Below are 57,671 nucleotides of genomic sequence, written 5' to 3'. Positions count from 1 at the left end.
TATGACAATCTGGCTGCCATCGGGCGACCATACGGGGTACAGCTTGTTTTTCTCGAGAGAACGGTACATGTCGAACAACAGTTCTTCCTCGGGATTCTGCGGTTCGGTATGCTGATAATCGACCGGGATGACAATCTGGATGGGTTTCAGCGTGAAATTGCTGGCTCGGGACTGATCGAGCGTCGATGTGCTTCTGCTCCATGATTCCGGATGACCGGTCACATCAAAACGTATATCGGCAACAGCTTCTCCGGATGAACTTTCAGCCGTTTGTGGAGCGCTGTCAGCTCCGGTCTCCCGTTCATCGGTTACGGATGGTAACGGTTGAGCCATTCCGGTTTCGGATGAGAATGAATCGTTTTGCGGAACATCTTTCTGCCCGGCATTATTTGTACTATTGAAAACCAGCATCGCCCCGGCATCATCGGGAGCGGGAATCCGGTTCCGTTCCGGATTATCGATTTCCGATATCATATTCCAACCCGGCTGGATCGATCCGGAATTAACCTGGGAATCGTCACGGGTGACATCCGGCAGCTTTTTACCGGTTTCCTTTGTTTCCGGAACCGCAGCATGGAAGAAAGTTGTTTTTTTCGATGATAAGCCGGGCCTGACGGTGTTTTCAGCCGTATTATCCGGTCTGATCGTAATGATCCGCTCGATGTTCTGACGATCTGTATTCACAACCATCCGTCGCCCGTTGCCGTGTTCGCCCTTGAACCCGACAAATCCGGTCACGGTAAGAGACGAGAAGAAAAAGAATATCACCGAGACGAGCTCGAAGGCCCGTACCTTGATGAGACGGACATAGGAAGTGTCGAGGATTCGCTCGATTCTGTCGTAGAGGGGCGAAGGTTTGGAAAGAATTCCCACGCCGGCTGTCGCTTCCGGGACTCCGGGATTGTATGTACGGGCGATGGTGAAAAGCTGAATGGCGTACGAATGATTGTCGCCGCTGTATTGAACGACATAATCGTCGCAGGCGTAGTCGCTGACATCGCTGATTGTGCGGATCAGCCGCCAGAGAAGCGGCTGTACAGGGAGAAACACTATCGCCATGTGATGAAGAAAATTCCAGAGATGATCGAAACGGGCAAGGTGGGCGAGCTCATGGAGAAAAACCTCCTTCGTCGCCGTGAAGCATTCATTGTCATACCCGGGGAGCATGACAGCAGGCCTGAAATAACCGCAGATGAACGCGCCTTTCGCCACCGGATGCTGGAGTACCGGCGGTACCGTAATGCCCAGTGAAGCGGCGGCTTCACCGCACATTACCCGGTACGAGAATTTGGCAGGTCGGGCCGAGTACCTGATATAGTTTATACAGAGGAACACAATGAATATTTTAAGAAAGAAGAATATACTTGTCCCGGCCCATAATACAAAAACCGTTACATACAGTCCGGCGAGAAACCCCCTGTCGTTACGGCCGGTTTCATCAGTCGGGAATGAGGGAGCTGTCGCGCCGTTATCATCCTGCGGGAGGTTTTGTTGCAATGGTCGTGAAGAAGCATCGGACACGCGGCCTTCATTGGATTTGATAGCGGAAGGCGTTTCCTTCATCGGGTGAGCATCGGTGCTGTGACCTCTGCTGTCTCCCGGGGAAACGGTGACACTCTGCCGCAGTATTCCGGAATTATCCGCAGGCTGACTGCGCGGGTATGACGAACCGTTCTCTTTACCGGTATCGGTGTTGACTGACCGCGTAACGTCAGTTTTCGAAAAAACGGCATTGTTCGCCACGAGCGGCACGGGAATGACGACCCGCCTGACTCCGGCGTTGTTGAGGAGAATTGTCAGGATGGGACTCAGCACAACCGCGACAAGAGTCATCCGGAGAATCAGGGACTGGAACGCGGCGCTTTTTCTGCGGAGAACATACCTCACGATCAGTCCTGTTGCGATAATCACCGTTGACTGTACTATCAGCGACAGCCCGATCGGGATGAAATCAAAGGCATATGACATGAGCAGTGAGGAGAACGATGTCATGGAAACCATTGGTCATTTCTCCTCTGAGCCTTCTTTATCCTCGAGCATCCTGCGGATTTTCTCCATTTTTTCCTGCGGTACATAGTTGTTTTTTACAAAGAACGAGACGAAACCTTCCATCGAGCCATCGAACACATGCTCGACAAAATTCTGGAACGCATGATGAGCGATATCCTTTTCCCCGACAATGGGATAATAAATGAATGTACGTTCATCGACAGAGTAATCGGCGAGACCTTTTCTGACCAGTGTCCGCAAAAAGGTCTGAACCGTGCTCCGTTTGGTGGGTTCTTCACGGTTCATCTCGTCGATGATGTCCTGAGCGGTTGCTTTCTGCTTGTCCCAGAGGATGCGCATAACCTTCATCTGGCCGCTGCCAAGCTCATATTCGGTCATCGATTCACCTCCGAAATGGAGAGTATCATATGGTTTATAAATGTAAGCTTACATATTTAAGCTTAAGGTATTAAACTTACTGTGGTAGAAGATATATCCGGCCTTTTTCCTTGTCAAGCGATTTTTTATTTTTTACTCCGCTGGTTTCTCTCGGTGAATCAGGGGGGAGTTTGAACCACGATTACCATGATTAAAAGGATTGCCCGGATTAAAAATCATGGAAATCCCGGCTTAATCGTGGGCATCACGGTTCAAAGTCTTTATGTTCATACGCCCTCTTAAATCTTCCGGTTTCCTTTAAAAATTATCGGTTATTTTACTGTCGATTGAATCGAAACACTTGTCGATACGGTATTCTCATATTATTATTGTGTATGAATATGCGTGGAAAAAATAAGAATTTCGATAACATACACATCGTTCTCGTCGAACCGAAAGTTCCGGGTAATGTGGGTGCGGCCGCCCGCGCCATGAAGAATATGGGGCTCAGCAGGCTCGTGCTTGTCAACCCGTGGTTTCGCGACCACCCCCAGGCACGGTACATGGCGCACAACAGCGAGGATATTCTCGACAGCGCCGAGGTTTTCTCGTCGCTCGGCGAGGCGGTGGGCTCATCGGTGCTCGTTGTGGGCACCACCCAGCGCCGCCGTCATGGGGTGCCGTTCATGAATCCGCGCCAGGCTGCGGCTGAGATACTCGAGAGCGCAGGTTCGGGGCCGGTTTCAATCCTGTTTGGCCGTGAGGACTGCGGTCTGCTCAATGACGAGCTGTCCTGCTGCCAGATCATATCGACGATACCCTCTTCGGAAGCGCAGCCGTCGCTCAATCTTGCCCAGGCGGTAATGGTTTATGCCTGTGAGATTTTTACGGCGCGATACCCCGGCGGCGGGTCACCGCAGGATTTTGCTCCGGCTGAGGAGATCGCGGCGCTCTACGATCATCTGAGAACATCGCTGACAACGCTCGGGCTGAAACAGTGGAATGACGGTGATAACTACATGAAATCGCTGCGGCGTGTTTTTTCGAGAACACGTCTCGAACGCCGCGATGTGGCCACTGTCCACAAACTATGCGGCGAAATCGACAAATATGCAATCCGGGTCAGGGAAGACATGAAAAAGGAGCAGGATCAGTGAATACGAACGCCCGTATGGAAATCAGCGTTTATCCGCTCGGCACCTGCAGCCCGGGAATATCGAGGGAAGTCTCCCCGGTTCTGGAGGTGCTCGATTCATGCGGGCTGCCCCACGAGGTATCGGTTATGGGTACGATTGTCGAGGGAAGCCCCGATGACCTTTTTAACCTGGCGCGGCGGCTCCATGATGTCGTGTTTTCCGATACCGTCAGGCGTGTGGTAACCATTATCAGGATTGACGAGCGCAGGTAATAAGCGGTATATACCGGTCTGCGCAGGCGGGCGGTTCGTTCCATGGAGAACACATGAAAGGAAGAGGGATAAAAAAAACCAGGGACTGGATGATCGTCCGGTGGATGCTCATACTGAGACCGGCAATTGTCACCGCAACCCTCGGAATGGCGATTATAACCCTCCCGCAGGATGTCATCAACAAAACGCCCATCGCCATTATCGTGCTGGGAACATACCTTCTCACGCTTCTCTACTGGTTAAGCCATTACATGCTGGGGACTTCACGGCCTCTTCTCGCCATACAGATATCATTCGATATTTTTCTCATAACGGTGATCATTGTCACGATCAACTATGCAGCCGGCGGATATGATGCCTCGTTTGTCGGGTTTTATTTTCTCTCGATCATGTGTGCATCGCTCTTTTTCCGGCGGTTGTACACGTTTTTCTTTTCCCTGCTGGCGATTGTATTTTTCTTGTCCTCCGTTTTTGTTATCTGTCCGTTTCTTGATCCCTTTTTTATCGCGGAAGATACCAGGAACAGTATTATCCTCCAGACATTCATGTTCAGCGCGCTCATTATCGCTGTCGGCTTCTTTTCAAGCTATTTTGCCGAGCGGGTCATAAAAAAAGACACAGCCCTCATCAGTGCGCTGAAGCTTCTTAAAAGAGCGAGGCTCGATACAACGGATATTCTTCAGTGTATGACCAACGGTCTGATTGCGGTGGACAGCTCGGGTTCGATCATGTACATGAACCGCGCGGCAAAAAGGATTCTTCAGATCGGAAATGCCATAATTGAAGGAAAACGGTATAATGGAATATTTGGTAAATGCTCCGGCGAGCTGGTGAAGATTATCGAGCACGGACTCCGTGAACCGATCCAGCCCTCTGAGATGGAAATTACGATATCCCCTCCGAAAGGAGACCCGCTTCCCATCGGATTAACCCTGGTGACGTTATATGATACGGATGGCAGCAGCAGGGGAATTATTGTCAATTTCAAGGACCTCACCGAAAAGAACAAGCTCCTCGAAATGATCCGTCAATCCGACAGGATGGCAGCCATTGGCGAGTTATCCGCGGCAATCGCCCACGAGATAAAGAATCCCCTCGCCTCGATATGCAGCGCTGTCGAACTTCTTTCCGAAAGCGTTGATACCAGCGATCCGCATAATATAAAACTGATGAAAATCATTGAAAAAGAATCCGCCCGCCTGCAGCTTATCAGCGCCGATTTTTTACAATTTGCCCGGATACAGACCCCTCATATCCAGATGGTCGATATCGGCGCCATAATAGAGGATGTTCTTGTCCTGATAGAGAACGATCCCCGGAATACCGAAACCGTTATCGTCAGAAACCTCGTCAACGGCGGGACGGTTGCGCTGTTCGATCCCGATCATCTGAAACAGATTCTGATCAACCTCATCATCAACAGCCTTGAAAACCTTGCCGGTACCGGTGAAATAGAATTGGCCATCGAGGATGGTGAATATCCTGAAAATGAGTACGTAAGGCTTGTCGTGAGCGATACGGGTACGGGATTCCCCAAAGAAGCTCTCGGACATATGTTTGAGCCGTTCTTTTCCACAAAAAAGGAGGGAACGGGCCTCGGACTGGCAATCGTTCGTAAAATGGTGATAAGCAATAACGGGCGCGTTTTTGCGCAGAACAGGGTAAATGGCGGAGCTGAGGTTGCGCTTGATCTTCCCCTGAAGGGAGCGGACTGATGCCTGAGAAGATACTTGTGGTCGATGATGAACAGAGCATGAGGGACACGCTGCAGATCATGCTTGAAAAGGATGGGTTTGAGGTTGCATGCGCCGAAGACGGTGTCCATGCTCTCGAAATGATTGAAAAGGAGACGGGCGCGTATGGACTCATCATTACCGACCTTAAAATGCCCGGGCTGGACGGAATCGGCCTTATTGAAAAGGTCAATGACCGTTATGAGATACCCATTATTATCATGACCGCCCATGCAACCAAGGACCAGGCCATTGCCGCGCTTAACCTCGGAGCTTCGTTCTTTATCGAGAAACCGTTCAAGAACAGAGAACTCATGAACTATGTCAGGCGCACACTCAGGATGGAGGAACTCATCAGGGAAAACAGGAACCTGAAGGCAAACCTGAAGCGGACGACCGGTCTCGATATGATCATAGGAACCTCGGAGAAAATCACCGCTGTCAAGGAGCTTATCCGCAAGGTTGCCGCCACCGAGTCGACAGTCCTCGTAACCGGTGAAAGCGGCACCGGGAAAGAGGTTGCCGCGCGGGCGCTCCATGACCTTTCCCCGCGGGCGGAGGGACCGTTTGTTGCGATAAACTGCGGCGCGATTCCCAGTGAATTGCTCGAAAGCGAGCTCTTCGGGCATTTGAAAGGGTCGTTCACCGGAGCGGTCAAGGATAAGGACGGCCTTATGAAAATGGCCGAAAGAGGCACCTTTTTCCTTGACGAGGTCGGGAATACGATCCCTTCCATACAGGTTAAAATCCTCCGTGCCATCCAGGAAAAGGAAATTCTGCCTGTGGGCGGTCATTCCCCCGTGAAAGTGGACTTCCGCCTCATCGCCGCAACAAATGAAAATCTCGATGATGCTATCAGAAACGGCGGTTTCCGTAAAGACCTCTATTACCGCCTCAATGTCATCAATATCAATATTCCACCCCTTCGCGAGCGTCAGGAAGATATCGAGCTCCTGTTCTTTCATTTTCTCAAGTTCAAAGACCCATCACGGGATTATACCCCCGGCACTGTTGACAGGAAAGTCATGGATATTATTAAAAATTATTCCTGGCCGGGCAACATCCGCGAACTTGAAAATGTCGTGGAGCGGATCATCGCCCTGACCGGTCCGGGAACCATCACAGCCGAAGTACTCCCCGACCATATGGTCAATCCGCAGGTCATGCAGCAGCTCGTCAATGAACAGGAAAAGCCGATACCCAATATGGAGGAGATAGAAAAAGCATACATACACTGGGTCCTTGCCCAGTATAACGGGCAGAAACAGAAAGTGGCGGAGGTTCTCGGAATCGGTCGTTCGACGCTCGACCGGAAAATCGAGAAATACGGGTTGTGATGTTCCACTTTGAATAGATATGTTTCAATATGGGGCATGGAACGATAAATTTTTTTACGGGTGGAAATTTTTTTTTTGGATAATCATTTATATAATAACATATTAACAATCCGTTACAGCATCCTGAGAATTTTTAGCATGATTTTTGCGAATCAATGATATCAAAAACATGTTCATACGAAAGGCGGGAAAAACGATGCGCCACAGGAAGGTTTGCGAGAAAGGGTTCACCCTCGTGGAATTGATGATCGTTGTAGTGATTATCGGTATTCTTGCCTCGATTGCGATCCCGAAATTCGGCGCCTTTATTGCTCGCGCCAAGCTCACCGAGCTCAAGCAGGGGCTGTGGCATGTCATTAATCTTGAGAAAACTTATTATTACGTGCATAATCAGTATGAAGAATTCGATTTTGGCGAAGAGTCCCCTGAACTGGGATTTCAGCAACCTGACGGTCATTTTACCTATAGTTATGTTATCGCTGATGAAACGGCGTATGGCAAGGAAAACGGAGCCGCTAACGATATTAATTACGATGGCGACGGCGATGACGGCATGACAGTCAAGCTTGACGGGACCGAAGGTGTCATGTCGGGAAGCGCCGGTAACGACTTCGCATGGTAGACCGGGGCATAACGCGAGCCGTTGACCGGCAATTGATATAGCGGAGAGCACGATATACCGGTTCGTTCACCCTTTACAATGATTCGCTTTGTTATATTCGTACAATCAGATTATATTTTAACCTCATGAAGCTGGAGATATACTGCATTCCATAAAAACTACATCGCGGCCGGATATAAATTTTCCGCCAGGGAATGAAATGATGAAATGCTTCAAAATGAAAGGGGGTGTATCAATCTGGGAGAAATAGGGAAACGAAGCAGTGTTTCCCGCTGAGCATAAAAAACGTTATAGCATTGTTGTTTAATAAGATACGGCCATTCAATATTTCTGGCATAGAGTTTGCAAATTTACAGACACATGCATAATGAACAGTAACACACAAGGGGCTGGAGATTTAATAAACGTTGGTATAGTCTCAGGCATCCTTACTCAACACCACACAATCCAAGGAGGTTTGTCATGTTCCGGAGAAGCGAAAAAGGTTTTACGCTGGTTGAGCTCATGATCGTGGTCGTTATTATCGGTATTCTTGCCTCGATCGCCATTCCGAAATTCTCAAGCCTGATCGGCAAGGCCAAAACGAGTGAAGCCAAGCAGATTCTGGGCCAGATCGTTCAGGGCGAAAAAACCTATTACTTCACCAGCAACGCTTATATCGAATTCAGCCCGAACTGGGAAGGAACTGACTGCGCCGAGATCGGTTTCTCACAGCCTGAAAATGCACGGTTCACCTACAGATTCACCACGGCGGATAATCTTGCCGGAGCCAAAGAAGCTATCGATGTCAACGGCGACTCTGACACCGACGACGGCTTGACCCTCGGTATCGATATGGCCCAGGATGTCCTGGCAGGATCCAATCTTACCTGGTAATACCCCCGGGAATAACTCTCGATATGCTCAGGAAAGGGCTGGTAACTATACCGGCCCTTTCTTTTTTTGTTTAAAAGAATTGACCTTTCACACTATCAGCGGCACTCATTCAACGATTCTCCGGCGGCAGCGATTGTCATTTCTATCGCCCGATCGTCATGGGCGGTCGATACGAACATCGCTTCGTACTGCGAGGGGGGCAGCAGTATCCCGCGGTTCAGCATACCCCTGAAAAACCGTGAGAAACGCGCGGTATCGCTTTTCGATGCGCCGGAGTAATCAGTCACGGGGCCTTCATTGAAAAATACGGTCATCATCGAACCGGCACGGTTTACGGTTACGGGAACTCCGGCCTGCGCGGCAGCTTCAGCAAAACCGTCCGCAAGTTGTTTTCCGGTTTTTTCGAGACGGGTGTAGGTTTCCCCGTTGTCGATGAGATTGAGGGTGGCAAGCCCGGCTGCGACGGCAAGGGGATTTCCCGAGAGAGTTCCGGCCTGGTAGACGGGGCCGAGGGGAGCCAGCCTGCTCATAATTTCGGCTTTCCCGCCATAGACACCGACCGGCAGGCCGCCGCCGACAATCTTGCCGAGCGTCGTGAGATCGGGAATAACTCCGAACAGCCCCTGCGCGCCTCCCCGCGCGAGACGGAATCCGGTGATAACCTCATCGAAAATCAGGAGGATGCCGTTATCAGCCGTCCGTTTCCGGAGCCCTTCGAGAAATCCGGGCTCAGGCGGGACTGTGCCCATGTTGCCGACCACCGGTTCGACGATTATCGCCGCGACAGCGCTGGCGTGTGCTGTAAGAAGTCGGTCGACCGAATCGAGGCTGTTGAATTCCGCCACGAGTGTATCGGAGGCTATCGACGGCGGTATACCGGCGCTGTCCGGGACACCATGGGTGAGCGCGCCCGAACCGGCCTTGATAAGGAAGCTGTCGCCGTGCCCGTGATAACAGCCCGCGAATTTGATGATCTTGCTGCGGCCGGTATATCCCCGCGCGAGACGGATGGCGCTCATCGCAGCCTCGGTGCCGGAATTGACCATGCGGAGCATCTCGATGGAGGGCATCATGGAGCGGATTTTTTCGGCGATGAGAATCTCCCGCTCGGTCGAGACACCGTAGCTCGTTCCAAGGGCTGCGGCATGGTTTATCGCAGCGATGACTTCGGGATGGGCATGACCGGCGATCATTGGCCCCCACGAGCCGATGTAGTCGATGTACCGGTTGCCATCCGCATCCCATACATGATATCCCTCGGCGCGGGCGGCGAAAAGCGGCGTGCCGCCGACCGACCTGAAAGCGCGGGCAGGCGAATTGACACCTCCGACAATCGATTGCGCGGCGCGTTCATGGAGCGTCTGTGATCTGTCGAACGAAAGCGGTTTCATCTGCTTTTTCCTTTATCGAAACATGATGATGGTTTATTTCGGACGGTTTTCCATGATTCAGCCATGTATGCGTTTATTCTTCTTCCCCTCCGGGTATATAGAGACAGTTCGGTTCTTCCGCGAGATAATCGCCGGAAAGATAGTAAGCCCGGGCTCTGCATCCTCCGCATACCTGCCAGTATTCACATTTCCCGCAGGTTCCACGGTAGTTGTTACGGTCGCGTACGGCGTTGAAGAGGGGGGATGTTTCCCAGATCGACTTCAGGTCATACGATTCCCTGCGGAGATTGCCCGCCTCAAGCTCAAGAAACCCGCACATCTGCACCGCGCCGACATGGGATACGAATACGAATCCGTAGCCGCCGAGACATCCCCGTGTCATGATCAGGCCATTTTTATGATTTCCGTGGGGATTGGACCGGTTTTCCGGGTGAACCGCCATGTCGGGGCGACTGCGCCTGAGCTGTCGGGCAACCCTGCCGTAATGGGGGCTGCATGTGGGTTTGAGTTCGATGGGAGAGCGTTCGGCTATCTCTGCAATACGGATGAGCGCCGATTCGTATTCTTCAGGTGGAAGCGCATTATCGGACAGCCCCTTTCCGCGACCCATGGGAACGAGGAGAAACGGATGAAACGCGACCGCGCCGAGGGAGACCGCCAGGTCGTGAATGGCATCGAGTTCGCCTATGTTGAGCGATGTAATGGTGCTGTTTATCTGGAATGCAAGCCCCTGTGACCGTGCGGCGGCAATACCTCTGAGAGCGGCTTCAAACGCCCCGGGGATGCCCCGGAAGCTGTCATGCGTCCGCGCATCGGCGCCGTCCAGGCTCACACTGATACGCGACACGCCGGTGTCGATGAGTTTCCGGGCGGCGTTTTCGCTGAGATGCTGTCCGCATGTGGCGAGTACCGTTGTCAGCCCGAGGGAGGAGGAATATGCGGTAATATCGAACACATCGGGCCGTACGAGCGGTTCCCCGCCGGTGACGATGACGATCGGTTTCGAGAACGAGGCGGCGCTGTCGAGTATCCGCCCGATCTCGCCGAGAGAGAGCTCGTCGGGGTACACTTCGTTCCGCGAATCGCCGCGGCAGTGCCTGCACGCGAGGGTGCAGGTACGGGTAATTTCGAGTGCCAGGAGACGCAGGGGCGGAACGGTCATGCGAGCATCCCCGCAGCCTTGCGGGCGAAATAGGTGAGGATCATGTCAGCACCCGCGCGTTTTATGGAGACAAGGCTTTCCATCATGACCGTATCGAGATCGAGCCAGCCGTTTTTGGCCGCTGCGTGGATCATGGCATACTCGCCGCTCACCTGGTACGCCGCGACGGGGAGATCGAAACGGTCGCGCGCCTCGCGGATAATATCGAGGTACGGCATGGCTGGTTTGACCATGATAATGTCGGCGCCCTCTTCGATATCGAGGGCAATTTCACGGAGCGCTTCACGGCGGTTGGCCGGGTCCATCTGGTAGGAGCGCCGGTCGCCGAACTGCGGGGGCGATTCAGCCGCATCCCTGAAAGGGCCGTAAAACCCCGAAGCGAATTTCGCCGCGTAGGCCATGACCGGTATATGGGTGAATCCGCTGCCGTCGAGGGCGTTCCTGATATGACCGATACGGCCGTCCATCATGTCCGATGGGGCGATGATATCCGCTCCGGCGCGGGCATAGGCGAGGCTTGCCCGGGCGAGAAGATCAAGGGTCGGATCGTTGTCCACATCGCCGTTCTTTATGACTCCGCAGTGCCCGTGGTCGGTGTATTCGCACATGCAGACATCGGTGATGACAAGAAGCTGCGGCAGCTCGGATTTGAGAGCGCGCACAGCACGGGGAATGATGCCGTCGTCATCGTACGCCCCGGTGCCGAGCGGGTCCTTGTGGTCGGGAATTCCGAACAGGAGCACTCCCCCGACGCCGTCGCCCACGGCAGCACGGCATTCCTCCGTGAGTACATCCACCGACATCTGGGAAACGCCGGGCATCGAGGGCACCGGCCGTCTTACATCGTCACCCGGACGAACGAACAGGGGCAGAATAAAATCGCCGGGATCGAGCTTTGTCTCTCTTACCAGCGAACGGAGCTCGGGCGTCCTGCGCAGACGTCTCATGCGCGTTACCGGGTATCCCATCTTCCATCCTCCATGAAATAGTACATTGTCGTTTTCTTGAGTTCCCTGAGGGTTTTAAGGACAACCATGCCGGCGTCCGGGGCGAGCGAAACCATTCCGCGAACGAGGTCGTCGAGCTCACTGTCCGAGCGGGCGTGAACCATCGTGTACAGTTCGTACGGCCAGTCCCCGTGAGTGAGCCTTCTGTAACAGTGGCTGACCCGCGGCAATGCGGCGAACGTATGACCGAGCGCATCGACATCGATGCCGCTCCATGCCGCGAGGCCGTTCGCCGAATACCCCGCGCGTTGGTGATCGAGCCGGGCTCCGAACCTCCTGATGACACCGTCATCGATCCATGAGTTCACGGTTTCGAGCACCCATGATTCACTCGTCCCGAGAGCCTGTGCGGCAAGCTCGAATGGCTTTTCCGCCACGGGGAATTTTTTCTGAAGAAACCTGATCAACTCCCGATGCTCTTCATCGGGGGGCGGACAATCCCTATCAGGTTTCGATACCGGGGATGCGGCGTTCTTTTCACCGAACACGGCGCTGACCTTGTAGACTGTCACGGCGGGCAGGTTCAGAATCCGCACAACACCCGGAAGGCGCTTTGTCCACGCTATTATGTTGTCCCTTATCCCGGAATCGCGGGCGGTTATCGTAAACCAGACATTCAGCACATGATCGCGGAGGTAGATGTGTGTGATCTCGTTAATGTCAGCCATCGCATCCGTAAAACCGTCGATGCCGGAATTTTCAATCTCCGCGGCGACAAGAGTGCTGACATACCCGAGCTTCCGGGCTTCGAAAACGGGGCCGAACGCACGTATGACGCCCTTCTCCATGAGGTCGTGAATCATCTCGACAACCTCTTGTTCCGAACAGCTGAGGAGTTCCGCGATGGCTTTGAACGGCCTTTCGACAACGGGTACGTTCGACTGGATGACCGCGAGCAGGTCGTTCTGTTTTTTGTCGAGAGATACGGGTAACATGCTGTTCGCCTAAGGAAAAAAACTTTAACATTTTACATACGGTACTTTCCTTTGCTCGCCCAAAGGAAAGTATCCAAAGGAAAAGGCGCCCTGTGAAAAGCCTTTTCCCCCGTTCACTGCCCGTTTTTCGGGAATGTGTGAACTCACGAGCCTTCGGCTCGCTCGGACAGCACCCATTCTTTTTCCGAAAACCGGTTGTGAACGCGGGGCTTTTCAACGGGTTGATAATTCAAAAACTTCAAAGGTCTATATTCTATTTATAATCAATGTATTACACTACACCACAGTATGGATTTCAGAGGGTTGTTGGTATTATTTCCCCGTAATGTTATTCGATTCCGATTTCGCTGTCGGTGAGATAGCAGGCCGGATCGGGCGCCCAGATATCTCCGGTCACCGCCTCGGCGCGCGCGCGGAAGTTGCCTCCGCACACATCCAGAAAGCGGCATTGCGCGCATCTCCCCGTGACATGGCGCTTTTTGTCCTTGAGTTTCATGAGGAAATCGTTGTTCCTGTCCGTCCATATCTCGCCGAATGAATGGTCGCGCACATTTCCGAGAATATGGTGACGCCAGAACTGATCGGGGTGAACGGAACCGTCCCATCCGATGGACGACACTCCCACGCCCGAACTGTTCCCGCCGTTGAACCTGAGGAGTTCGAGCACCTGTTCCGCCCGAGGCGGATTTTCACGGGTAAGTCGGAGATACAGATAGGGGCCGTCACAGTGATTGTCAACGGTCAGAACCTCGATTTTCCTGCCGTGACGGTGGAGTTCCGCTGTCCGGTCGATGATCGTGTCCACGACGGCGCGGGTGCTTTCATGGGAAAGCGCCTCGTCGAGGAGTCCTTTACCTCTTCCCGTGTACACAAGATGGTAAAAACAGATGCGGGGGATACCTTCCTGTTCGAGCAGGGCAAACACTGCGGGAATTTCGCTCACATTACGATGGGTTATAGTGAAGCGGAGGCCCGTTTTTATGCCTGCCTCGCGGGCATTCCGAAGTCCTTGGATGGCTCTGTCGAACGAGCCTTGAACGCCCCGGAAGGAATCGTGAACCGCAGGGCCGCCGTCCAGACTGACTCCGACATACGAAAGACCGACATCGGCGAGTGCGTGGGCTTTTTCCGGAGTTATGAGCGTCCCGTTCGTTGAGATAACCGCCCGCATGCCCGATTTGACTGCATGTCCGGCAAGGAGCGCAAGATCGGGATGCATGAGCGGCTCGCCGCCGGAAAACAGGACGACCGGGGAACCGAATTTCGCCAGATCGTCGATAACACGCATGAGTTCATCGGTTGTCATTTCCCCGGAGGGCCTGGCATCGTTCGCGCCCGCGTAGCAGTGAACGCACTTCAGGTTGCAGCGCCTCGTTATATTCATGATCACGACGGGCCGCTTGTCCTCGGAAAACTGGAGAAGGTGGGAAGGCAGCTCTGAAGAGCGCCGTCCATACCGGAGCACATCCGAAGGTTCTATCGAGTCGCAGTACAGCTTGGAAATACCGACCACCGGTTCATGTCTCCCTTCCGCGTGCATCGCAGAGCGCTTTTATAAGCCCGTCGGTTGTGTATTCGGAGGCGCAGACAGCGGGTTCAAGACCATAGCGCCCGATGGCTTTCGTCGTTTCTGGACCGATGCTTGCGAGGATAACGTTTCCGGGCAGCTCGTCCGGGGAAATATTATCGAAAAAGCCATCCACAGTCGATGCGCTCGTAAACGTCACAATGTCTATCCCGCCCTTTCGCACACGGTCGAGAACCGCCGTATCCATGCGCTCCGGCTGTGTGGAATAAAATGTCACCTCATCGACGGTTGCGCCTCTGCTCCTGAGCCCGTCGGGGACATAGCTCCTGCCCCTGTCGGAACGGACGAGCAGAAAATGTTTCGCCGCCGGGTCGGTGTGTTCACATATCGCATCGAGGAGCCCCTCGGCGATATATGCCTCGGCTTTCACATCCGCCGATATGCCGTGTTCGAGGAGCGACTGCGCGGTCGCGGGCCCGATGGCGCCGATCATTTTCCCCGCCGGAAGCTCCGAATCCATATTCATGTTCTTTAACGCCCGGAAAAACGATTCGACTCCGTTGACGCTGAAAAAAAGGATGGCGTCATAGACGGGCAGTTTTCCGAGCGCATCCAGAACTTCGGGAGTGTCGATGGTGTCGACCGTTGTGATGGCGGGCATGAGCACCGGTTCGGCTCCCAGTTCACGGAGCTTGTCGGAAAACTGCTTCGATTGCCGTTGCGGCCGGGTAATCCCGATCCTGAGACCGGCGAGAGGATGAGGACAGAACCACGCGAGTGTTTCGTGAAGGGCGACGGTTTTTCCTACAACAAGGAGCGCGGGAGGGGAAACGTTCTGCTCCTCAGCTTTCAGATGAATATCCGCGAGGCTGCCGGTTACGACTTTCTGGGAAGGCGTTGTGCCCTGTTCGATGAGCGCGGCAGGAGTATCCGCCGGAAGACCGCCCGCCCTGAGTTCCTCTGCGATATGGGCAAGGTTGCCGACCCCCATGAACACCACGATGGTATCGACCGCCTGTGCTATGTGGCTCCAGCGAACCGTGTCTTCATGTTTACCGCTTGCGGCGTGGCCCGTGACGATGCCTACCGATGAGGCGAAACTCCGGTGCGTCAGGGGAATGCCGGCATATGCCGGGGCCGCAGTGAGAGCCGAAACTCCCGGGACGATCTCGAACGGGATGCCCTCCCTGCGAAGCCGTTCGGCTTCCTCGCCGCCGCGTCCGAATAGAAACGGATCGCCTCCCTTGAGCCGGACTGTTTCGAGACCCTTTTTTCCGAAATCGGCCAGCATATCCGCTATCTCATCCTGGGTTTTCGTATGATTATCAGCGCTTTTCCCCACATCGATGAGTGTGCAGCCTTCCTTTGTATTGGAAAGAAGAGATGCATCGATAAGCCTGTCGTAGAGGACGACATCCGCCCGGCGGAGAAGCTCGATCGCTTTCACCGTGATGAGTCCCGGATCGCCGGGTCCTGCTCCTACAAGATAAACCATGAAAACAGCCCCTGTACTGCATGGAAAAATGTGGTTGATATGTTCCCGATCCGCTCCGGCAACTGCTTGTCCGCATTATGGATAATAAATAAACGGAAAACGGAGTTCAACAGAGAATTTGGCTGTTCTGAAGCCCCTATAATTTTTCAGAATACTTTTAAGATGATACTTTCCTTTGCACACCCAAAGGAAAGTATCCAAAGGAAAGGGTGCCCGTGAAAAGCCTTATTCCCCGTTCACTGCCCGTTTTTCGGGAATGTGTGAACTCACGAGCCTTCGGCTCGCTCGGACAGCACCCATTCTTTTTCCGAAAACCGGTTGTGACCGCGGGGCTTTTCAACGGGAAAATAAATTCTCAGGCAATTTTTTGATTCTATTTATAATCAAAATGTTATTCAACATTCAGATATGGATTTGGGGATCACAAGAGAATTTAATGATTTCCATTTTACTCTATCGTTATAGTGGTCACTCTTATAATGATTATTTTTTGCCGTTATTACCGACCGCACGGCGTAACCTTCCGGCCATCTCCCGCGCCGATGTTTGCGCCTGTTCGGGAGTTGCGTGAATAGTTTCCCTCATCATATCCCCGTGTCCGGCGGGAGAGACGAAACCGCTGAAGACAATCTCCCTGCCCTCGAAACGGGCAAGCGCGCCCACCGGCATATGGCAACCCATGCCGAGGGTTTCGATAAACGCCCGCTCGGTCTCCACGCAGGCGCGGACATCGCGGTCATCAATTGCATTCAGGAGCGACAGGACATCGGGGTCATCCGCTCTGCATTCCAGGCCGAGCGCACCCTGGCACGGCGCGGGCAGGACGGTTTCGGTGTCCAGATACTCCGTGACCGCCGAAGAAAGCCCGAGACGTTCGAGTCCCGCGGCTGCAAGCACGACCGCATCGACGGATTCATGGCCGGGTTTTTTCAGCCGTGTTTCGATATTTCCCCGAATATCGGCAAAAACGACATCGGGGCGGACAGCCCGAATCTGAACCCTCCGCCTGATACTGCCAGTGGCGATGACACTTCCGGAGGGAAGCGTTTTGAGCGTATGACCGACCGGAGAGACCAGGACATCGCGGTAATCCGCCCTTTCAGGCGCCGCGCCGAGCACGAGCCCTTCGGGAAGTTTCGACGGCAGGTCCTTGAGGCTGTGCACAGCAGCGTCAATCTTATGCAGGAGCAGGGCGTTCTCTATACTCCGCACAAACGCTCCGCGGCCGCCGAAGTCCGAAAGCGGAGAGGTGCGATCGATATCCCCTTCGGTTTTAATGATACGCGTTTCGATTTTCAGTTCCGGAAACATGAGCATGAGCCGCGCCCGGACAGTTTCCGTCTGGGCAAGCGCAAGAGTGCTTCCGCGTGTTCCGAGTACCAGTGATATTCTCTTCATGGCTGGACAGGACATTTTATTCGTTTTTTTCGTCGATAAAGAGCTCGCGAACGGAATTTACGAGACGTTCCCGGGAGCTTTCCGATGCCGCGGCGCGCATGGTTATGGTGGGATTGTGAAGAATTTTTCTCACAACACGCCGTGTGACAAGATCGAGCGTTTTAAAAGCTTCCGGATTTATACGGTTTCTGACCTTGTCGAGTTCTTCCTGGCGGATAGATTCGCACCGCTCGCGGAGACGCTGGATTACCGGGATAACGGTGCGTTCCGAAAGCCATGAGCGAAATTCTTCGACCTCTTTAACGATCAGTTTTTTTGCTTTTTCGGCCTCGCTTTTACGTTTGTCACGGTTGCCGAAAATGACATCCTCGAGGTCATCTATGTTATAGAGAACGATACGGTCGGTGTCCGAGGCATCGGGCTCGACATTGCGGGGTACTCCGAGGTCGATGATAAAGAGCGGCGAGTTTTTGCGGGCTTGCATGTATGTCAGAAAATCGCTCGTTTTCATGACCGGACTGCAGCTTGCGACCGACGAGAGTATGATATCGACCGAAGAACTCATCGGGGCGATCTTGTCGAACGGTATTGTCTCCCCGGCGACTCTGCCGGCGAGATCGGCAGCCCGCAGCGCCGTCCTGTTCGAGACGTACAGCCGTTCCACACCGGAATTGACGAGCTGCCGCGCGCAGAGCTCGCCGATTTTACCGGCGCCTACGAGAAGAACCGAACGGCCGTCGAGCGTGCCGAAAACCTTTCGTGCGAGTTCGACCGCCGCATAGCTTACCGAGACGGCTCCCTCGCCGATCGATGTGGTATTCCGTGCGAGCTTGCCGACCCTGAAAGTATGGTGAAAGAGGCGGTTGAACACCGGGCCCGTGCACAGGTGGTCGCATGCGGCCGAGTAGGCGTTTTTGACCTGTCCGAATATCTGCGGCTCGCCGATGATCATCGAGTCGAGACCGCATGTCACCATGAAGAGGTGTTCGACGACCTCCATCCCCTGGAACCGGTAGAATCTGTCCAACATGGATGGCTCCTGGCCGGTCACCGAAAGAATGTACCGCTCGATAAGACCGCGTACCTTTTTTACCGGTTCGCTGAGCACCGTGTACAGTTCGGTCCTGTTACAGGTGGAAAGCACCACGCATTCCGAGACGCCCCGAATGGATTTCAAACCCTTCAGAACGGCACCGAGCGAATCGGGTGAGATCGATACTTTCTCGCGCAGCTCCACCTCGGCGGTTTTGTGGGAAATACCGGTCATGAAGAAATGACTTTTTTTAATTCCTCCCATACTGCTTCTTTCCCCGATAAAAAAAAGAGTGCGCGTGTTTCATCCCGCACCAGCCACGAGAGCGCCGTGTTTTTCCGTTCGGCTGTCAGATCGGCGCAGGATATAATATACGTTCTAATTTCACCCATCGCCTCGATAAAATCGCCATACCGTTCAGGAAACAGCTTCTCGAGTTCGCAGCGGATATGCCCCGCCAGCCCCGGACACAGTCCGCCGGTAGATATCGCGATACGCAGCGGGCCGCGTCTGACCACCGCGCCGGAATAGAAATCACAGAGCGCCGGGGTATCTACGACGTTGACAAGAATCCGTTTCCGTCGCGCAGCTTCGGCAATCGCGGCATTGACATCCTCATCGTCCGTGGCGGCGAATACGAGGAATGCGCCATCGATATCGTCCGGCTCGAACCGTTTTGTTTTCAGAACGAACATACCCTGCTCCGACAGAGCGGTAATTCCGCCGGACGGGTTTTCCGCCACCACGGTTAGCACGGCTCCGGTCTCGATGAGGTCGCGGGCTTTTCTGAGGGCGACCGCTCCACCGCCCACGATGACACAGGGTCTTCCGCCGATCGGAAGAAAGATCGGATACAGGGGATGTTCATTCATGCCGTTGCTTCCGGTGCTGTTATTGAAATGCCTGAAAAACAGGAACGTGCCCGGAATTTTTCCTTTATGCGCCAGGAAAGAGTGAAAATCGGTAAAATCATATGGACAGAAAGGGTGATGTTCCGGGGTGATATTATATAGTTCTTTTATATTTATCAACTTACAAAATGCACGTATATTTTATAACGTATAAAAGATACTTTGAGAAAGATTTTCTGTCAAGGTGTTACGGCTTTGTGGCCATGCAGGTTCATCTTGCAAAAAACCGGTATGAGGTTATATTTCATGCTGACCGGAGAAAAATATGATAGCAGGTATCGGAATTGACATACTGAGAGCCGACCGCATCAGGTCGGCAATAGAGCGTTATGGTGAACGGTTTACACGCCGTGTATTCACCTGCACCGAGCTGGAATACTGCCGCTCGAAGAAAAACGCATACGAAAGCCTGGCAGCCCGGTTCGCCGTAAAAGAGGCCGCGTTCAAGGCTCTCGGCAGGGGATGGGACGAATGCGGCGGATTCACAGCGGTTGAGGTCGTCACGGGGAACGGTGGCCGCCCTGAGATTGTCTTTTGCGGGAAAGCCAGGAAGATTGCGGACAGCATCGGTGTCAGCCGTGCCTTTGTCACCATTACCCACGACAGCGGCATTTCGGCAGCGGTAGTTATTCTGGAAAAACAGGTTTGATTGTATACCACTTGTTTAACTTGTACGGAGGTACTATGAAACGCATGGTTATTGCTGTGCTGGTTGTTCTGTGTATGTTGTCAGGTATGACGCCGGTATTGGCAGCTCCGGTTCTCGAACCGTATACGTACGTATTCGATTTCGAAAACGGTTCTGTGGGCGCATGGTCGTCCTATCCTCCTTCCCAGGACACTGCATACGATCCGACCATATGGGTAAAACCTCTCTATGCTGACAAAAAAGCCCAGAACAGAGCCCTTTACCGGGAAATCACCCCGAATTTCGAAATCGACACTATGTTCGGCGTCAGGAAAAAACTCGATCTGTATGTCGATGCATCGAGCGTTCTGACGTTCAAGTGCTTTATTAAGAGTAACCGCGATATCGGCGGCGTCCGGGTTCGCTTCGGATTTGCCGACGGGACCATGGTCGAGCGGACGATTTCGTTCAGTGCACGGTCGACCTGGCGTGACTGCGCCATCAAAATGAGCGATGTCATCTCCGGAGGGAGCATGCAGAAGCTTGCGGCGGTTGCCTTTATGGCGTTCTGTCCCAACGCCGACCCGGAAAACCTCCTCCGTTTCGGAGTCGATGATGTCAAAATAAACGGTATGCGCGAATCCGCATGGAAATTCAGCTCCCCGGCCGTTCACAAGCTCGATGAGTGGCCGGAATACATAGCGGGGAAGCATTTCACCGAGGGCGAGTCGATTACCATCTCCGGCAATCCGCCGTTCAATGTCGGTTCGGCGGCGGTCATAGTCTCGCAGGCGCTTACTGGTGAAATTACCGGCACTTTCCGGATGAAGAAAACGGACAGCGACTGGTCGGTTTCGATTCCGCTCACACCGGGTACCGGGATCACATCGGGCATGTGGCGTGTCACGGTCAAGGCATCCTCGAAGGACAAGAAGGACGATACCATCTCGACGGACCTCGTGTTTCTCGTCAGGCGCGCCGATGCGCCGAAAACCAATCCGCGCCTGCTCATGAAACCCGGCGACGCCCCGAAGATACTGGACAAGGCTTCCTCCGGGCGAATGCGCGAGATATGGGAAAGCCTCCAGCAGAATGCAAGCAGAACCCGGGGCGCCCGCAAGCCGGAAGAATTCAAGTACAACCTCGATGCCTATGACGATATATACTGGCTGCCGACTTACGGCGGATATATCCAGGCCATCAGCACACCGTCCACCTATATCCGGGCGAACGGAATCGTATACGGTATTTCGGGGGACGCCGAAGCGGGAGATGCCGCCTGCCGCGCGCTCCTCATGATGGCGAAATGGCCGAGCTTCGTTCATCCCCATATTCTGAACCAGGGGCAGTTCACCTACTGGCCGGTCGGACAGAAGCTGGCGGACCTGGCTATCGGATTCGACATGGTGTGCGCCCGTTTTACCCCGGAGGAGCGCCGCGAGGTAGCCGATGCGCTCTATTCGAAGGGAGTCACCGAGGTTTTCAAGGAGTATGTCCGCGACAACAGGGTTTCATCGAACACCTCGAACTGGATCGGCGATGTAACCGGCGGCGGGCTGCTCTGTGCGCTTGCGGTCATGAACGATTTCAAAGATGAGGACATGGAGCCGTACATGACCGGGATGCTCCTCAAGCTCAATGCCCTCATACAGTCGATCGACAGGGACGGCGATTACGGCGAGGGGTATTCCTATCTCAACCATGCGATGCACTGCATCAATGTCGCCTTGCCCGCCCTCGACAACACATTCGGTATAAAGTTCCCCGAAAAACTCGCTCAATCATATAAATTTCTCCTCTATCAGATGGATTCGTCGACGAAGGAACTGTACGATTACGGGGATACGGTCGACCGCCTGTCCAGCATGTCTGTCTTTTCCTATCTCATCTCTAGGTATCACGACCCCCGCCTGAAATGGCTCTACGACCTCGCTCCGGGCAGGAGCGATGTCGATCTTCTGCTCATGGATGACAGTGTCCCTTCACAGGGGCCGGAGGGACTTCCGACTTCGGTTCTGTTCAGGGATACGGGCACGGCGGTTTTAAGGAGCGGATTCGGGCACGAGGATTTTATGGTTGTATTCCGCTGCGGGGCCTTTTTCAACCATCAGCATTTCGACCAGGGGGCGTTCTATCTCTCCGATCGCGGCGAGAATTTCCTCACCGAAGTGGGCAGGAGCGATTATTATGACGATCCATGGTACCAGAAGCTCGTCATCCAACCCGCGGGGCACAATTGCATTCTCGTCGACAGGAACCCCGAAAGCCAGCGTCACGGGGACCTGCTTGACGATGTGCCCGCATGGACGAACGCCGCCTCCGTGACGGATTTTATGACGTTCGATGACGGCGCTTTCGTATCGGGACGGCTCGATCCGATTTACCGGGGGAAACTGACTACCCTGCGGCGAAATATCCTCTACTGCGCCCCGAGAACGATCGTTCTCATCGACGAGGCTGTCGGCGCAGGCGATGCGCGCGAGATAAATCTGCGATTCCATGCCCCGCGCAAAGAGGATATCACAGTCAGCGGCAAGGACGCCTCAATCACACGGGCAGACAAAACTCTCACCATCCGCACTGTTTCTCCGGCAGGGTATACATCAGAAATTCTCAAACGTCCCCCGACCATCTACGAATTTGGCCGTGAGGATGCAGTCACCATGAAGACCCGTGGCTTCCTCCAGCTTTCGGCAGACCTCGGGAAGGAAGCGACGACCTTCGTGAATGTGTTGACCACTGATGCGGGTGTGGTCGGCGGTCTCAACGAGCGGTCATACGGCGATCATGTCACCTTGTCGCTGGGTAACGTTGCATATTCGATCAATACAACCGCCGGAAAACAATATTCCGCGGATGGTATAACCACCGACGCTCTTGTTTATGCCACCCTGAGCGACGGATTCAAGGCCATGAGGGCGACTAAGGTCGTTTCCGGCGCAGGAACGCTCCTGAGCGCGACCGCCCCGGTCTCGGTTGTGGTGAGGCCCGGAAGAATCGTCTACGCTGCCCCGGCACGTACTGATGTAACCCTCAGGCTCGATGCCAAACCCGGCCAGGTCAGGCTCGACGGGAAACTTACGAAGGATTGGAACTACGACAAGAAAGCGGGATTGAAACTGAAGCTTTCACCCGGCTCCGGAGTGATCGAGATACAGTAGTACGGACACAGCATATACTCTACGATACATCAGATGGTATTTATGTTGTGATAACAGCATTATCGGGAAATATGTTTTAATCGAAAGAATTCATTGCAGCTTGCTGCGGGGTAAAAGCCCCTTCCGTCACTTCGTGACACCTTCCCCCGTACCGGGGGCAGGAAACTACAGGAGTCGCACCAATTTTCCTTGACCCTTGAGGGGGAAAGGGATTAAGGGTTAGGGGGCCTGATCGGATACCCCGGAGTTCACTCACGGGTAGTTCATTGTTTGCAGGGACGATATGAAAATTCATTATATCCAGCATGTTCCGTTCGAGGGGCCGGCGCTGGTTGAATCGTGGGCGCGCGACAGGGGGCATTCCATCAAGGGGACTCTGCTCTATCGCGGCGATGCGCTGCCCGACCTCGGAAGCTTCGATCTGCTGGTCATTCTCGGCGGGCCGATGAATATTTACGAGGATTCCGTATACTCCTGGCTTACCGGGGAGAAACGTTTTCTTGAAAAAGCCGTTGCTGGCGGAAAAACGGCGCTCGGAATCTGTCTCGGAGCACAGTTGCTCGCAGATGTGCTTGGCGGGAAAGTGTACAAAAACAGCGAGCCCGAGATCGGCTGGTTTCCCGTATCGCTGACGGAGCACGGTGAACAATCCCCCGTTTTCGGCGGATTACCGAAGCGTTTTACCGCCTTTCACTGGCACGGCGATACGTTCACCGAACCTCCGGGAGGCAGAATCACCGTGGAAACGGACTGCTGCGCACATCAGGCGTTCGAGTATAAAGGCCGTGTTTTCGGGCTGCAGTTCCACCTCGAATCGACACACGAGAGTATTCGACTGTTGATAGAAAACAGCGATGATTACACCCGTAAGGGGCGTTATATCCAGAAGCCGGAAGAAATGCTGTCGCAAATCACGTACACCTGTGAGACGGAGCGCAGCCTCGATGTTTTTCTTGATGCGGTCATCCGAAGGATTACACCTGATTTTAAGCAAGCATTGTAACATAAATTGTATTATATTAAAGATTCACATGTTGCGGGGTGATGTTCACCTTCTGTCAAAAATGGAAGGAACAGGATTCTCACCCCTTTTTTTTTAAGATTGATACCTATCACCTTGCGCAACGGATATGTTCATGAAAAACAAAAGGGATTTACGGAAACTGATACAAACGATAAACGAGCGTGAAACCGACGCTTATGCGGAGCTTACCGGCGAGTATGATTTCAGCGATTTTGTCCTGACCGTCGATTATGTTGCCCACGATGTTTCGCGTGTATCGGCGCGCATGAGGGTACGCGTGTTATTCGAAGCGGCGAAATTCCCCCATGATGTGTTCACTCCGAAAAGCCGTGAAATCGGAGCCCGCGACTTTCTTGTCCGCAGTTTTGACATGCGCTCGGGGAGGTACACGGTACGGGCTTCCGGAGTGAAGGGGGGACGGATTTTCATCGACCGTCCCGGACAGGAAATGCTCGAATCGACCGCCGTTGTTCTGGGGAAGACCTACATTGAAGTCCGTTTTACCGCCGAACTTCCTGTCAGGAAGGGGAAAGTGGATTCATCTTCCGCAGCCGAGCTGCTTATGGAGAGCATTCCGAGAGTGGTCCTCGAAAGTCTCATATTCAAGAATGTCGATGGTGACCGGCTTGCGGAATGGATTGAAGCATACGAAGACGCCGATGCAGTCCGCGCGCAGCTCTCCAGTCATAATCTCGTGGCGTTTATCGCCGATGGGAGCATTCTGCCGAGAAAAGGCGCCGACGATCCCCGGCCGGCCGAAGAAAAGGCTCATGAATTCACCGCGCCGGATGAGCTGGCGGTTACTCTCGATCTTCCCAACAGGGGGCATGTCCGCGGACTCGGGATTCCGGCCGGAATCACGCTTCTGACCGGAGGGCGTTTCCACGGGAAATCCACGGTTCTCAGGGCGCTGGAACTCGGAGTATACAATCACATCCCCGGCGACGGGAGGACATATGTGATTACCGTTTCCGACGCCGCGGGCATACATGCCGAAACAGGGCGGCGTATCGAACGGGTGAACCTCACGCCGTTTTTCGGGAGCGGCGGCAGCGGCATCGATACGGCGAATTTTTCCTCCGAAAACGCGACCGCCACGGAATCCATAGCGGCGAATATCATGGAAACACTCGAGATCGGAAGTTCGCTCCTGCTTTTCGATGAGGATTCCCTCCCCGCCGATATGATCGTGCGGGATGCCCGCATGCAGGCGCTTATCCCGAAAGACGACGAGCCTTCCGCAACCCTGATCGACATACTCCCCGTACTCCGCGACGAGATGAACGTTTCTGCGATCATTGCGCTCAGCGGGGCAGGTGATTATTTCGATATCGCCGACACCGTCATAGCCATGAAGCGGTACAGTCCGGTTGCGGTAACCGCAAAAGCCCGTAAAATAGCCGCAGATAAACCATCGGGCAGAAAAAAGGAACGCCCCGGCGATATCGGTAAATGCCTGACCGGGCGGCTGCCGCTCGAACACAGTTTTGAACCCGATAAAACAGCCCGGAGCGATGCCCCGAAACCATCCGAGAAAATGTGTGTTCAGTATGGCAGCGATTTTATCGACATCAGCCGGGTCAGACAGGTTGTCAATCCTTCGCAGGCCCGGGCGATTTCGAGAAGTCTTGCCCTCGTGCACCGACTTATCGGCAGCTCCGGTTCGCTCGGCGATGTGGTGAAAAAAGTCATAAACCGTATCGAAACGGTCGGTCTCGATACCCTGTCGAGCCGTATGATGGGGGATTTGGCGATGTTCCGCGCCCATGAGCTTGCGGCAGCCCTCAACAGGATGCGGAAGCTGAAAATCAAATAGCCGGACAGAAAGCTGTGACTCGTTAAACAATCCCGAAGCGGAACTCCGCGGAATTCTTCTCAATAAAAAAAGGGCCTCTGTTTTCACAGAGACCCTTGATGTTCAAAGTTCCAGTGCGGTTATACCTGCCGTACTTTATTTGCCTCGGGGCCTTTTTTGCCTTGAACTTTTTCGTATTCAACGGCGCGACCTTCCTGGAGATTGCGGAATCCGTCCATCATGATATTCGTGTGATGAACGAATAAATCAGGGCCGCCATCATCTGGGGTAATAAATCCGTACCCTTTCTGCTCGTTGAACCACTTTACCTTACCCTTTGCCATGTAAGCTCCTCAATTACGAGGTTCGTCCTTCCCGGTTGAACCTCAATACCTCCCTCATTTTACCGTTGAATATGCCCCGAGGGATAAAGGCGCATTCAATAATTGACTACGCAATATAATCATTCTTATGCAAAGTGTCAAAAAATCTTTTATTCCGTGTTGTTTATATAAAAATATCTCTCCATAGGCAAGTCCGGGTGGAGCGAGTGGGTGAAAATCGTATTCTGGATTATCTTCGTTCCCGCAGAAGTACTATATTCAGGCTTTTCGGACTTTCCCCGCATCAAACGGGGCGTCAGTGAATCTTGAAGATAGCAGTGTCCGGATAAATTTCATATCAATTGGAATAATGTATTGAAAACGCTGAGGTTTTCAATACATTCCATAATTCTCGATGTGATTTCTCATTTTTTACGACAACCCCCTTCGGCGCTTACGCGCCTGTTTCTCCCGGAGGGAGCACCATAGTGTGGTGCTTGCAGTTATATCCTGCCCCCTTGTAGGAGAGGATGTCATAAAGTGACAGAAAGGGGGCATTTTATAAAATTATCCGGACAGTTCTGGTAAAAGATTTAAAAATACAAATCCGTGTTTATATCCGCCGTATTAATAGATCGGGCAATAATTACGCCTCCCGGTTCCGTAACGGGACATGCCGTACGATATGAACCTCAATCACATAGACTGTCCGATATTGTACAGTATATGTTTCAAATCGTACATATTCTCATGATAATGCAACCCCTGCATCGGGGATACTTTCCCGAAACCGCATTATTCTCCGGCATTTATGTCTCACCATATACTTTTGGAATACTATTTGCTTAATAATAATGATTGTATCACATGATACTGTTTGTCAGGAATGGGAATTGAATTGCCATATTACAGGCTATGGTATCTTCAATATTTTTAAATCTATTGCAGCGGATTTCCTGTATCCCTTATGACCACCTCAGGTGTATGCCTCCGGAAAGCCGGTGATGACCGATGATAAACAGTTGTGATACAAAACGGTTTTTTCCCATTTCCGGCGCACCGGATTTTCAAAAACATGAAAAAGAAACACGCGGATTTCTTATATTCGGGTTTTTTGCGGTTATTGCATTCATCGGAATTGCCGGCTCTTATACATTTTTGAAAAAACCCGTTATAAAAGTTGTAAAACCGTTCATGACGGAACTTGTACTGAGAAAAAAGGGACTGACAACTCCTCTGGTAATCAAAAAACGGAGTTTCACCCGAAAATTCCCCATGACGAACGGCATCCGTTTTCGGTTACCCGCAGACCGGATTTCTATGAAACTTCCACCTTCACCGGACGCCATGAACGATGAGATCAATATGGCATATGATTATACCGGGAAACATTTCCCCGATGATGGCCTTACATTTCCGAAATATGAAAATCCTGATAATCCGGGAGGACATTATTCGCAGGACATTTCCTTGAAAAACGAGATGTTCGCTCTGGGGGATCTCGATAACGGGATATATAAGGCAACTGTCATACAGGATTCACGCAACAAGAAAAATATACACGGTTTTGTGTATATCGCGACTGTATGGGGAACGGAGTTCGCTCCTCCGGACCAGTTGAGACGGTCTGTGTTGAGTCTGGCCGAAGCGGTAAACCGTTATACCGGGATTCATGCAAAAATCGATTCTCACCTCATGCTCGATTCCTCACGGCTGTTCTCCATGCCGCTCATATACATCACGACCGATACGGCTTTCGAGCTCACCCCGAGAGAAGCTGAAAACCTGGGAAAATATCTCAGAAACGGCGGTTTCGCGGTTCTGGACAATGCTGCTCCCAATACGGAATACAGCCCGGCCGAGGCCTCGCTCCGTATGATGCTCAGGAATGCACTCGGCAAGGATGCGCGGTTCGAGCCGATACCGGACAGCCACCATCTTTACCACTGTTACTTCGATTTTAACGACGGCCCTCCGCTGGGCAGCGAGACGCGGAAGTATGTTCCTTCTGCCCTGCCGATGGCGACGATGCTTTCTAGTTTAACCGGAACCGTACATTACCTCGAAGGCGTCTGGATAAAAAACAGGCTTGTGGCGGTATATTCGGACAAAGGATATGCGCTCAAGTGGAAGGATTTTGAAAACAACAGCCCTCAGCTTAAAATCGGTGTCAACATGGTCGTTTTCGCGCTCACCCAGGAAGATGGGATAACGCAGCGGAACATGAAACGATTTACCGGAATACAGTAGGAGTAATTCATGACCTGCTATTCCAAATATGCAGGAATATATTTTTTGTAAAACAATTATTTATTGGGATATTATTCAATGATATACTTTGGGGGAAAGGAGGAAAAACTGATGTCCACGGCAACGGTTACGACCAAAGGGCAGATCGTCATACCCTCTAAAATCCGGCAGAGACTGAAAATAAAAAGAGGAACCAAATTGTGTATAACGGAAAGAGGGGACCAGATTATCATTCAGCCTCTGACAAGTGATTATTTTGGAAAAATGGCAGGGATTCTGCCGACCGAAGGGAAATTATCAAAGACACTCCTGGAAGAACGCGCAAAAGATAAAGACAGGGAAGCTTAAACGATGACAAGAATCCTGGATGCTCACGGGCTCATGGTTTTTTTTGAAAAAGAACCCGGTTTTGAAAAGATTGAATCATTTTTTAACGACGCTGTCGAGAAAGATGTTAACCTGCTCATGACATCGGTTAATTTTGGCGAGGTTTATCACATTATTTTAAGGGAGTGCGGAAAAGAAAAAGCTCAAGAGATAGAAAATATAATCGGGACTTTACCTGTCGATATTATTGATGTCGACATCCAGCTTGCCCGTGAAGCCGCCCGCTTCAAAGCCCGTCACCGGATATCCTATGCCGATTGTTTCGCTGCCGCCCTGGCGAAAATATGCCATGGAGTGGTTGTAACGGGTGATAAGGAATTTAAAGAGCTGGAAAATGAAATCGGAATTGAATGGCTGTAATATCCGATTCAGAATAATTGAAATGTTATATGACTGATAAGGAAAAAATTGTACAACCGAAATCATGATTTATCCCTGTAGGGGTAATTCATGAATTACCCCTACATAATGCACGATACACGGATTTTCCACTGACACCATATTATTTAGGTGAATACCTCGGCAGACTGCATCCTGCCGGAGCCGGGTAAAACCTCACGGCGCAGCCGCCGCCCGCCGCCATGTTTATATCGATTGAATCACCGGCGGTGATCAGCACCTCACGTTTCCGGACATCCTCGGGTCCGCTCCCATCCGCATAGATTTCAGCGGCATAATCGCCCTCGCCGAGAAAATCGAGCGATACGGTCATGAGACGCGGTGTCCAGTCGGTAATACTCCCCAGATACCATTCATCGGCGTACTGACGGGCTATGGCAATGAAATCGCCCACCTCCCCGGCGATAACCCTCGTTTTGTCCCATGTGACCGGAACGGCTTCGAGAAAATCCATGCCCGGCTTGTTACGGTAGTTTGCGGGATGGTCGGCAAGCATCTGGAGCGGGCTTTCAAATATGACATAGAGCGCGAGCTGGTGGCACCGTGTTCCCTGAGTCATCGGCTCGACAGACTGGGGTTTGAACTGTTCTTTCGTCGCGTTCGAAAATCCACCGGGCGTGTAATCCATGGGCCCCGCAAGCATTCTCGTAAAGGGAAGAGTGCAGTCGTGGTCGGGTGTGATACGGTCGCTCCACTTGCTGTATTCGAGACCCATGACGCCCTCGCGGGTGATGAGGTTCGGATACGTGCGCCGTATGCCGGTCGGTTTATATGCGCCGTGGAAATCGACAAGTAGCTTGTGCGCCGCCGCCTTCTGAACAGCCCGATGATAAAAGTTGACCATCTCCTGATCGTCACGGTTCATATAGTCGATTTTAACGCCCTTGACGCCCCATTTTTCGTAGAGCGGGAACGCTTCGTCCATCTGGCGGTCAACGCATTTCCAGTTGAGCCAGAGGATGATACCGACACCGCGCTCCCCGGCATACTGTACGAGACCGGGAACATCGATCTGAGGAATCGACTTTGTTATATCGACCTCGCCATCGGCATGGTCGCCGTACCAGCCCGCATCGACGAGCATGTACCGGAGGCCGTAATCTCCGGCGAAATCGATGAAGTATTTCATGGTCCGGTCGTCCATCGCACCCTTGAAATTCCGGTCTTTCACGACCTGTCCGCTCCACCAGTCCCAGGCAACCTTACCGGGTTGTATCCATGAATTATCGATTACACAGGGGGCATTGAGGTTGAGGACGATGTTTGATTCGATGAGATCGCCCGGTTGCTCGCCGATCATGAGGACGCGCCAGGGTGTCCCATGGGGAGTTTTAATACGGGCGCATACCCCGGAGCTGTCGGGCAGGGGGGAGAGCGATGCTGTGAGACCGGACGGCTTCCCCCCGGCCTTTTTAAGGTACATACCCGCATAATCGGTAAGATTGGCTTCGGTTATGGCGGCCCATGATTTTTCGGATGCCCTGATGAGAAGAGGCAGCGCTATAAGCGACTGGGGAGAGATCGCACCTAATTTAGAAGCGGTGTAATCGGTTTCGTACGATGTTGTATAGCTGTCGAGATGAAGTCCCCAGTAATCGTGATCGCCTGTGAAATAAAACGATGTCAGCTCACCGGTTATTTCGATGTTATCGAGTGTTTTCTGGACGGGAATGTAATACCTGAATGCGATGCCGTCGTTGTACGCCCTGAAAATGAGATTGATTTTCCTTTTGTTTTTGTCTTCGAGCTCGATAGTGGCTTCCTTGAAATAATCCCTGATTTCAGATGTTTTCCCGTACGGCATGGAATAGACCACATCGGTGCCCAGAAAGGTGACTTTTTCGACTGTGAGGTCTTCCGAGAATCCATCGCCATTTTTAAGCACAATTCCGAGCGGGGATTGTGTTACGACCGGGACATCGTCAAAGAGAACATCATACATGAGCGTTTTTCTGTTTTCACCGCCCCATGCCATTACCCGGGCTTTGATTCTGCCATCGGGAGAAATGATCGTAATCGGGGTTTTTCCGGTGCCGCATGATACGAGCGTGCACATCAGAATCCCCATCATGAACCCGAGCAGTTTTCCACTGTCAATATTCCATGTCATTGCGAACCTCCCGCTTGTATTGTTGAAAGACTTCCCGCAGTATGATTACAAGCCATAAAATGAAAAGACCGTTCCCAAAATGAATCCTCAGTCTTTTAACCCGACCTATTCATAAAAATTTAATGGAACGCGGATTTTCGCGGATCGAACGGATTTTCGCGGATTTTTTTATCTTTTTTTAGATGTGAACGATTAACAATTACTAAAAATAGTATATCTGGTTATTCAATTAGTTCATAATCACTTGTTTATTGTACGAGTATTGTCATTCCCAAGAACGAAGTGAATTGGGAATCCAGTATTAACATCGTTCTGTCATGAGCATCAAATTATGGATTCCCGTTTTCACGGGAATGACACTTTAACATCTAAAAACATCTCATTCGTAAGTTTTATGTACTGATTGAATAACCGGATAATCTATTTTCTTTATTTGTGTCTTTATGGTGAAATATTCCTATGAATAAACCTCATGTCCATTGATGGTCACAACGAAAGATAAAAATATATGGCTCCTCTAATAATACCTTATAGGGGAGCGAATTATAAAAAAGTTACGTTTTTTCTCAAAGCCCCCTTCCGTCACTTCGTGACACCTTCCCCCGTTCCGGGGGCAGGTAACTACCGGAGTTGCAACGACTTCCCTTGCCCCCTTCAGGGGGAAAGGGATTGAGGGTTTGGGGGCTGTTGTATAAACAAGAATGATTTTTAAAATTTTACACGATAAATAGAGATACCCTATATTTTCAAATAAATATTGAGCTTTTCTCCGTGCTCTCCAGGTCTCCGTGGTGAAATTGGGAATTTATATTTTCAGATAAAACCAAATTAAATTGCGTGGATATCGCGCAATATGTACACTCAGCATACATAAAAATACGGCAATAATCAAGAACCGGATTGAGGAGAACAAAAAAATGTATGTTTCATATATAATTTTTCTTGACATTTTTAATTTTAATATGTATTGTATACGTGTGATGAATAAAGCGGAGGTAATTGATAATGAGTTTACATGATGAAATCGGGCTCCTGAAACCGTTTAAAAGCCAGGGCCATGAAACGCTTCTGACCGTTATACTGACCGCATCACTCCTTGTCAAGGAAGGGCAGCAGCTTCTGCGTCCGTACGGTCTGACGGAAGCGCAGTTCAATGTGCTTCTTCTCCTGAAGGATCAGTCGGAAAACGGGATGCTGAACCAGACAAAACTGGGAAGCATGCTTCTCGTGAACCGTTCGAACATAACCGGGCTTATCGACCGTATGGAACAGGCTGGAATGGTTAAAAGAATTCCGGACGGCGATGACCGTCGGGTCAACCTTGTTCAGATGACCGACGAAGGCCGTCAGCTTCTGGCGAACGCAGAGAAGATTTATTTTAAACGCGTCAACGAAATAACATCTGTTCTGTCCAGCAACGAGTTTGTTCATCTCACCAAGATACTGGAAAGAATACGGAAACAACTGCATTATACCCAGGAATAAATAAAAAGTACCGTGAAATACTGCATAAGGAAGACATTCATGCGCCCATACTGTTTATACATGTACTATATATATAATAACATAATACCGGCTTCTTGCGCTGTAAGGGGAATTTCCCCATGATTTTTCGGTTCGGAGCCCGGACTTTCGCGCCTGGCCGTTTTTAGTGCTGTCGGGCTGCAATGCTTATAATACTTTCCGGTTATCCAGTTTGATAAGCATAGGAAACCTTTTTAATCAGAATTGATAATTTCTTCCGATAGTATGTGATCCCCCCTGCCTGCGGCATCCCCCCTTTTTAAGGGGGGAATGGCTTTTGGGGCACTTTCGTCCCCCTTTCTTTTATAAGGGGGAGACGGCGAAGCCGAGGGGGATCAATCATGTCAGCTGATTTTACTGGATAACCGGATAATACTTTTAACATATTTTTCAGGGTTTTAAATAGTGGATGAAGAGTAAGTATTCATTGTGACCGATTATCACGGTGACATCATCGGCGCCGGCAGGTTCGATGATGATGCACCATAACCGAAACGGATTTTCCGGATACAAACCTTCATTGTGTTACGTTACCATAAGGAGTCAGTTATGAAAACATTGGCTTTATGCTTTCTGCTGATGTTCGCATCGTCAACCGTAAGAGCCCAGGAAGAGACGCTCATTAAGGGTAATGTGGTTCACGGCGGCTTCGGTGGACCTGTTGTCAAAGTCACTTCGTTTAACGGGAAAGTGGAATGGATGACCGGCGGACGCGGCGGATGGATAATCAATCATTCGTTTATTCTCGGCGGCGGCGGATACGGTCTAACATCGGAACCCGATGCTCCCGGTGCAGCCATTGATGTATACGGAGAGAACGAGCTTAAAACGGGTTTCGGGTATGGTGGTGTGGAAATGGAATATATCTTCAGACCGAACAAGCTTATTCATTGTTCAGTATATACACTCATCGGAGGAGGAGGAGTTAATTACTATGTGAACACCGATACGACAGACAATTTTGACAGAGCCGATGCGGTATTTGTTTTCGAGCCGGCGTTTAACGGGACCCTCAATGTGACCAAGTGGTTCAGGATCAGTACGGGTGTGTCATACCGGCTGGTTTCGGGACTCGATCTGGCCGGCCTGAAAGATTCCGATGTAAGCGGACTCGCCGGGTCATTGACCTTCCGTTTCGGAAAATTCTAATGGATTCATATTTGAAAACATAAGGAGTATGCTATGAGAATCATGATCTTATTTATGATGCTGGCAGTTCTGGCGGCGCCTGTTTTTGCTGAGGAGGAAGAAACGCTTTTTTCGGGTTATTCCGGCAACTTTGTGCCCGGAGGATTCATCAGTCCCGATTTCAAGGTCACTCCGATTAACGGGAAAACCGAGCTGCTTGTTGGCGGTCGCGGCGGCTGGATCATCAACCATTCCTTTTCAATCGGCGCCGCAGGCTACGGTCTTGTAACCATTCCCAAAGCCCCCAAGGTAGCCCGGATAGCCGAAGATGATGTCACCGGGGAACTCAGAGACATGAGAATTGGTATGGGTTACGGCGGTCTTCAACTGGAATATGTCTTTATGCCTCAGAAACTTGTCCATGCTTCGATTTCCACGCTTGTCGGCGGCGGTGGAATCGGCTACTTCGATATCGATGATGATGACGACGATCATGATAGTGGATTGGAAGAATCCGACGGATTCTTCGTGTTCGAGCCTGCTGTCGAGGGTACGGTGAATGTGACAAAGTATTTCCGTATAAGCGCAGGAGTATCCTACCGTGTTATCGGCGGTCTCGATGTTAAGGGTCTCGAAACCTCCGATCTTCAGGGTCTTGCGGGTTCGCTGACATTCCGGTTCGGTGTGTTTTAAACAAGGACCGGCATTACCTGTCTGATAATGGTCATAATACGGTAATGCATTCGCACGTATGGAAAAAGGCTGTCAAGGGATGGTTCAAAATGGCCGTTTACAAACCCTTGACAGCCTGTATTAAGATATGCGGTGTTTTTTAACCATGTTTTAAACGAGAGATGTTTCAGGGGAGAATCGACATGTCTACCATTTTACAGACAACACGTTCATGGGTCACCCTTCTGACGGGAATCCTGCTTTTACACGGTTCGGTCTCGGCAGCCGAACCGCCGGCAAAACTCCGTATCGGTACATACGACTCGCGTTTTGTCGCATTGGCCTTTTATCGTTCGGGCAATGTGAAAACCATACGGGAGTTACAGGGTAAACTGGCTGAAGAATTACAGAAAGCACGGGAAGCCAAGGACGAAAAAAAAGTCAAGGAACTCGAATCGCAGGGAACGGCGTTGCAGAATCTTATGCACCAGCAAGTGTTCGGAAATTTGTCTGTCCCGAACATCATGACGACCATCAACGACCAGCTTCCGGCGATCGCGCAAAAGGCGGGTGTGTCGATGATTGTATCCAAATGGGAGATTCAGTATAACAGTTCCGGGATCGAACTGATCGATCTGACCCTCCCATTGGCGGAACTCTTTCATCCGGACGATGCGACCAGAAAGATGATCGAAGAGAGCCTCAAAAAAAATCCGGAACCGGTTTCCGTCTATCAGTTACTCAATCCCTACGATTGAATGACTGAAGCGAAGTGATTCAGAGGAGGACGGTGAAATGGATAAGCATGACGAAAGATCATTGTCTGATCGGATCGAGCAGCTTGAGAGCGTTGTGGAAGAACTCCGGAAAACGCTCACCCAGGTGAACGAGACGTTAGCGCGCAATGAACGTATTGGCGAAACGATGGCGCACGAAAAGTATTCCGCACCGGTTTTTCTGGAACGGACCCGTGAGGCAGCGCAATCGCAGACTGCTCTTCCACGGGAACAAAAGGCCATTGTCAGCGGCATACGGGAAGCCACTCCGCACAAACCGGTCAAACCATCCCGTCCTTCCCGAACCCGTGAAGAGTGGGAAGCCCTCATCGGCGGGAAACTGCTGAATCGCATCGGCGCCCTCGCCCTTATCATCGGGATCGGATTTTTCCTGAAATATGCGTTTGATAACAACTGGATCAACGAGACGATGCGGGTGATCGTCGGGGCGGTCGCCGGTACCGCACTGCTGTATGGCGGCTCACGTTTCCACAGGAAGGGGCTCTCCATTTTCGCGCAAGGACTCATTGGCGCGGGAATACCGATTCTTTATCTCTCGGTGTACGCCTCGTTTAATTTTTATCATCTGGTTCCCCAAACCGTTGCGTTCGTACTGATGTCGGTGGTGACAATCACCGCGTTCCAGCAGGCTATCCGATATGATTCGTTTGCCGTGTCACTGCTCGGCTGGTTCGGCGGTTTCCTCACCCCGTTTCTCCTCAGCACCGGAGTGGTCAACGAGGTCGGGCTTTTTACTTACATCGTTCTTCTCGATATCGGTCTGATCGCGGTACAGATGAAAAAAACAACCTGGGCGATACTCGAGCTGCTCACGCTTGGGGCTACCTACATAACATATGGCCTGTGGTACGGCAATTATTATAAAGTTGACAATTTCCCCGTGGCGATTTTATTTACGACTCTTTTCTGGGGATTGTTTTATGTGCTTGATATATCGGGAATTATCAAGCCTGTTACTTCGTTTCCCCGGCTCAGGCAAACAGTTTCTGCCTTGAATGCGGTTTTTTACTACTGGGCACTGTATGCTGTCATCAATCCTGACCACCATGCATGGATGGCTCCGGTAACACTCTTGATCGGTGTCGTGTATTTCCTGACATTGCAATGGTCACAACGCCGTCATGTCGTTGACGAAGGGATACGCAACCGGTATGCACTTACGGCGGGTGCGCTGCTGATCATCGCGACGGGTATTCGGTTGTCAGGCTTCTTGCGAGTCACCGTCTGGTCGATCGAGGGGCTGGCGCTGGTCTGGTATGGCTGCTCCGGAAACCTGCGATATGTATGGAGAGCGGCGATTGGACTGTTTGTACTTGCCACCATCAGTCTGTTTGTTACCCAGTTCCCCGATTCTGTGGCGAGGTACAAACCGGTCGAGGGGATCAGGTTTCTCTTCAACATACGGGCGCTTGCGTTCGCGGTACTTGCGGCATCCATCGGCTTCAGCGTGCTGCCGTTACGGCGCCTGAAAGAGGACTTCTTAACAAAGGTACGGCAGGCGCTGCACTACTGGTGGAGTATCATTCTTTTTGTGCTGTGTACCGTTGAAACATACGATCTGTTCGCCGGACAGGCAGTGTACAGGATTCTTCTGATGATAGCGCTGGGCTGGGCTGTTTATTCTTTTATCATGGTATGGCCGGCTTTGAGGATGGATGTCAGGCCGGTTCTCAGATGCGGTTGGGGTTCCCTTCTGCTGGCTGTCGCATTCGCAGTGACCCTGGGGCTCATGACATTCGTGCCGATTGAAGATTTCAGGTTTGCGCTGAATGTTCGTACCGGGGTCCTGGCGGTTCTCATTGCGGGTGTATATCTCCAGACAAGATGGGTAAAAACCATCATGCCCGATTATCGATGGCGTAAGGAAACAGGCATGTACCTTCGGATCGCGCTCGTATTACTTGTTTTTGCCCTGATTACCGGGGAAACGAAAGATAGTTTCACCAGATCGATTGTTTTTGCGAAACAATCTGGCGTTGCCGTCCTGCAGGGCGAGATTACCCGTCTGCAAAACCTCAAGCAACTATCTCTCTCCGGTGTCTGGCTGATCTATTCGATACTCCTGATGGGCGCCGGGATGTGGCGGCGGATACAGAAAGTTCGTATGGTTGCGATCGTGCTTTTTGGGATAACGATTCTGAAAATATTTATCTACGATCTGTCGTTTCTCGATTCGCTGTACCGCATCTTCTCATTCATCGGGCTTGGGATTATTCTGCTTGCGGTATCATATGTCTATCAGCGGTACAAGGCCGTGATTTTTGAAAGTTTTTCAGGTGAATGAGCTGTTCGGGACCGCTCGGGCAGGTATACCTCGTGTTCCACCTGTCCAGTTTGCGTGTGAGAGGCCGGGAGTAGAGGTTTATTGAATTTCAACGGGATATCATATAACGGTTAAATAAGGTTACGGAGTACACTATGAAAAGGCTGATTATTCTGGTGCTGCTTGTCTTCGGAGCAGCTGACTCATACGGAGATGAAGAGACGCTGTTCAAAAACTCTGGCGACTTCGAGCTCAACGGTTTCTGGGGAGGTCCCGGAGTAAGTGTCACATCGATTAACGGAAACGCGGAATTGCTGGTCGGCGGCCGCGGCGGAATAATAATCAATAATTCATTTAACGTGGGCGGCGGCGGATGGGGCCTCGTTACCGAGCCGAAAGCGCCGTCGAAAGCCCGCAGCGCATATCCCGGAAGGGACCTGAAACTCGATTTTGACTACGGCGGTTTTATATTCGAGTATGATTTCAGACCGAAACAACTTACCCACTGCTCCGTATACTCGCTCATCGGCAGCGGAAATGTGAGCTACTGCGATAAAGACGACGACTCATTCAAGGTATCGGACAGCTTTTTTGTATTCGAGCCCGGCATCGAGGGTACGGTGAATGTGACGAAATGGTTCAGATTGAGCGCCGGAGCATCCTACCGTGTCATTGCGGGAATGGATATCATAGGGCTCGACGCTTCCGATATCGGCGGGTTTTCGGGAAAACTGACATTCCGGTTCGGCCAGTTCACCGGTTTTGAGCGTCACATGAAAACAAGTGAGTGATATCGATATTCATTCTGTCTCGTTCATGAAAATATAATGGAACGCGGATTTACGCGGATAAAAAAATCTTCTCTATTTTTCAGGGTAATCTTTTATGAAATATCCATTAAACGGTTTTTCATGATAATTTGAAAAAGACGTTTACGTGATTAAGTGAATATCCCGGTTTCATTTCACCATCACCATCTTCCCCGTTGCCGTCCGCCCGCCGCAGGTCAGCCGGGCGAAGTAGATGCCCGCTGAGACTGGTAAATCGTTGCCGTTCCTGCCGTCCCATACGGCGGTGTGATGACCCGCAGTCAGGGGCTCCGACAAGAGAACACGTACCTTCTGCCCGGCAATGTTGTAAATGATGAGAGACGCAGCTCCGGCTTCCGGCAGGGTGAACTCGATGGTGGTCGAGGGGTTGAAAGGGTTGGGGAAGGAACGGATAACAGGAAAAGCTTCCGGATTCGATTCGTTGACATCGGAAGATTTGATCACTTCTCCAGTGTAGCGCAAAACACCGTGGTCGGTGCCGAACCAGATGGTATTGTTCTTCTCGACCGCGATACAATTGACCTTGTTGTCGCAGAGGCCGCTATTTTCGGCGTTGAAGGTTGTCCATGTTTCGCCATCGAAACGGCAGACACCGGCGTCGGTGCCCAACCACTTAGTGTTGTTGTGGTCGATGGCTATGGTGTAAATCATCGCATCCGGCAGTCCGCTATTATTAGCAGTATATACTGTAATTGTATTATTGTCAAAATTTCCCAGCGTATGATATCCGACATCGATTTGACCATAAAATATCGTGAACCAGACCACATCGTTACTGTCGATCTCGACATCCCAGATTTCGTTACCCGGTAAACCGTTCGAATTGGTATAATGAACCCATTCATTACCATCATACCTGTATAAACCATCGTAAAACGTTCCACACCACGTATTCTTTTTTGAATCCATTGCGATACAGGAAAAAATTCCCAGAAGCTGCGGTACGACTGTTTCGCCATCATAGGTGAATACGCCGGCTGTCGTACAATCGTCCATAGAATTGCTTGAGGATGCTATCCAGACAACATTATTATCTTCAAAAAGGATATCGACGATGCTTCCAGGCGATGTCGTGTCACACAAATAACCGGGAAGAGGAACTCGGATGCTCCGTTGAGTTATATCATTACCATCATAAACATACAGAGATCCTCCATAAGACCCCCAAAGGTTATTTTGATCGTCAACAGCAAGCAGATCATGCATTCCTTTCGGACCGGTCTTCCATGTATCATCTACATAACAGGATAAAGGAGTCGATGAAAATTCATTATGTGAACACCAGACAGTGTCATTATTGTCAATAACAATCGATCTCACACTATTTTGATAGAGTTCCGATTCGTCAAATATAGCCTCAAAATGTTGACCATCAAATCGTATCAAACCTCTCGTTGTCGATATCCATACATTTCCTTTACCGTCGCCGGCTATATCATTGATTGTACAGTCATCAAAAAAAACACTGGAATAGTTCGTCAGTATTCCATCACGGTACAGTGCGATATACGATGAACCTGCCAGCCAGATATTCCCGGCAGAATCAATATCTATCCTGGTATATCCCGCATAATCCGGTACCGTATCATCAAGCTCCAGCGTTTCCGTTCCTGTCGCATTATCGAATGAATAGACCGATGAAGTGCATGTATACCAGAGCAGTTCCGTTTTCCCGTCGACCGAAATGTCTTTTATATGATCACTAAAACTTCCCAGTAGTATTTCATGAATATTTATTTCGGAAATATCCGGATCAATAACTCGATAAATCTTTGTATAACCTGCAACCCAGAGAATGTCCGATGGGGAAATCTCAAGATAAATATATTGTCCGGTTACACCTTCTATAACTTTTTCAATATCAGAGTTTGATATTTTATATATACCTTTTGTTCTTATTGCCCAGACATAATTATTCCGATCAACCACCATATCATAAAATCCTCCTCCGGGAAAAGTGATCCATTGAGAACCATCAAAACGGGAAAGCCCGTCTTTTGTCTGAAACCATTTAAGACCATTATGATCTATGGTCATACTATACATTACATCACTATCCAATCCATTATTGACATTGTAATACAGTTTTTGTCCCGTATGGGTATTGTAGCTTATGACACCGTCATCACTTGTCGCGCACCAGACAATGCTGTCTTCTATGGCTACCGATTGTATGTCGGGAGGAATGCACCATGATGTCCAGTATTGATCGGCATAAATGTCGCCTGTATAAAAGAAAAACAGTACACATATAACAATGCATTTTTTCATTCTTTACACCTCGTAAAAAGGAGGGGCGTAATCACGAATGTACTCCCTCCCCGGTCTACATCATATCAGTATATATCGTACGGCCCCCAATGCGGGAAGAAAAGCACATCTTCGAAGGGGGTGCTCGTTGTGTCGGTGATGAATATCTTTTTATCGTTGAACAGAATAATCATTTTCATGATTGTATCCGTTGAATGAATATACCTGTCAAATATTTCAATTATTTAAATCATGGTGATACAGAGGTACATATAATTACAGATTATTATCCAATAATTCGATAACAAATCTATTACCATGATTATATTATGAATAGTACTGTTATTAATATAGTGGCTTTGGAGATTAAAATGTGATGCGGATCACAAATATTTGAAATAATGAGAAAATATTTACTAAAAATGATTAATCAGATCAATTCTTGAACGTGTGCTTGTCCGCCGACTTAACCTGTTGCGATGCAACACAGCTAATCGGGGGGAAAAGGGATTACAACGGGATTCGATGCAGAAAAAATGGGGTGATTTTCAGTTCTTTTTACGAATTATTCGGGGCGATTATAAAAATAACAGCATAAATAATCTCTTATATCTCTATTGGTGTCATGGTGCCTTTGTGGTTGATTTTTTTAGTAACCGGATTAAAAAGGGACGAAAAGTCATTTTTATCTTATGATTTTATGGTTCATAAGGAACATGAAATAATACATTTCGTAAAGCTGTATGTATGCTTTCTCACCCTTTTAACTCAGTTACTCAGCTTCATACCTCCCGTATTTCTCGCATATATCCACGAGCGCTTCGAGACGGTCGGGCTGAACACGGGGAGCGACGCTGCAGGCGGTCGAGAGGATGTACGCTCCGCCCGGCTTGCCCCATGCGATGCGCTGTTTCATGTCATCCTTCGCCGCTTCGAGGTCTTTGTGGAGCAGGGTGTTCACCGAGTCGATGTTGCCCTTGATAAAGACCCTTGTTCCGAGGAGCCGCTTTGCCTCTTGAAGATCGACCGTACCGAGCGGAGGCGGATCGAGCGTATCGATGCCGTCCAGTCCCGTCGCCTCCATGAGGTCGAGACGGTCGCCGATTGCCCCGCAGGTGTGGGTATAACAGGGCAGATCGGGAAACTCTGCTTTGATCCCGTCCCAGCACTTCTTTTCGTAAGGCAGGACAAACTCTCCGTACATCTTCCGCGAAATGAATCCGGCGCCCGCAAACGCCGAGCTGCACAGGATTGCATCGACCCCGTGGCGGGCGAGCTCACGGCCGTAATATACGCAACCATCGCCAAAGCGGTCGAGGATTGCCCTGCTCTTGTCCGGATGGGTCAAAAGAGCGATGAGCGCATTTTCATACCCGAGCAGCTCCATGAACTGAGTGAACGGGCTGAAAAATTCGCCGTGGATGCTCACCGTTCCGCCGGTCGCTTTCCTGAGCAGCCCGATTGCCCGGAACTCATACTCGGGGAACCACTCCTCCGGTTTCGATGGATCGCGGTATCCCCGCGCGATGTCGTAGAAATGGTAAGGATACTTGAGGCCGCCGTTCGTGTGGGGATTTTCGTAAAAGAGCCTGTCGACATCGACTTCGTCCACTGACAGACGGAGCTTTATATCGCGGATGTATTCGCCGGTCTGCGGATGCACGCGGAAGCACTGGACATTGTCGTCGGAGGGACACAGGGTATAAGAGCCATCCTTCCAGTGGACGATCTCGGCGTCGGATTTCGACTCGATCCGAAGCATTTCTTCCTGCCAGTTTTCCGGGTGTCCCGGGAGGTTGATAAGGATGCCGTCGAACCGGTACCGGTTCCTGAGGGTGACGAGGGCTTCGACGAAGGCTTCGGTGCAGTGCCAGAGACGGGCGGGAGCGATGCCGGTATTGAGAAGATAGTGACCGAGCGAAAGCTGGCACATAACGGGCACGCGGTCGGGTATGCCCTTGTGCATGGCGATGTCCATGCGGGAGAGAGGAGTCATTGGAACGCTGTGATGTTCAAAGTGTTTCATTCTTTAATCCTGACGTTTGGCAGTGAAGTATAAAATATATAAAAAAGAATGCTTGCATATACCGGATAATCGTTATTTTTTGGTACGTAAAAATGCATCTCATGGGAATCAACATAATACACGTATGCACGAATAGAAAGGGTATTGTATGCCGTCAGCAGTCATCCCTTCCTCGCAGAAAGTCATCCGTGTCGGCTGGGTCGGCACGGGGCCGTTCTCTTTTTACGGCCACTATATCCGGGTCATCAACAACATTTTCCGCGATTACAACTTCATGAACATGCGCGTCACCCATATCTGGGGCGATGATTATGCGCGGAATTACCGTGGAAGTCCGGAATATGTCCGTAAGATGGTCGATTTCTGGAAGAGCGACGAGCAATCCCCCGAGGGTATCGCGAAGATGTGCGGCATTCCTAACGTATGCAGTGATTTTCACGATATGGCGGATGAGGTCGATGCCGCGATGATCATGGATTTCGACCGGTCGTATGAGCTCGCCGAGCCGTTTCTCGATAAGGGGATGCCCATTTTTCTGTGCAGTCCGGTGGCTGTCAATGTTCCCGAATGCAGACGCATTCTCGATCGGGCGGCCGCCACCGGGTCTGCGGTGTATTCCGGTTCGTTCACTGTGGACATGCACGAGAACCAGTCGCGATATTTGAGGATCAGGCGTGATGAGATCGCCTCGTTCTTCGCTTCGACCACCCATAACTTTTTCACATCGTATGCGAACGACGGACTCGAACCGGTATATCGTCTCATCGGCGGCGGCGCGAGAACGGTCTCGCTCCATGGCTGGAATGGATCGAGGGGATACGATCCCACCGGCATCCCTGTGTCGCGAATCCATATCGAGTACGAGCCCCGGGGGGACAAGCCGCCGATTCAGGGGGTGCTGACCCTCGGCGGATTCAAGAACGAATACGAGTGGTACAGAGTCTGTTATCATGACCATACCGTGTTCGAGGGCATGACAAACCGGCCGGACAGCCGTGAGCTCATGTTCCGGGATTTTCTGATAAATCTTCAGGAAGTATTCACTACCAACAAGTCGATCGAAACGCACGATGATATTCTGCAGAAGCTGAAGGTTGTCATCGCGGCATATAAATCGGCCAACGAGGGTAACCGGCCTGTCAATGTCGACGAGATCGGTGATTACCGCCTTCCAACTGTCCGGATCGAATACTGGGATAAGATTCCGGAATAACCGGGGATTATGGAGAAATCGCTACTGTTTCCTGAGTTTTCCGGGCTTGTAAAATATCAAAAGAACACTTGCGAATCGGGCGATTACGATTTATATAAACAGATACTCTGTGCGATTTTAATTAAGCGTCATGGTCATGTAAATCATAATTTCGTTTCGAACAGAGGAAACCTATCTGTACTTAAGGAATTGCCCGACGGGTTTTCTATGGATTTGTACCGGTTCATCAGACAGGAAAAATTGGGAGTTCTACATTAAATAACGATTAAGCATTTCATTCGGGAGTGTGCTATGCCATCGGAAAAGTTTCCGGCTTCACAGAAAGTAATCCGGGTCGGGTGGGTAGGAACGGGGCCGTTCTCGTTTTACGGCCATTACATCCGGGTCATCAACAACATTTACCGTGATTACAATTTTCTCAACATGCGGGTTACCCATATCTGGGGTGATGATTATTCAAGGAATTACAAGGGTAAACCGGAATTTGTCAAAAAGATGCTCGATTTCTGGACCGGCAAAGAGCAGTCTCCGGAGGAAATCGCAAAAATGAATGGTATCCCCAATGTCTGCAAGGATTTCCATGACATGGTCGACGAGGTTGACGCCGCGATGATCATGGATTTCGACCGGTCGTACGAGCTTGCCGAGCCGTTTCTGAAAAAGGGGATGCCCATCTTCCTGTGCAGCCCCGTGGCGGTGAATGTGCCCACCTGCGAACGTATCCTGAATCTCGCCAAATCCACCGGATCGGCGGTATATTCGGGTTCGTTTACCGTCGATATGCAGGAAAGCCTGATCAGGTATGAACGGGTGAGGCGCGATAATATCGCCAGCTTTTTCGCCTCGACCTCGCTCGGTTTCTTCACCTCGTATGCGAATGACGGCCTCGAACCCCTGCACCGTCTCATCGGAGGCGGAGTGAAGAAAGTTTCCCTCCATGGCTGGGATGGCTCGAAGGGTTATGACCCCCACGATGTTCCCGTTTCACGGATCCATCTCGAATATGCCCCGCGGGGGGATAAACCGCCCATACAAGGAATACTGAATCTCGGTGGTTTTAAAAGAGAAATGGAATGGTACCGCGTATATTACCAGGACCATACCATTCTCGAAGGTACGACGAACTGGTCGAATATGGAGATTACATTCCGTGATTTTCTTATAAGTCTTCAGGAGGTTTTCACTACCAATAAATCGATTGAAACCCATGAGGATATTCTGGAGAAACTCAAGGTTGTCATAGCAGCATTTAAATCGGCGAACGAAGGCGGCCACCCCGTCGATATCGACGAGGTCGGAGATTACCGTATGCCCACCATCCGTATAGAACACTGGAATGAGATTCCTGAATGAGAGGGTACAATCATGAAAACACAGGATACTATAAAAAGACGTCAATTTCTGAAAACAGCCGCAGCAGCAGGCGCCACAGCCGGTCTTGCAGCAGGCGAGGTTCATGCCCGTAAACCGGCTCCCGGAAAAAGAGTCAACCTCAAGCGCGATCTCCTGAGAGTCGGCATGGTCGGTCTCGGTCCCTATTCGCATGCGATGGCGTATACCGGGGCGATCAACGAGCCCTCCGTGCCGCCGCGGACAAACATGCATGTGGTGGCGGTCTGGGGACGTGAGGACATGTACCTCGGCTCCCTGAAAGGCACCGACACATGGAAACAGTCACGTGTGAAGGAGCTCGGCAACTACATGAGTCTGGATAAATTCACCAAGACCCTCGGAGTCAAAAACATCGTCAAGAACCCCGAGGACATGGTGAAGCTCGTCGATGCGGTGTTCATCATGGACCCGCAGGAATCGCTCGCGCTCGCACGGCCGTTCCTCGAGGAGGGCAAACCGGTTTTTATCAACCGTCCCGTCGCATGGAACATGAAGGATGCCCGCGAGATCGTCCGCCTCGCAAAGGAAAACGAATGCCCGCTCATCACCGGCTCCTGTGTGCCGTGGATGAATGAGTTCCAGGTCGCCAAGTCGCGCATCGATCCCAAGATTATCCAGCACTACTATGTGGACGGTTCGACCGCCAATTTCTGTTCCTACATGCCGCATATCCTTGAAACCGCCCAGATGCTCGTCGGCGGCAGGGTCATCAAGTGCTCGACACACGGCATGTCCTGGCCGGCTGACGAGGACCCGCTGTCCATACCGCCGGTCATGACCCATCTCGAGTATGAAAAAATCGCCGCGGACCGCAACCCCGTCGTCGGCGTCGCTTCCACCTGGTTCGGCCAGCCCTGGCGCAACTGGATCAAGGTTCACCTCGACAAGGATATTGTCGAACAGGGCGTCCTCTGGGAAGGATCATCGGGCGCGAACGTTGACGAGCATCTCTGGCTCCCGTTCCTGCGCGTTATCGGGCAGACATTCGAGACCGGAATCTCGCCCGAGGACGGTGAGACGATTCTCCAGAAGGTCGCGGTGATGCTCATGGCCCACAAATCGGGTGTCGAGGGCGGAAAGCCTGTGGGAATCGGCGAGATCGAAAACCATTCGCTTCCAAGATTCGAGACCGAGAAGGCATGATGCTTCTTGTTCCTATTTTTTAACTCGATCTATTCATAAATTTTAATAGAACACGGATTTTCGCGGATTGGGCGGATTTTCGCGGATTTATTTTTATATATCTTTTTTTACAGATGTTAACGATTAATAATTACTAAAGATAGTATAAATAATCGTTTATATATATTTGTGTCTTTGCGTTAAAATATTGTTTTGAATTATTTGGGTTAAAAGTAAGGAATAAATGAGAATAACATACGATTCCGTGGTGGATGTTCTATATATCCGTTTCATCGAAACGACGGTTACCACTGAGCATGCAGCCGAAGGCATCGCCGTGGATTACGATTCTGAAGGACAGATTGCGAGAATCGAAATAATGGACGCAGTCAAAAGGTTCGGAAGCAAAGAAGTATTCAAGAAAGTGACCCTCGAAGACCTTGCTCTCCATGTGTAACCGTTATCGCGCCTAAATATCCGGTAGGGTATGATTGGTATCGATAAATGGAAAGCCTGTGGGAATCGGCGAGATCAAAAATCATTCACTCCCGCGATTCTAGGCCGAAAAGGTGTGAAACCTTTTCGAGCAAGGCATGCTTGCCCGAGTTAATGAGCCGATCCCTATCCTGTAAATCTGTACCACTATCCTGTAAATCCTGATAAAATCTAAAAGCCTGATGACACCGCTCTTCTAAGCGTTCCGGTATGTGCGGGCAATGATATGCCCATTTTGGGAGAAGTATGAACTAAAACCAATCCTCAAAGAAATGGATTGATTTCAGAGATGAAAATATATACATTATTCTTTGTTATGATGAAAAGATTTTTATTATCAATTTATCTACTGCATTGTGGGATAATATGCTTCCAGACTTACCAAATCTTAAAAAAGACCTTCGGAAAATTTTTAACCAGTATATTGATAACCAGGTTAATGCAAGAATTGGTGTTTTCAAAATAACACCCAGAAAAATTATACATGAGGGAAACCTATTTCGCATGATAAGAGCTGATGGGACAATTGAAGATTCTAGTATTATAGAATCCACTAGTGAGATTTCCTTACCTTACGATGAAATTCCACATCTTACACATCAGGATATTATCACGAAAATGAACACTATTGCTGATACTTTGGCAAATAAAATAAGCGGAAATTTACTTCGAACACTAAATGATTCTATTGAAGCTGCTGGCCAATCCATTAACTATGAAGGAAAACCATTTGATGTCGAAGCTTTATTTGCTGTATTAGAAAAAATCCAGATAAATTTTGATGAAACAGGAAAACATCATCAATTAACAATGATTATTAATCCTCAACACTCTGATAAAGTTAAACTTGTAATGAAGGAAATTGAAACTAATCCAGAAATACAAAAACGGTATAATGAATTAATGGAGCGAAAAAGGATGGAATGGCGTGATAGAGAAGCTCATAGAGAACTGGTTGGATAGTGCGAGTGAACGTAGTTATCAACCAGTATTTGTGCAGATTCTTACTGCTCAAGGCTATAGAGTTGTGCACAGTACTCGCCATACTGGCCTTGAGTTTGGTAAAGATGTGTATGCAATTGCTCCAGATGGATCTGGTTGTGTATTTCAACTAAAAGGAAATCCTGGGGGAAGAATGGGATTATGCGAGTTTCGTAGAGATATACAGCCACAGTTAATTCAGTTAATAAGTCAACCTGTAGTTTTCCCAGGATTTCCAAGTGATTCTCATAAATCATATCTTGTGAGTAACGGTTTCTTTGAGGAAGAAGTTCAACGAGCCGTAGATGACCTGAATCGTGGTAGATATTTATCAAATATTTCTCTTATTTCTCGAGGTGATTTGATACGTTGGTGCCAAGATCTAGGAACATCACTTTGGCCAAGTGAACTCGATGATGTACGGTTGCTTCTTGAACTTTATCTTACAAATCCCAATGATGTTCTTCCTACTAAGAAGCTTTCATCGCTTATACAAAAAGTCTTAAAACTAAATTCATTCTCTAACAATATATCTAGTAAATCAGAGTTTTATCGTGTTGTCACAAGTTCTGCTCTTTTAATAGGGATTGTAACCTCTTGTTTTTTAGAAATTGAGAACCATTTTGCAGTCGTTTCAGCATGGATATTATTAGCAGTAAGCATCATCGCAGCTGGAGAAAAACATGGTTTTGAACTAAAAGGTGTTGCGATAGAAACATTGATATTAGCTGAGAAAGCAGCAGGTGATGCCCTTGTAGGTTTATGGCATGAAGTTAAAGATCGCAGACACCTTGTTGAAGGAGATGGACTAACTGATAACGAAATCTATGGTTGGCGTCTCACAATACTATTAGGTTTACTTAGTTGTCTTGCAATTATGGATGAGAAAAATCATTATTTAGACGATCAAAATCGAGAAATTTTAACACAATGGTTGCTTAAAAGACAAAAAGATAAGTACTTGTGGGGGGAGGGCGCGGTTGCAAACATTGTACCTTGGCTTATTTGGCGTAGAAAACATGATCCTACCTCTAAAGTAGATGAAGACATTTTATCTCTTGTATTTACTTTAATAGCAAGAAATCAGCCGAACAGTAATTCTTGTCTTGTGAATCCATATTATAGTTTCGATGAAGTATTGCGTTTTAAAAATAATTTGGATAAAGCTAGTACCATTAGTAGAGAATCTTTTAATGGATCTTCATATACTTTAGAACCTTTGTTTCATTTATTAGTACGAACAAATTTGAAACAGCATTGTAAAATGTTGTGGCCTGATTTTACAAAAATATCACATCGGTGTAGTTTGCCTGATAACCCATGGGAATATTGCACATATAAATTTGATTCAGGGATAGATATAAGCAAGGTGTATCCATCAACATATATGTGGTCTGATCTTAAAGCTGAAGCACTTAAATCGAAAAAGGATCTCATACCTGAACAATTAGCGTTAAGACCATGGTTATTAGCATTATGGTGGCAAGTTGCACCATACAGGTATAATACTGAAGCAAGTAAATCTTTTATAGAGGGCTATATGCACGAATGGGGCGTCTGAACACTATACAATACATTAAAAAGATACCAGTTATTTATGATCCCATTTATATTATCCACAGCCACTTCCTACACTTACCTATAAACTTCACATCCAGCTTTTTTACAGGTAGAACGCTCCCGCTTAGATGCCTCGGATGAAGCTTTTCGCTATCATAAACAGCCGGACGTGGTCTTTCTGTGTCCGGAATTTTTTTTCTTGACACATAAAAGACCACCGGTTATATTAGCGGTTAGACCAATGGTCTGACATAAAGTATAAATCGCCGGTATGACTATTGGTTATATGTTTATCAAGGAGATATATATGCCGACAAAACGTTTTGATAACCTCGAACCCGAGCGGCGCAGAAAAATCCTCGACGCCGCCCGCGAGGAATTTACCCGTAACGGGTACGAAGGCGCCTCGCTCAATACGATCATCCGCGAGGCGGGTATCAGCAAGGGTTCCCTCTACTACTATTTTGAGGACAAGATCGACCTCTATATGGTCGTTATTTCGGAGGCAGTCGACGAGATAATAGAACGGTTCGGAGAGAAAGTCATGGGTAAATTCAGCGATGACTTCTGGAGCGACTGGAAAGAAATTGCCGACAGGTTTATGAGGATCGTGATAGAAAAACCCGATATCATGCGACTCATGCGCGGAATGATTCATCTCTATAATGCTCCGAACAGGCCCGCCCAGGTAATCGAGTTCATGAACCTCCATAATTCAGTTTTTACGGGCATGTTAAAACACGGCGTCGAGACAGGAGCAGTCAGGGATGATATACCGTTCGAGCTCCTGTTCGACATCATGAATGCACTGCATGATGTGTTCGATACATGGATCATGAATCATATCGACGAGTTGACGGAAGAGGAACTTAAACTGTTGATAGATTTCTATTTCGATATGTATAAAAGTATTGCTGAGAAAAAAAATATCCACCGGAAAGAGGAGTTGTGCTCATGAAACGATTTGTAGTATGTATCTGCATTATCGTGACGATCTCTGCCCTGATAACCGGCATAGCGTACGGCGCCGAAAACACGGTGAAATTCGATGCCCAGGAGCTCGTCCGTCAGGTGGAAACGCAGTACCAGGGAGAAACGTCCCATTCGACCATGCACATGGAGGTGGTGACCGATGCCTATTCACGGGAAATGACCATGGAAGGCTGGTCCGAAGGCCGTGACAAGTTCCTTGCCCGGATACTCGCGCCGAAAAAGGACGAAGGGATCGCCACCCTCAAAATCGGGGACGAGATGTGGAACTATCTCCCCAAAATCGACCGTCTCATGAAAATCCCTTCGAGCCTCATGGGCGACAGCTGGATGGGGAGCCATCTCACGAATGACGATCTGGTAAAGGAAAACAAGATCGACGAGCTCTATACCTTTGCGACTGAAAAAGTGGAGAATGGTATCGCTTCGATTATCTGCACTCCGAAGCCCGATGCCGCGATCGTTTGGGACAAGGTTGTGTACCGTATCGACATAGACAAAAAAATTCCGACCGACATAAAGTATTATGACGAGGACGGGAAACTGGTGAGAACGATGCTGTTCGATCAGGTGGAAAAGGTTTCCGGGCGATGGGTGCCGTTGAGAATGAAAATCCAGCCGACCGACAAGCCCGACGAAAAGACCGTGCTGACCTACAGCAACATCGAGTTCGATATAAAGCTGCCGAAAGACCTGTTTTCCGTACGCTCGCTGAGGAGGCCCTGAACATGCTGCTCATGAAACTCGGATACCGCAATCTCTGGCGGAACCGGAGGAGGACAGTCCTTACCATGACCGCCATCAGCGTTGCCACTACAATGGTTATACTCATGCTGGGTATCTACGACGGCATGTTCTGGGATATGATCGAGAGCGCCACAGAACTCTATCATGGCCACGTCAAAATCACCGCGGAGAAATACCAGGACGAGCACAAGATTTACATGACCCTTCCTGAGGATGGACTCAGAGGTAAGATTCTCGCGGATTCCCGTGTCAAGGGAGTCGCCGGGCGTGTACGCGGATTTGCCCTCCTCAGTTTCGGCGAAGGCGAAACAAGCCACACGCAGCCTGCCGAGCTCTTTGGCATCAATCCCGATGAGGAGCGCACGGTCACACGGCTCGAATCGCATGTTCGCGAGGGATCGTTCATCTCCGGCACGGATTCCAAGGACATTCTTCTCGGTATAGGGCTGGCGAAACGTCTCGAAGCCGAAGTGGGCGGCGAAATCGTGGCAATGGGTCAGGGTTCGGACGGTTCCATTGCGGCGGATATATTTCACGTGTCGGGAATAGTCGACACCGGTGATCCCATCCGTGATGTCAGTCTTGCCGTGGTGGGTCGGAAAACCCTTCAGGACATGCTCGTTCTCGACGGGCAGATCCATGAATGGGCGGTTTCGCTGAAACGGCCGATTGCCGCCGAAGTGTGGGCACGGGAATTCCGTCCCGAAGTGCCGGGCGTCGAAGTGACATCGTGGTATGGATTCCTTCCCCAGATGAAGCAGATACTCGACTACTGGTATGCGGCGCGGTATATCTTTGCCCTTATTTTCTATTTTGCCGTTGTCCTTGTCGCCGTGAATACCATGTACATGATGTTCTTCGAGCGGCTCAGGGAATTCGGAATCATGGGCGCGCTGGGGCTCAGAATCAGGAAACTGTCGTTCATGATCATTATCGAAGGATTTCTGATAAGCAGCATCGCCGGGATTGCAGGAGGTATTGCCGGGAGCCTGATAAGCCTCTACATGTACGGTCATCCGGTCGATCTGAGCATGTTCTTTTCCGAAATAACCTTTGGGGGAACCGTAATGCAGCCGCGCCTACGGTGTTACCTTGCGGTCAATAACATCTGTGTTCCCGTGCTGATGATCATAGGTCTCGGAATGATAGTGGCGCTTTTCCCCGCATGGAGATTGAAGCGTCTGCATCCGGTCGATGTCCTGAGGGAGGTATGATATGATCTGGTTCAAACTCGGATGGCGCAATCTCTGGAGAAACAAGCGGAGAACCATTCTCGAGCTGGTCTCGATAGGGGGCAGCGTATTTATAGCCGTCTGGTGGAACAACCTCGCCATAGGATCGTACGCAAAAATGGTCGATGACGGCGTTCGGATGGGAAGCGGGCATATCGGGATTTACCATAACAAGTACCTCGAGCTCCGTAAAACCGAACAGGTTATCGAGGTAAGCAACCTTGTTGCCGAGCTGGAACGCGAACCCGAAGTCACGAATGTGTTTCCCCGCCTCAAGGTGCCGGGGCTTATTCGTTCGAGCCGTGAAAGCCGTGCAGCGGGATTCATGGGCATCGATTTCGACCGTGAGAAGGGCATCAATCCGGTGCTCGAACCGAAACGCATCGTCGAGGGAAAACTACCCGGAAAAGATGATCCGAGAGGTATCCTCATCGGCGAAGGGCTCGCCCATGAACTGGGATTGAATGTCGGCAATAAATGCGTGTTCATGGTGCAGGGTCCCAAAGGCGAAATTGTGAGCGCCCTGCTGAGGATTTCGGGTTTAGTCCGCACCAATATCCGTGAAATAGATGCCGGGGCGGTATTCATCGACCGTGAAAAACTCGCCGATATCATCGGGTATAAGGACAGCGCTCACGAGATAGCGGTCATGCTCCGGAGCAACAAAATGGTCAAACAGATGCTTCCCCGAATCCGTGAAATCGCCGCCCGTTATCCCAATGCCGAAGCGTATCAGTGGGAAGACGCAATGCCGGAGCTGGCATCGAGCATTCACATGGATCATGCCGGTCTCCAGATAACCGTCATCATTATCTACATTATCGTGGGAATCGGAACCATCAACACGCTCCTCATGAGTGTCATGGAGCGGACGCGGGAATTCGGTGTTATCCGCGCGATCGGAGTCAGCAAATCGGGCATCCGGAAAATGGTTCTGTCTGAAGCGTTCGTCCTTTCCTGTGTCGGTGTGCTGTCCGGGTATGTGCTGAGCAGCATAGCGGGGCTCTATACTGCCACGAAGGGAATCAACCTCACTTCGGTGATCGATGAACAGGGAATCGGCGGCACGCTCTATGAACCGATCATGTACAGCACATGGGATGTGAAAGGAATGCTCATCATGGGTGTAGGGATGATATGCATCGCTCTTCTGGCATCCCTTTATCCGGCTCATCATGTGATGAAAATACGGCCGTCCGATGCAATGCGGATATACTGACCCGGTACAAGCTGAAATAATGAACGGAATGAAAGATTAAAGATGATAATTCATTGTTATTATTCATAATACATGCGAGGTTTCTGATGGAAGCGATACGTATGAATCATGTGGTCAAGAATTTTCAGGAAGGGGAGCATGTCGTTCATGCAGTGAACGGCGTCGATATTGTTCTGGAAAATGGTGAATTTGCCGCGCTGGCCGGGCCATCGGGAAGCGGCAAGACAACACTGCTCAATCTTGCGGGCGGCCTCGACCGTCCTACCGAAGGCGAGATCGCAATCGACGGTAAAACGACCGGTAACAGAACTGATGACGATCTCACCGAGCTCAGGCTTCGCAGGATCGGCTTTATCTTTCAGGCATACAATCTCATACCGGTGCTGACCGCGTACGAGAATGTCCAGTTTGTTCTCCAGATTCAGGGGATTCCCGAACATGAGCACAAGAACCGTATTCTGCCTCTTTTCGAGAATCTTGGACTCGAAGGGCTCGAAAACCGGTTCCCGACTCAGTTGAGCGGCGGTCAGCAGCAGCGTGTCGCGGTCGCGCGGGCAGTGATAGGCGACCCGGCGATTGTGCTTGCCGACGAACCGACGGCGAACCTCGATACCGATACTTCACATAATCTTCTCGATATGATGCGCAGGCTCAATGAGGAGAAAAACGTGACATTTCTTTTCAGCACGCACGATCCCCTTGTACTGGAGCATGCAAAACGGGTTATCCGGCTGCGTGACGGCAAGGTACAGGCGGATGAGCGGAAAGAATAAAGGGGAAGAATAACGATGAGTATGAACAAAGGCTTGATCATCATTTTATGGATGATTGTTTGCTTCGTCGGTTTCGGCTGTTATGGTCCGAACAGAGCCGAAGCTTCCGATTTAAGGTACGGTGCCGCGCTCAGGCAGAATGTCCTGCTTTTCAGGAGACCCGCCGGTACCAGTGGAGCTGTCATGCCCGACCATGTGTTCGGTATTTCGCAGAGTACGCTGAGGGTGTACGAGGATGCGAACTGGAGGACTATCGCTCTTTCAACCGCAGTGGAAACGCGCATGAACTTCTTCTCGTCGGGCAGCGGCATGTTCGGCCTGACCGGGGGCGGAGGAAGCATATTCGGCTCGGGGAAACCGCTCGAACGCTGGGATGCCACATTCGATCATGTCGAAGAAAACACAGCCTCCATGCAGACCCGTCTCGAACGGCTCGATCTGAGCTGGAGTCTCGGTTCATACGATTTCCATGCGGGCCGTCAGCCGGTAAGTCTCGGAACAAGCCATTTCATCGGTGTGCTCGATGTGGTCGCGCCGTTTGCACCCGGAGACCTCGACGCGACATACAAGCCCGGAGTCGACGCCCTGAGAATCCGGCGGCCTGTGGGCATGAAAGGAGAGGCGGAGGTCATTGCGATCGGCGGAAGACCATGGGAGTACGGCGCCCTGCTCGGCCGTTTCCGCTCGTCAGTGAAGGGCATTGACCTCGAACTTGTCGGGGGACGTTTCCGGAAGCGCGGATTCGGCGGCATCGGCTGGGAAGGCGGAGTCGGCGATTACGGCATCTGGGGCGAGCTTGCCCTGTTCGAACGCAAGAAAAACGAGGAAGCCTGGCGCGGCGGCTGGTCGGAAGCGGCATTCTCGGGTGTCGCCGGTGTTGATTTCAACCTGCCCTCGAAGATAAAAATGGGCGGTGCACTCATGTTTCAGGACTTCGGCGTCCGTGACCCCGGGGATCTCGCTTTTGTGTATCAGGATGCGCCGTTCCGCGAAGGATGGGCGTTCCTCGCATCCGCAGGGTACGGACTCGTAACCCTCCACCGTCAGCTTCACCCGCTCGTGAACGCCGACTGCGCAGGTCTCATAAACCTTGTGGACGGCTCGACGCTCTGGCAGCCCATGCTTACCGTTAGCGCGGGGAACAACGCCGATATAAGCCTCTACGGATGGATCGGCGCCGGCGAAAAAAACACCGTAAGAGCAGACGGCATCACCATGAGATCGGAATTCGGCAGCCTTCCGACAGGGGCTGGTTTTTACGCGCGCTGGTTTTTTTAAGCGGGACAATCGGCAGTTTAAGAACCATGGGCTTTTCAAGAGGATAATAAACAGTACAGGCTACTGAAAAAGCCCTCAAATCACTCCTGTTTTGAAATTTGCCGCCTTGATTATTACTTGTTCTTCATCTCCCTGAACAGTGCCTCCAGCTTATCGACCATCAGGCTGTCGTTCGCCCCGGTGAAACTCTCCGGATGAGTTGTGTCCGGGAAATATTTGATTTCGCGGGGGCCGCGCAAGCTGTTAAAGGCCGAATAAACAGTCGTGGGCGGGCAGGATTGGTCCAGGAAACTGACCGTGAAAAAGGCCGGGACCCGGATCTGCGAGGCGGCAAGCGCAGCATCGAAATAGGCGCAGGTACGCACTACGCGTTCGTCCTTGCCACTGCTGCTTCTGCGGCCCAACAGCCAGGGCCATCCGGCGGGTCTCTCATGGAGTACGCCGGTAAAATCGCACATCGCGGGTACATGCACCGTCACCGCCATGACCCGATGGTCCACCGCAGCGGTAAGAAGACTCAAGCCGCCGCCCTGGCTCGCTCCCGCCACTGCCAGCCGTGCGGTGTCCACGTCCTCCCGCGAACAGAGGTAATCGAACGAGCGGATTGCACCCAGCACCACACGGCGAAAATAGTAGCGGTAGGGATCATCGACACCCAGGCTGGCGCCATCGCCCGGGATGTGACGGGACATCAGCAGGCGGTAAAAGCTTTCCTCGCGCCCCAGCTCGATCCCGTGCGGATTGATCGCGAGCACGATCATGCCACGGCGGGCATAGTTGGTCTGCGGATCGGTCTGGTACTCTTCGATTCCCCCCGGAGCGCCCTGGATGTAGACCAGAGCCGGGAATGGCCCCGGGCCATCCGGTATTGTCATCCAGCCGTAAATGCGCGAGCCCTCGATATTGGCCAGACTCACCAGGTAGCGTTTCACTCCGGATTCCTGTTCTTTCCAGAGGCTCACCTGCGGATCCATCGGTACACGGTAGACCTCGCCCAAGCCCTGCTGCCAGAACGAACGCCAGTCCCCGGGCAGGTTGTTGGTCGGGCGGATTTCATCCACCGAGAAACCGACCGCCGTGGACACCTGTACCGTATCTGCACCGCTGAAAAGAGAGAGGTCCAGACGCAGGAAGCCCGGGTGTTCCAGTCCGTGTTTCAGGATGATTTCTTTTGACGGGCGTTCGAGTGTGATGTCCTCCATGAAACGGGTGTTATCCTCGCTGAAACGGTAATGCAGGCGAGTGGAAGAAGCCGGGCCTTCATATTTCAGTGTGATACTGAACACTGCGCTGTCTCCCACGGAGTAAAAATAATCCGCGTGGTCCGGCGAGACATGAACTGCGGCGCTCTTTTCCTCCGCCGCGGCAGGTGAAAAGACACAGAGGTAAAGGAATACCAACGCGTACAAGGACTTGTGCATGTGGTTCTCCAGGGAGGAAATGTGAAGTTTCCCAGAATTGCAAAGCCTGATTGAGAGGGCGGTGAAAAATGTCGTTTTCACACGCCTGAAAATGAAATGTATTGTTTTATTGCTGTCAAGGGCAAGTAAATCGGGTGGCAACCCCCCATTTTTTTAAGAACACTTTTTATATGTTACTTCCTTTGCGCGCCCAAAGGAAGTAACCAAGGAAAGGGCACCCCGTGAAAAGCCTTTTTCCCCGTTCACTGCCCGTTTTTCGGGAATGTGTGAACTTACGTGCCTTCGGCTCGCCCGGACAGCACCCATTCTTTTTCCGAAAACCGGTTGTGACCGCGGGGCTTTTCAACGGGGTTAAAAATCACCAGCAATAATTATATATTCTATTTATAATCAATGTATTACAATACAATTCATCGTGGATTTTAGGGGTCGCCAGCATGTAAACATGTTCCCGGATTATTAACCGGGAATCGGTACT

The 57,671-nt window shown here is 50.7% G+C and carries 45 protein-coding genes and 2 pseudogenes (1 of these 47 running past the window's edge); 31 read left to right on the top strand and 16 right to left on the bottom strand.

Annotation, left to right across the window (positions count from 1 at the left end; translation table 11 throughout):
• Both LLG96_06490 and LLG96_06485 read right to left on the bottom strand, forming a co-directional pair.
• Nucleotides 1-2,001 carry the 5' portion of a T9SS type A sorting domain-containing protein gene (locus tag LLG96_06490; GenBank protein ID MCE5249852.1) on the bottom strand. The gene continues 1,083 nt to the left of window position 1, outside the view, so only the first 2,001 of its 3,084 coding nucleotides appear in the window; the start codon lies at nucleotides 1,999-2,001; its stop codon lies beyond the left edge, outside the window.
• A 3-nt stretch (nucleotides 2,002-2,004) separates the two neighbouring features.
• Nucleotides 2,005-2,388 carry a BlaI/MecI/CopY family transcriptional regulator gene (locus LLG96_06485; protein MCE5249851.1) on the bottom strand — a complete coding sequence of 128 codons (384 nt, stop codon included), beginning with the start codon at nucleotides 2,386-2,388 and terminating at the stop codon, nucleotides 2,005-2,007.
• Between the two features lie 380 nt (nucleotides 2,389-2,768).
• On the opposite strand from LLG96_06485, the gene LLG96_06480 reads away from it, so the two are divergent.
• From LLG96_06480 to LLG96_06455, 6 genes and pseudogenes are all read left to right on the top strand, one after another.
• Nucleotides 2,769-3,524, top strand: coding sequence for an RNA methyltransferase (locus LLG96_06480; protein MCE5249850.1), 756 nt, complete (start codon nucleotides 2,769-2,771; stop codon nucleotides 3,522-3,524).
• On the top strand, nucleotides 3,521-3,775 hold the full coding sequence (locus tag LLG96_06475; protein ID MCE5249849.1) for an MTH1187 family thiamine-binding protein: 255 nt from the start codon (nucleotides 3,521-3,523) through the stop codon (nucleotides 3,773-3,775). The genes LLG96_06480 and LLG96_06475 overlap by 4 nt, the downstream gene beginning before the upstream one ends.
• Nucleotides 3,776-3,828: 53 nt before the next feature.
• A complete protein-coding gene (locus tag LLG96_06470; protein MCE5249848.1) occupies nucleotides 3,829-5,490 on the top strand; it encodes a PAS domain-containing protein in 1,662 nt (553 codons plus the stop codon).
• Nucleotides 5,490-6,845, top strand: a complete 1,356-nt coding sequence (locus LLG96_06465; protein ID MCE5249847.1) for a sigma-54 dependent transcriptional regulator — start codon at nucleotides 5,490-5,492, stop codon at nucleotides 6,843-6,845. The genes LLG96_06470 and LLG96_06465 overlap by 1 nt, the downstream gene beginning before the upstream one ends.
• A 196-nt stretch (nucleotides 6,846-7,041) precedes the next feature.
• A pseudogene (locus tag LLG96_06460) lies at nucleotides 7,042-7,164 on the top strand (prepilin-type N-terminal cleavage/methylation domain-containing protein).
• Between the two features lie 765 nt (nucleotides 7,165-7,929).
• Nucleotides 7,930-8,043 (top strand): annotated as a pseudogene (locus LLG96_06455) (prepilin-type N-terminal cleavage/methylation domain-containing protein).
• 395 nt (nucleotides 8,044-8,438) lie between these two features.
• Here the strand turns inward: LLG96_06455 and hemL are convergent.
• The 9 genes from hemL to LLG96_06410 form a co-directional block, all read right to left on the bottom strand.
• Nucleotides 8,439-9,734: a glutamate-1-semialdehyde 2,1-aminomutase gene (hemL, locus tag LLG96_06450; protein MCE5249846.1), complete on the bottom strand. Its 1,296-nt coding sequence runs from the start codon at nucleotides 9,732-9,734 to the stop codon at nucleotides 8,439-8,441.
• 73 nt (nucleotides 9,735-9,807) lie between these two features.
• The gene (locus LLG96_06445; GenBank protein MCE5249845.1) at nucleotides 9,808-10,896 is read right to left on the bottom strand and encodes a radical SAM protein; all 1,089 of its coding nucleotides are present in this window, start codon (nucleotides 10,894-10,896) and stop codon (nucleotides 9,808-9,810) included.
• Complete coding sequence (gene hemB, locus LLG96_06440) at nucleotides 10,893-11,864, bottom strand: porphobilinogen synthase (protein ID MCE5249844.1); 972 nt, start codon at nucleotides 11,862-11,864, stop codon at nucleotides 10,893-10,895. The genes LLG96_06445 and hemB overlap by 4 nt, the downstream gene beginning before the upstream one ends.
• Nucleotides 11,849-12,838 (bottom strand): Lrp/AsnC family transcriptional regulator, encoded by a 990-nt coding sequence (locus tag LLG96_06435; GenBank protein ID MCE5249843.1) that lies wholly within the window; start codon nucleotides 12,836-12,838, stop codon nucleotides 11,849-11,851. Before LLG96_06435 ends, hemB begins: the two co-directional genes overlap by 16 nt.
• 328 nt (nucleotides 12,839-13,166) lie before the next feature.
• Complete coding sequence (gene ahbC, locus LLG96_06430) at nucleotides 13,167-14,351, bottom strand: 12,18-didecarboxysiroheme deacetylase (protein MCE5249842.1); 1,185 nt, start codon at nucleotides 14,349-14,351, stop codon at nucleotides 13,167-13,169.
• Between the two features lie 4 nt (nucleotides 14,352-14,355).
• A complete protein-coding gene (cobA, locus tag LLG96_06425) occupies nucleotides 14,356-15,861 on the bottom strand; it encodes a uroporphyrinogen-III C-methyltransferase (protein ID MCE5249841.1) in 1,506 nt (501 codons plus the stop codon).
• A gap of 483 nt (nucleotides 15,862-16,344) precedes the next feature.
• Nucleotides 16,345-17,259: a hydroxymethylbilane synthase gene (hemC, locus tag LLG96_06420; GenBank protein ID MCE5249840.1), complete on the bottom strand. Its 915-nt coding sequence runs from the start codon at nucleotides 17,257-17,259 to the stop codon at nucleotides 16,345-16,347.
• A 16-nt stretch (nucleotides 17,260-17,275) separates the two neighbouring features.
• Nucleotides 17,276-18,556: a glutamyl-tRNA reductase gene (gene hemA, locus LLG96_06415; GenBank protein ID MCE5249839.1), complete on the bottom strand. Its 1,281-nt coding sequence runs from the start codon at nucleotides 18,554-18,556 to the stop codon at nucleotides 17,276-17,278.
• A complete protein-coding gene (locus LLG96_06410) occupies nucleotides 18,523-19,164 on the bottom strand; it encodes a bifunctional precorrin-2 dehydrogenase/sirohydrochlorin ferrochelatase (protein MCE5249838.1) in 642 nt (213 codons plus the stop codon). The genes hemA and LLG96_06410 overlap by 34 nt, the downstream gene beginning before the upstream one ends.
• Before the next feature lie 304 nt (nucleotides 19,165-19,468).
• Between LLG96_06410 and acpS the strand changes: the two genes are divergently transcribed.
• From acpS to LLG96_06390, 4 genes are all read left to right on the top strand, one after another.
• Nucleotides 19,469-19,852: a holo-ACP synthase gene (gene acpS, locus LLG96_06405; GenBank protein MCE5249837.1), complete on the top strand. Its 384-nt coding sequence runs from the start codon at nucleotides 19,469-19,471 to the stop codon at nucleotides 19,850-19,852.
• A 35-nt stretch (nucleotides 19,853-19,887) separates the two neighbouring features.
• Nucleotides 19,888-22,992 (top strand): heparinase II/III-family protein, encoded by a 3,105-nt coding sequence (locus tag LLG96_06400; GenBank protein ID MCE5249836.1) that lies wholly within the window; start codon nucleotides 19,888-19,890, stop codon nucleotides 22,990-22,992.
• Between the two features lie 283 nt (nucleotides 22,993-23,275).
• Nucleotides 23,276-23,995: a type 1 glutamine amidotransferase gene (locus LLG96_06395; GenBank protein MCE5249835.1), complete on the top strand. Its 720-nt coding sequence runs from the start codon at nucleotides 23,276-23,278 to the stop codon at nucleotides 23,993-23,995.
• A gap of 133 nt (nucleotides 23,996-24,128) precedes the next feature.
• On the top strand, nucleotides 24,129-25,832 hold the full coding sequence (locus LLG96_06390; protein ID MCE5249834.1) for an ABC-ATPase domain-containing protein: 1,704 nt from the start codon (nucleotides 24,129-24,131) through the stop codon (nucleotides 25,830-25,832).
• Between the two features lie 119 nt (nucleotides 25,833-25,951).
• On the opposite strand, the gene LLG96_06385 is transcribed toward LLG96_06390, so the two are convergent.
• A complete protein-coding gene (locus LLG96_06385; protein ID MCE5249833.1) occupies nucleotides 25,952-26,155 on the bottom strand; it encodes a cold shock domain-containing protein in 204 nt (67 codons plus the stop codon).
• A 990-nt stretch (nucleotides 26,156-27,145) separates the two neighbouring features.
• Between LLG96_06385 and LLG96_06380 the strand changes: the two genes are divergently transcribed.
• The 3 genes from LLG96_06380 to LLG96_06370 all read left to right on the top strand — a co-directional run bounded on the left by LLG96_06380 (nucleotide 27,146) and on the right by LLG96_06370 (nucleotide 29,131).
• Complete coding sequence (locus tag LLG96_06380; protein MCE5249832.1) at nucleotides 27,146-28,384, top strand: DUF4159 domain-containing protein; 1,239 nt, start codon at nucleotides 27,146-27,148, stop codon at nucleotides 28,382-28,384.
• A 111-nt stretch (nucleotides 28,385-28,495) separates the two neighbouring features.
• Complete coding sequence (locus tag LLG96_06375) at nucleotides 28,496-28,732, top strand: AbrB/MazE/SpoVT family DNA-binding domain-containing protein (protein ID MCE5249831.1); 237 nt, start codon at nucleotides 28,496-28,498, stop codon at nucleotides 28,730-28,732.
• Nucleotides 28,733-28,735: 3 nt separating this feature from the next.
• Nucleotides 28,736-29,131 carry a type II toxin-antitoxin system VapC family toxin gene (locus LLG96_06370; GenBank protein MCE5249830.1) on the top strand — a complete coding sequence of 132 codons (396 nt, stop codon included), beginning with the start codon at nucleotides 28,736-28,738 and terminating at the stop codon, nucleotides 29,129-29,131.
• A 142-nt stretch (nucleotides 29,132-29,273) separates the two neighbouring features.
• Here the strand turns inward: LLG96_06370 and LLG96_06365 are convergent, their stop codons facing one another.
• The gene (locus LLG96_06365) at nucleotides 29,274-31,280 is read right to left on the bottom strand and encodes a glycoside hydrolase family 97 protein (protein MCE5249829.1); all 2,007 of its coding nucleotides are present in this window, start codon (nucleotides 31,278-31,280) and stop codon (nucleotides 29,274-29,276) included.
• 1,005 nt (nucleotides 31,281-32,285) lie between these two features.
• Here LLG96_06365 and LLG96_06360 point away from each other — a divergent pair.
• From LLG96_06360 to LLG96_06335, 6 genes are all read left to right on the top strand, one after another.
• Nucleotides 32,286-32,765, top strand: coding sequence for a MarR family transcriptional regulator (locus LLG96_06360; GenBank protein MCE5249828.1), 480 nt, complete (start codon nucleotides 32,286-32,288; stop codon nucleotides 32,763-32,765).
• A 588-nt stretch (nucleotides 32,766-33,353) separates the two neighbouring features.
• Nucleotides 33,354-33,953, top strand: a complete 600-nt coding sequence (locus LLG96_06355; protein ID MCE5249827.1) for a hypothetical protein — start codon at nucleotides 33,354-33,356, stop codon at nucleotides 33,951-33,953.
• 33 nt (nucleotides 33,954-33,986) lie between these two features.
• Nucleotides 33,987-34,625, top strand: a complete 639-nt coding sequence (locus tag LLG96_06350; protein ID MCE5249826.1) for a hypothetical protein — start codon at nucleotides 33,987-33,989, stop codon at nucleotides 34,623-34,625.
• A 182-nt stretch (nucleotides 34,626-34,807) separates the two neighbouring features.
• Entirely contained in the window at nucleotides 34,808-35,362 is a 555-nt protein-coding gene (locus tag LLG96_06345; protein MCE5249825.1) for a hypothetical protein, read from the top strand.
• A gap of 37 nt (nucleotides 35,363-35,399) precedes the next feature.
• On the top strand, nucleotides 35,400-37,685 hold the full coding sequence (locus LLG96_06340) for a DUF2339 domain-containing protein (GenBank protein ID MCE5249824.1): 2,286 nt from the start codon (nucleotides 35,400-35,402) through the stop codon (nucleotides 37,683-37,685).
• Nucleotides 37,686-37,819: 134 nt separating this feature from the next.
• Nucleotides 37,820-38,455, top strand: coding sequence for a hypothetical protein (locus LLG96_06335; protein ID MCE5249823.1), 636 nt, complete (start codon nucleotides 37,820-37,822; stop codon nucleotides 38,453-38,455).
• 168 nt (nucleotides 38,456-38,623) lie between these two features.
• Here the strand turns inward: LLG96_06335 and LLG96_06330 are convergent, their stop codons facing one another.
• The gene (locus LLG96_06330; protein ID MCE5249822.1) at nucleotides 38,624-40,765 is read right to left on the bottom strand and encodes a T9SS type A sorting domain-containing protein; all 2,142 of its coding nucleotides are present in this window, start codon (nucleotides 40,763-40,765) and stop codon (nucleotides 38,624-38,626) included.
• Nucleotides 40,766-41,516: 751 nt separating this feature from the next.
• Complete coding sequence (locus tag LLG96_06325; GenBank protein MCE5249821.1) at nucleotides 41,517-42,770, bottom strand: uroporphyrinogen decarboxylase family protein; 1,254 nt, start codon at nucleotides 42,768-42,770, stop codon at nucleotides 41,517-41,519.
• Nucleotides 42,771-42,918: 148 nt separating this feature from the next.
• On the opposite strand from LLG96_06325, the gene LLG96_06320 reads away from it, so the two are divergent.
• The 12 genes from LLG96_06320 to LLG96_06265 all read left to right on the top strand — a co-directional run bounded on the left by LLG96_06320 (nucleotide 42,919) and on the right by LLG96_06265 (nucleotide 55,772).
• On the top strand, nucleotides 42,919-43,983 hold the full coding sequence (locus LLG96_06320; protein ID MCE5249820.1) for a Gfo/Idh/MocA family oxidoreductase: 1,065 nt from the start codon (nucleotides 42,919-42,921) through the stop codon (nucleotides 43,981-43,983).
• 291 nt (nucleotides 43,984-44,274) lie between these two features.
• The gene (locus LLG96_06315; protein ID MCE5249819.1) at nucleotides 44,275-45,336 is read left to right on the top strand and encodes a hypothetical protein; all 1,062 of its coding nucleotides are present in this window, start codon (nucleotides 44,275-44,277) and stop codon (nucleotides 45,334-45,336) included.
• Between the two features lie 12 nt (nucleotides 45,337-45,348).
• A complete protein-coding gene (locus LLG96_06310) occupies nucleotides 45,349-46,518 on the top strand; it encodes a Gfo/Idh/MocA family oxidoreductase (protein ID MCE5249818.1) in 1,170 nt (389 codons plus the stop codon).
• Nucleotides 46,519-46,741: 223 nt separating this feature from the next.
• Nucleotides 46,742-46,954 carry a DUF2283 domain-containing protein gene (locus LLG96_06305; GenBank protein MCE5249817.1) on the top strand — a complete coding sequence of 71 codons (213 nt, stop codon included), beginning with the start codon at nucleotides 46,742-46,744 and terminating at the stop codon, nucleotides 46,952-46,954.
• A gap of 404 nt (nucleotides 46,955-47,358) precedes the next feature.
• Entirely contained in the window at nucleotides 47,359-47,955 is a 597-nt protein-coding gene (locus LLG96_06300) for a hypothetical protein (GenBank protein ID MCE5249816.1), read from the top strand.
• Nucleotides 47,921-49,534 (top strand): hypothetical protein, encoded by a 1,614-nt coding sequence (locus LLG96_06295; GenBank protein MCE5249815.1) that lies wholly within the window; start codon nucleotides 47,921-47,923, stop codon nucleotides 49,532-49,534. The genes LLG96_06300 and LLG96_06295 overlap by 35 nt, the downstream gene beginning before the upstream one ends.
• Nucleotides 49,535-49,840: 306 nt before the next feature.
• Entirely contained in the window at nucleotides 49,841-50,491 is a 651-nt protein-coding gene (locus tag LLG96_06290; GenBank protein MCE5249814.1) for a TetR/AcrR family transcriptional regulator, read from the top strand.
• Nucleotides 50,488-51,249 carry an outer membrane lipoprotein-sorting protein gene (locus tag LLG96_06285; protein ID MCE5249813.1) on the top strand — a complete coding sequence of 254 codons (762 nt, stop codon included), beginning with the start codon at nucleotides 50,488-50,490 and terminating at the stop codon, nucleotides 51,247-51,249. Before LLG96_06290 ends, LLG96_06285 begins: the two co-directional genes overlap by 4 nt.
• Nucleotides 51,250-51,251: 2 nt before the next feature.
• Complete coding sequence (locus LLG96_06280; GenBank protein MCE5249812.1) at nucleotides 51,252-52,484, top strand: ABC transporter permease; 1,233 nt, start codon at nucleotides 51,252-51,254, stop codon at nucleotides 52,482-52,484.
• A 1-nt stretch (nucleotide 52,485) separates the two neighbouring features.
• Nucleotides 52,486-53,721 (top strand): FtsX-like permease family protein, encoded by a 1,236-nt coding sequence (locus LLG96_06275; protein ID MCE5249811.1) that lies wholly within the window; start codon nucleotides 52,486-52,488, stop codon nucleotides 53,719-53,721.
• A gap of 86 nt (nucleotides 53,722-53,807) precedes the next feature.
• Nucleotides 53,808-54,494 carry an ABC transporter ATP-binding protein gene (locus LLG96_06270; GenBank protein MCE5249810.1) on the top strand — a complete coding sequence of 229 codons (687 nt, stop codon included), beginning with the start codon at nucleotides 53,808-53,810 and terminating at the stop codon, nucleotides 54,492-54,494.
• Nucleotides 54,495-54,509: 15 nt separating this feature from the next.
• Nucleotides 54,510-55,772 (top strand): hypothetical protein, encoded by a 1,263-nt coding sequence (locus LLG96_06265; GenBank protein ID MCE5249809.1) that lies wholly within the window; start codon nucleotides 54,510-54,512, stop codon nucleotides 55,770-55,772.
• Nucleotides 55,773-55,885: 113 nt separating this feature from the next.
• On the opposite strand, the gene LLG96_06260 is transcribed toward LLG96_06265, so the two are convergent.
• On the bottom strand, nucleotides 55,886-57,193 hold the full coding sequence (locus LLG96_06260; GenBank protein ID MCE5249808.1) for an acetylxylan esterase: 1,308 nt from the start codon (nucleotides 57,191-57,193) through the stop codon (nucleotides 55,886-55,888).
• Nucleotides 57,194-57,671: the final 478 nt, after the last annotated feature.

The organism is bacterium, from assembly GCA_021372535.1.
GTDB lineage: Bacteria > Latescibacterota > Latescibacteria > Latescibacterales > Latescibacteraceae > JAFGMP01.
Note: the sequence above shows the minus strand (reverse complement) of the source record. Positions and strands in the feature narration are given on the sequence as shown.

Coding starts and splice junctions, on each gene's coding strand:
- LLG96_06340 (MCE5249824.1), top strand. CDS start 35,400: ATGGATAAGCATGACGAAAGATCATTGTCTGATCGGATCGAGCAGCTT.
- LLG96_06335 (MCE5249823.1), top strand. CDS start 37,820: ATGAAAAGGCTGATTATTCTGGTGCTGCTTGTCTTCGGAGCAGCTGAC.
- LLG96_06300 (MCE5249816.1), top strand. CDS start 47,359: ATGCTTCCAGACTTACCAAATCTTAAAAAAGACCTTCGGAAAATTTTT.
- hemC (MCE5249840.1), bottom strand. CDS start 17,259: ATGAAGAGAATATCACTGGTACTCGGAACACGCGGAAGCACTCTTGCG.
- LLG96_06370 (MCE5249830.1), top strand. CDS start 28,736: ATGACAAGAATCCTGGATGCTCACGGGCTCATGGTTTTTTTTGAAAAA.
- LLG96_06280 (MCE5249812.1), top strand. CDS start 51,252: ATGCTGCTCATGAAACTCGGATACCGCAATCTCTGGCGGAACCGGAGG.
- LLG96_06435 (MCE5249843.1), bottom strand. CDS start 12,838: ATGTTACCCGTATCTCTCGACAAAAAACAGAACGACCTGCTCGCGGTC.
- LLG96_06275 (MCE5249811.1), top strand. CDS start 52,486: ATGATCTGGTTCAAACTCGGATGGCGCAATCTCTGGAGAAACAAGCGG.
- LLG96_06330 (MCE5249822.1), bottom strand. CDS start 40,765: ATGAAAAAATGCATTGTTATATGTGTACTGTTTTTCTTTTATACAGGC.
- LLG96_06355 (MCE5249827.1), top strand. CDS start 33,354: ATGAAAACATTGGCTTTATGCTTTCTGCTGATGTTCGCATCGTCAACC.
- LLG96_06260 (MCE5249808.1), bottom strand. CDS start 57,193: ATGCACAAGTCCTTGTACGCGTTGGTATTCCTTTACCTCTGTGTCTTT.
- LLG96_06285 (MCE5249813.1), top strand. CDS start 50,488: ATGAAACGATTTGTAGTATGTATCTGCATTATCGTGACGATCTCTGCC.
- LLG96_06480 (MCE5249850.1), top strand. CDS start 2,769: ATGCGTGGAAAAAATAAGAATTTCGATAACATACACATCGTTCTCGTC.
- LLG96_06290 (MCE5249814.1), top strand. CDS start 49,841: ATGCCGACAAAACGTTTTGATAACCTCGAACCCGAGCGGCGCAGAAAA.
- LLG96_06270 (MCE5249810.1), top strand. CDS start 53,808: ATGGAAGCGATACGTATGAATCATGTGGTCAAGAATTTTCAGGAAGGG.
- LLG96_06325 (MCE5249821.1), bottom strand. CDS start 42,770: ATGAAACACTTTGAACATCACAGCGTTCCAATGACTCCTCTCTCCCGC.
- LLG96_06385 (MCE5249833.1), bottom strand. CDS start 26,155: ATGGCAAAGGGTAAGGTAAAGTGGTTCAACGAGCAGAAAGGGTACGGA.
- LLG96_06345 (MCE5249825.1), top strand. CDS start 34,808: ATGTCTACCATTTTACAGACAACACGTTCATGGGTCACCCTTCTGACG.
- LLG96_06380 (MCE5249832.1), top strand. CDS start 27,146: ATGATAAACAGTTGTGATACAAAACGGTTTTTTCCCATTTCCGGCGCA.
- LLG96_06400 (MCE5249836.1), top strand. CDS start 19,888: ATGAAACGCATGGTTATTGCTGTGCTGGTTGTTCTGTGTATGTTGTCA.
- LLG96_06375 (MCE5249831.1), top strand. CDS start 28,496: ATGTCCACGGCAACGGTTACGACCAAAGGGCAGATCGTCATACCCTCT.
- LLG96_06320 (MCE5249820.1), top strand. CDS start 42,919: ATGCCGTCAGCAGTCATCCCTTCCTCGCAGAAAGTCATCCGTGTCGGC.
- LLG96_06410 (MCE5249838.1), bottom strand. CDS start 19,164: ATGAATGAACATCCCCTGTATCCGATCTTTCTTCCGATCGGCGGAAGA.
- LLG96_06445 (MCE5249845.1), bottom strand. CDS start 10,896: ATGACCGTTCCGCCCCTGCGTCTCCTGGCACTCGAAATTACCCGTACC.
- LLG96_06485 (MCE5249851.1), bottom strand. CDS start 2,388: ATGACCGAATATGAGCTTGGCAGCGGCCAGATGAAGGTTATGCGCATC.
- LLG96_06305 (MCE5249817.1), top strand. CDS start 46,742: ATGAGAATAACATACGATTCCGTGGTGGATGTTCTATATATCCGTTTC.
- hemA (MCE5249839.1), bottom strand. CDS start 18,556: ATGGGAGGAATTAAAAAAAGTCATTTCTTCATGACCGGTATTTCCCAC.
- cobA (MCE5249841.1), bottom strand. CDS start 15,861: ATGGTTTATCTTGTAGGAGCAGGACCCGGCGATCCGGGACTCATCACG.
- LLG96_06470 (MCE5249848.1), top strand. CDS start 3,829: ATGAAAGGAAGAGGGATAAAAAAAACCAGGGACTGGATGATCGTCCGG.
- LLG96_06365 (MCE5249829.1), bottom strand. CDS start 31,280: ATGACATGGAATATTGACAGTGGAAAACTGCTCGGGTTCATGATGGGG.
- LLG96_06350 (MCE5249826.1), top strand. CDS start 33,987: ATGAGAATCATGATCTTATTTATGATGCTGGCAGTTCTGGCGGCGCCT.
- LLG96_06390 (MCE5249834.1), top strand. CDS start 24,129: ATGAAAAACAAAAGGGATTTACGGAAACTGATACAAACGATAAACGAG.
- LLG96_06465 (MCE5249847.1), top strand. CDS start 5,490: ATGCCTGAGAAGATACTTGTGGTCGATGATGAACAGAGCATGAGGGAC.
- LLG96_06310 (MCE5249818.1), top strand. CDS start 45,349: ATGAAAACACAGGATACTATAAAAAGACGTCAATTTCTGAAAACAGCC.
- hemB (MCE5249844.1), bottom strand. CDS start 11,864: ATGGGATACCCGGTAACGCGCATGAGACGTCTGCGCAGGACGCCCGAG.
- LLG96_06395 (MCE5249835.1), top strand. CDS start 23,276: ATGAAAATTCATTATATCCAGCATGTTCCGTTCGAGGGGCCGGCGCTG.
- hemL (MCE5249846.1), bottom strand. CDS start 9,734: ATGAAACCGCTTTCGTTCGACAGATCACAGACGCTCCATGAACGCGCC.
- LLG96_06265 (MCE5249809.1), top strand. CDS start 54,510: ATGAGTATGAACAAAGGCTTGATCATCATTTTATGGATGATTGTTTGC.
- LLG96_06315 (MCE5249819.1), top strand. CDS start 44,275: ATGCCATCGGAAAAGTTTCCGGCTTCACAGAAAGTAATCCGGGTCGGG.
- LLG96_06360 (MCE5249828.1), top strand. CDS start 32,286: ATGAGTTTACATGATGAAATCGGGCTCCTGAAACCGTTTAAAAGCCAG.
- acpS (MCE5249837.1), top strand. CDS start 19,469: ATGATAGCAGGTATCGGAATTGACATACTGAGAGCCGACCGCATCAGG.